This window comes from Caballeronia sp. LZ033, assembly GCF_031451265.1.
Lineage (GTDB): Bacteria > Pseudomonadota > Gammaproteobacteria > Burkholderiales > Burkholderiaceae > Caballeronia.
Window position 1 is genome coordinate 448,632 of record NZ_JARUXQ010000001.1, and the last position, 57,671, is coordinate 506,302.

Below are 57,671 nucleotides of genomic sequence, written 5' to 3' on the forward strand. Positions count from 1 at the left end.
GGCAGCCTCGGCTGCCGTTGTCACATCGGGCGGATTGAAGCGTGCAGCCTCAGGCCGCGCCCAGTTCGTCGCCCATTTCCTTCGCACGCGCCTCGGCGGCCAGCGCGCCGCGCACGATCGCTTCCTTCACGCCCTGCGCGTCGAACGACGCGAGCGCCGCCGCCGTCGTGCCGCCCTTCGAGGTCACGCGTTCGCGCAGCACGCTTGCCGATTCCCCTGATTGCGCCGCCAGTTGCGCCGCGCCCGTGAAGGTGGCGACGGCGAGCGTGCGGCCTTGTTCATCGTCGAGGCCGAGGCGGCGCGCTGCTTCCTGCATCGCTTCGATGAAATAGAACACGTAGGCCGGGCCGCTGCCCGAGATCGCGGTGACGGCGTCGAGCTGCGCTTCGTCGTCGAACCAGACCGCCGTGCCGACCGCTTCGAGCACTTGTGAGGCCAGCGCCTTCGCGGCCTCGCTCACGCCCGGCAGCGCGGCCAGACCCGTGACGCCCATGCCGATCAGCGCGGGCGTGTTCGGCATCGTGCGCACGATCTGCGTGTAGCCGTTGAGCCAGCGCGACAGGTCCGTCGCCCGGATGCCTGCGGCGATGCTGATGACGGTTTGCTTTGACAGATGCGGCGCGAGCGCTTCACCCACGCTCTTGAGGACTTGCGGCTTCACGGCGAGCACGATGGCGTCGAAGCCGGCGAGCTGCCCGTCGATGGCGGCGCCGGTCGCCACGCCAAACTGCTTCGCGGTGCGCGCGCGGGCTTCGTCGTTGATGTCGATGGCAAAGATGTCGGCGGGCGCCGTGCCGCGCTTGATCAGTCCGCCGATGAGCGCCGCGGCCATGTTGCCGCCGCCGATGAATGCGATTTTCATGATGAGAGAAGAGTCAGTGAGGGGTGGTGCGCCTGCCGAAGATCGCGGTGCCGATGCGCACCATGGTCGCGCCTTCGAGCACGGCGGCTTCGAGATCGGCGGACATGCCCATCGAGAGCGTGTCGAGCGCGAGGCCGTCGGCGCGCAAGGCGGCCATCAGTTCGCGCAAACGCGCGAGCGGCCGGCGTTGCGCGTCGAGTGTTGCGGCGGCTTCGGGAATCGCCATCAGGCCACGCAGCCGCAGGCCGGGCAGCGCCGCGACCGCATGCGCGAGCGCGGCGGCCTCGTGCGGCTCGACACCGCTCTTCGAGGCCTCGCCGCTGACGTTCACCTGGATGCAGACATTGAGCGCGGCCGTGCCTTCGGGACGTTGCGTGGCGAGGCGCTCGGCAATCTTCAGACGGTCGACGGAATGCACCCAGTCGAACTGCTCGGCGACCACCCGCGTCTTGTTCGATTGCAGCGGCCCGATGAAATGCCATTCGATGTCGCGGCGCAGATCCGCGAGTTCCGCGATCTTGCCGATGCCTTCCTGCACGTAGTTCTCGCCGAAGGCGCGCTGGCCGGCTTCGAAGGCGGCGCGCACGTCGGAGGCAGGGAAGGTCTTGGTGACGGCGAGCAGCGCGACCGACGACGCATCGCGCGCTGCGTCATGCGCGGCCTGGGCGATGCGCTGCCGGACTTCTTCGAGATGTTGAGCGATGGACATACTTGAAAACGGCCTTGAGAGGGCTTGACGAGCGACGCGTCATTATACGAACGGCTCATCCGTAGATCAGATGCTCCACCAGCTGGATCCAGTGCGTGACGGGCGTGGACGTGCCGCTCTGCAGATGCGCGATGCAGCCGACATTCGCCGACACGATCAGCTGCGGCTCGAGCTTTTCGAGCCGGTCGAGCTTCTGGTTGCGCAGCGTATAGGAGAGCTTCGGCTGCAGCACCGAGTAGGTCCCCGCCGATCCGCAGCACAGATGAGCGTCGGCGGGCAGGCGCACGTCGAGCCCGAGCGAGGTCAGCAATTGCTCGACATGCCCGCGGATCTGCTGGCCATGCTGCAACGTGCAAGGCGGATGAAACGCCACCGTATGCACGCTGCGCCGCCGCGCCAGCGCGACGAGTTCTTCCTCGTAGATCGGCAGGATCTCGGCCAGGTCGCGCGTCATGTCGACGATGCGCCGCGCCTTCTCCGCGTACTTCGGATCGTGGCGCAGCAGGTGCGCATATTCCTTCACCGTCGCGCCGCAACCGGAGGCGTTCATGATGATCGCCTCGACGCCGTCTTCCACGTACGGCCACCACGCGTCGATGTTGTTGCGCACGTCGTCGAGCGCGTCGTCGTTGTAGCCCAGATGCAGGCGAATCGCGCCGCAGCAGCCCGCATTGGGCGCGGTCACGATCTCGATGCCCAGTGCATCGAACACGCGCGCCGTGGCCGTGTTCACGTTCGGCATCATCGCGGGCTGCACGCAGCCGGACAGCATCAGCATCTTGCGTTCGTGCTTGCGCGTGGGCGCGGCGAGCGGCCGCTCGGGCACCGGAATCTTCGCGCGCAGCGAGCGCGGCAGCAGCCCGCGGAACTGCTGGCCCAGCTTCATGGCCGGCGTGAACAGCGTGCTGTTGGGCAGGAAGCTCGCGAGCAGGCGCCGTTGCAAGCGCTGCCGAACGGGCCGCTCGACTTTCTCCTCCACCACCTTGCGGCCAATCTCGACCAGCCGCCCGTACTGCACGCCCGACGGGCACGTGCTTTCGCAGTTGCGGCACGTGAGGCAGCGGTCCAGATGCAGTTGCGTGCTGCGCGTGACCGGCGCGCCTTCGAACATCTGCTTCATCAGATAGATGCGCCCGCGCGGTCCGTCGAGTTCGTCGCCGAGCACTTGATAGGTCGGACAGGTCGCCGTGCAGAAGCCGCAATGCACGCACTTGCGCAGGATGGCGTCGGCTTCGTCGCCGTCAGCGGTGCCGCGGATGAATTCGGCGAGATTGGTTTGCATCGTTCAGTTCCGGTTCGGCCAGCGATGCGTCTAGAAATCGGGATACAGACGCGCGCGATTGAAGATGCGCGCCGGATCGAAAGCCGCCTTCAGCCCGCGATGAATCTTCATCAGCGGCGCGGGCAGCGGCGTGAACACACCCGCGTTGCGGTCATAAGCGGAGCCCGCCCGAAAGATCGTGGCATGGCCGCCGGCCTGCTTGGCGCTGATGCGCACGGTTTGCGGATCGGTGTCGGTGATCCACCAGCGCTGCGCGCCGCCCCATTCCATCAGCTGCGCGCCCGGCAGGTGCAGCGGCTCCGCGATCGACGGCAACGCGAGCCGCCACAGCGCCGAACGCGGCTCGATCACCGCGAAGAACGGATCCGTCTGCTCGCGCATGCCGATCCAGAAGCGGTCCGCTTCGACCGCGTCGACCACTTCGCCGCCGAGCGCGGTGCGGGCGGTCTTCACGGCCGCTTCCGCGCCGGCGAGACGCAGCGCGAGCGTGCCGTCACGCCATGCGCTGCCGCAGATCGGCAGCGCATGGCCGCCCCATTCGTTGAGCTTGCGCACGCCGTCGGTGGCGTGCATGTCGAACTTGAGCGTGGCTTCGGCAACGGGGCGCGGCAATACCTTGATGGAGAGTTCGAGGATCAGGCCGAGCGTGCCGAGCGAACCGGCGAGAAGCCGCGCGACGTCGTAGCCCGCGACGTTCTTGACCACCTGACCGCCGAAGCGCAGTGCCTGGCCGTGGCCGTTCATCACGACGGCGCCCAGCACGAAGTCGCGCGGTGCGCCGGTCCAGGCGCGGCGCGGGCCGGCAAGTCCCGCGGCGATGCAGCCGCCGAGCGTTGCATTGCGGCCGAAGTGGGGGGGTTCGAACGGCAGCATCTGGCCGTGTTCGCGCAGCGCCGTTTCGATCTCGACGAGCGGCGTCCCGGCGCGCGCGGTGATGACGAGTTCAGCCGGATCGTAGGCGATGATGCCGCGATACGCGCGCGAGTCGAGGATCTCTCCCTGGAGCGTCTGGCCGTACCAGTCCTTCGTGCCGCCGCCGCGGATGCGCAGCGGCGTGCCGTTGGCGGTGGCCCGGGCGATCCGTTCCGACCAGCCGGCGACGATGTCGTCCTGTTCCATGAGTGTTCCGTCTGAGCGTCGATGTCGTGATTCGACTTGTCTGATTCAGTGTGCTGACTTCTGACGGCTGTCCGGTCGATTGTACCGGCCGCTTAACGCCGCCGCACTCGGAGAAACATGGATAGCGGAACGCGCGCCGCACACGCGGCGCGCGGGAGAGTGGATGCCGGCGCTTCAGAAGCGCTCGAGTTCGGGATGCGGCAGCAGGCCGCCGCGCACGTGCATCTTGCCGTACTCGGCGCAGCGCGTGCGCGTCGGGATGCCCTTGTCGGGATTGAGCAGGCCGGGCGGGTCGAAGGCGCGCTTCACGGCGAAGAAGGCGTCGCGCTCTTCGGGCGAAAACTGCACGCACATCGAATTGATCTTCTCGATGCCCACGCCATGTTCGCCCGTCACCGTGCCGCCCAGCTCGACGCAGCATTCGAGAATGTCGGAGCCGAAGGCCTCGGCGCGATGCCATTCGTCGAGGTCGTTGCCGTTGAAGAGAATCAGCGGATGCATGTTGCCGTCGCCGGCGTGGAACACGTTGATGCAGCGCAGCGCGTACTTCTTCTCCATCTCCTCGATGCGTCTCAGCAAGGGCCCGATGGAGCGGCGCGGCACGGTGCCGTCCATGCAGTAGTAGTCGGGCGAGATGCGGCCCGCGGCCGGGAACGCGTTCTTGCGGCCCGACCAGAACTTGAGCCGTTCGGCTTCGGAGCGCGAGATCTGGATGCGCGAGGCGCCGTGTTCGCGCAGCACGGCCGTCATGCGCACGATTTCCTCGGCGACTTCGTCGTGCGTGCCGTCGGACTCGCACAGCAGGATGGCGGCGGCGTCGAGGTCGTAGCCCGCATTGACGAACTGCTCGACGGCGCGCGTCGCGGGTTTGTCCATCATTTCAAGGCCGGCCGGGATGATGCCGGCGGCGATGATCGCCGCGACCGCATCGCCGCCTTTCACGACATCATCGAAGCTGGCCATGATGACCTGCGCGGTCTGCGGCTTCGGAATCAGCTTGACCGTGATCTCGGTAACGATCGCGAACATGCCTTCGCTGCCGATCAGCACCGCGAGCAGATCGAGGCCCGGCGCGTCCGGCCCGAGCGAGCCGAACTCGACGACATCGCCGTCCATGGTCACGGCGCGCACGCGCAGCACGTTATGCACGGTCAGGCCGTATTTCAGGCAATGCACGCCGCCGGAATTCTCGGACACGTTGCCGCCGATGGTGCAGGCGATCTGCGACGACGGATCCGGCGCGTAGTAGAGCCCGTAAGGCGCGGCGGCTTCGGAGATGGCGAGATTGCGCACGCCCGGCTGGACCGTGGCGGTGCGCGCATACGGATCCACTTCGACGATCTTGCGAAAGCGCGCCAGCGACAGCACGATGCCGTGGCGGATCGGCATGGCGCCGCCGGAGAGGCCGGTGCCCGCGCCGCGCGGCACGATCGGAATGGCGAGGCGGTTGCAGATCTGCACTACGCGCTGCACCTGCGCTTCGGTTTCCGGCAGCGCGACGGCGAGCGGCAGGCGCCGGTAGGCGGCGAGGCCGTCGCATTCGTACGCGGCGGTGTCCTCGTCGCGGAACAGCAGGCAATGTGTGGGGAGCACGGCCATCAGCGCCTGCACCACTTCACGCTGACGCGCGGCGAGTTGGTCTTCGGTGAGCTCGGGCGCGTCTTCGTGCGGCAGATCCGGCGCCACGTGCCCGGGCTTGAGCTCGTCGGGGGCGTTCATGTCTCCTCCTTGTGATGCCTGCGCTGTGAGTGCGCTTTCGTGAGCGCCGTTTGGCGTGCGCTCAGGTCATCCGTGCATCTTGCGCGACTTCGTCAGCCTTCGAAAGTGAAGATTTTCCCCGGATTCATCAGGTTTTTGGGATCGAGCGCCTGTTTGATCGCACGCATCACGCCGATGGCTTCCGCGCCGTGTTCCTCCAGCATGAAGCCCATCTTGTGCAGCCCGACGCCGTGCTCGCCGGTGCAGGTGCCGCCCATCTTCAGCGCGCGGCCGACGATCCGGTGGTTGATGCGTTCGGCTTCCTCCAGTTCTTCGGGCTTGTCCGGGTCGAGCAGCATCGCGACGTGGAAGTTGCCGTCGCCGACGTGGCCGACGATCGGGCACGGCAAGGTCGAGGCGATCAGGTCCTGTTCGGTTTCGTCGACGCATTCGGCGAGACGGGAGATGGGCACGCAGACGTCGGTGGTGACGGCGCGGCAGCCCGGCTTGAGTTGCAGCATCGCAAAGTAGGCGCTGTGGCGGGCGTTCCAGAGCCGGCTGCGGTCCTCGGGGCGCGTTGCCCATTCGAAGTCTTCGCCGCCATGTTCCGCGACGATGTCCTGCACGGTGCGCGCCTGTTCCTGCACGCCGGATTCGGTGCCGTGGAACTCGAAGAACAGCATCGGGGCTTCGCGCAGGGTCAGGTTCGAGTGACGGTTGATGGCGCGCACGGCGAGCGTGTCGACGAATTCGACGCGGGCAATCGGCACGCCCATCTGGATGGTCTCGATGACGGCGCGCACGGCATTGCCGATCGACGGAAACGCGCACACGGCGGCCGAGATGGCTTCGGGCTGCGGATAGAGCCGCACGGTGATTTCGGTGATCACGCCGAGCGTCCCTTCGGAGCCGACGAAAAGCCGCGTGAGGTCGTATCCCGCAGACGATTTGCGGGCGCGCGTGCCGGTCTTGACGACGCGGCCGTCCGCGGTGACGACCGTGAGGCCGAGGACGTTCTCGCGCATCGTGCCGTAGCGGACGGCGTTGGTGCCGGAGGCGCGCGTCGCGGTCATGCCGCCGATGCTGGCGTCCGCGCCGGGATCGATCGGAAAGAACAGGCCGGTGTCGCGCAATGCTTCGTTCAACTGCTTGCGCGAGATGCCGGGCTGGACCGTGACGGTGAGGTCTTCGGCGTTGATGGAGACGACCTGGTTCATCTCGGACAGGTCGATGCTGACGCCGCCCTGGACCGCGAGCAGATGGCCTTCGAGCGACGAGCCGTTGCCGTAGGGGATGACCGGCACGTCGTGCTGCGCGCAGAGTTTGACGATGGACTGAACTTCCTCGGTGCTGCGCGCGAAGACGACGGCGTCGGGGAGTTGCGGATCGAACGGCGATTCGTCGCGGCCGTGATGTTCGCGCACGGCCTGGGCGATGGAGACGCGTTCGGCGAATTGCTGTTGCAGGGCGTCGAGCAGCGCGGCGGGGAAGGGGCGCTTCTGGAAGACGTGGGGTTCGTTGGGATGGTTCACGGGCGGGGTCTCCGGGCGGCGTGCGTTGTCGTGCGGTAGGTTCGGTGTGTCTCCGGCGCGCTGGGTACGGACGTTGCGTTTTTCGCTTTTTTCGCGCGACGGTCCGATGCGGCCGGCAGGGCTCTGCGCGGATGGCCGTGCCATTCGGTGCGGCCATGCGCCCTGTTTGTTTCATTTTACGCTTTTGGGGCGCGGCTCGACGGGGCGGGCTGGAGGTCCGGGAGCGCGCCCTTGCGTGCCTATAATGGGCCGGCAGGTTTTCGGGGCTTCAGGAGCAGATGATGGGAAATCGTTTGAGCAAGATCGCGACGCGCACCGGTGACGACGGCACCACGGGTCTGGGCGATGGCCGCCGCGTGTCGAAGGACGATGCGCGCATTGCGGCGATCGGCGACATCGACGAACTGAATTCGACGCTCGGCGTTCTGCTGTGCGAGCCGATGCCCACCGACGTGCGCGATGCGCTGACGCGGATCCAGAACGATTTGTTCGATCTTGGAGGCGAGCTGTCCATTCCGGGGCACGCGATGATCGAGGAGGCGCATCTGGCGCAACTCGATGGGTGGCTCGCCGAGTACAACGCCACGCTGCCGCCGTTGAAGGAATTCATTTTGCCGGGCGGGTCGCGGGCGGCGGCGGTGGCGCATGTCGCGCGGACCGTGTGCCGGCGGGCGGAACGGGCGATCGTCGCGTTGGGGCGGGTGGAAAGCGCGGGGGTGAATGACGCGCCGAGACGGTATGTGAACCGGTTGTCGGATTTGTTGTTCGTGCTGGCGAGGGTGATGAATCGGGTGGATGGTGGGACGGATGTGTTGTGGAAGAGGGAGCACAATCCACGCGACTAGCCCGTCGCCGCCTTAATCCAGACCGTCTGGACGCTGAATTTGGCGGTTCCTCCGGCCAAATGCGACCTATATTGAAAGCTTCGTAGGGTTCGGCGGGGGAGGCGACATGGGTTCCAAAAAGGGGAATGCCGTGCAGCCGCCGCGCTCGGCGTCACTTTGGGGTCGCGTCTGGACCTGGCTCGGCCTGCCGGGCAATCAGAAGACCCTGCGCTTTCTCGGCGCCGGAGTGGCCGCAGCGATTGCGCTGCTTGCCGGCGCGGGGTTCATCGGGCGCAACGATCATGCGTCGGGCCGCAACGACGCTCCTGCGGCCGCTGCTCCCGCAGCGCCCGTTCAGCACACTTCATCCGAAAGTCTGGCGGCGCCGAGTCAGAACGCGATGGCGGGAAGCGGCGGCGTTGCGGCCAATGTTCTGGGAACGGGCAATCAGGTCACGATAGGCGGCACACGGCCATGAAGCCGATCGGGTCATGGCTCGCGGTGGGCTGCCTCGGATTGTTCGCAGGACTTGCGGAAGACGCCCGGGCCGCGGAAGAGCAGACTTCGCCTGGGCAGGTCGCCCGTGCGGGGCCCGGGGGCGTGGCCCTGAACATTCTCGGCGACCGCAACATCGTCACCATCAATCCCGCCGATCCGCAAGTGAGAGTGATCGTCGCGCGCCTGGTGACATCCAGTGCGCAGACCAGGAAACGGCAGCGCGGCCAGGACGAAGCCATCGCCGAACTCGGACGGCAGGTCGACGACGTCCGCTCAGTCAGAGAAAAGTAGGATTCGCACACGAAGCGAACGGTAACAGCGCACTCGCACAGGTGTCGTTGACCGCTTCGATGCACGGCTCAGAGGCACTGCTTCGAAGCGATCCGACCAATGCCGAATGGCGCACCGACCTCGCCATCACACTTTTGCGGCTCGGTACGATCACCGGGCAGACGGCGGAGCAGCGGGCGGTCTGGCTGCGCCGGAGCCAGGACATCTTCGAGGGATTGCGCTCGAAGGGCGAACTCGCGGGCGAGGACGAGCAGTATGCCGCTGCGGCTGCGCGCGAGCTCGACCAGGTCCGCGATAAACGCTAAACCCTCCGCCCTTAATTCCCCCCACCCCGAGCCACCCGACGCAGCTTGACCGATTCCGCCAGCCCCTCAAGCACCCCAACACTCTCGTCCCACCCGATGCACGCATCGGTGACGCTCTGCCCGTAAGTCAGCTCGCACCCTTCCTTCAGATCCTGCCGCCCGGCGACCAGATGCGATTCCACCATCACGCCGACGATCCGTTCATCGCCCGCTGCCAGCTGACGCCCGATGTCCGCGCACACCGGAATCTGGTTCTCATGCTTCTTCGAGCTGTTCGCGTGGCTCGCATCGACCATCAGACGCGCCGCCAGACCCGCCTTGCCGATGTCGCTGCAGGCGGCATCGACGCTCGCCGCGTCGTAGTTTGGCGTCTTGCCGCCGCGCAGGATGATGTGGCAGTCCTCGTTGCCGGCGGTGGAGACGATCGCCGAATGACCGCCCTTTGTCACCGACAGGAAATGGTGCGGCTGCGACGCCGCCTTGATTGCATCGACGGCGATCTTCACATTGCCGTCCGTGCCGTTCTTGAAGCCCACCGGGCAGGACAGCCCCGAAGCCAGCTCGCGATGCACTTGCGATTCCGTGGTCCGCGCGCCGATCGCGCCCCAGGAAATCAGGTCCGCGATGTACTGCGGGCTGATCATGTCGAGGTATTCCGTGCCGGCGGGCAGCCCGAGCTCGTTGATGTGCATCAGCAGCTCGCGCGCGGCGCGCAGGCCGTCGTTGATCTTGAAGCTGTTGTCCATGTACGGGTCGTTGATGAGCCCCTTCCAGCCCACCGTCGTGCGCGGTTTCTCGAAATACACGCGCATGACGATTTCCAGTTCGCCCGCGAAGCGCTTGCGCTGCTCGATGAGGCGTCCGGCGTACTCGATCGCCGCCTTCGGATCATGAATGGAGCACGGCCCGATAATGACGATCAACCGGTCATCCATGCCGTGGAGAATGCGGTGCATCGACTGCCGCGCGTTGTAGATGAGTTCGGAAACCGGTTCGGCGCAGGGGAATTCGCGGATCAGATGCGCGGGCGGGGTCAGCTCTTTCAATTCGCGGATGCGGACGTCATCGGTATTGTGCGGGGGCATTTCGTTTCTCCAACAGGACAGTTCCAGCGCTATTCGGCAAGGCGGCAAGGCGAAAAAAAACCGCCAGACTCGCTGGCGGTTTTTCGGGAATTTGGTTTGTTCAACCGGTACTCACCCCTCTCCATCCGCCAGCGGCTTGAGATGCCAAAAGAAATAAAAATAAAACTTGGCGGACATGGCGGAATCAGGACGGGCGAAAGTGTGGTGTCTGCGTTTATAACCTCTGAGACGCGAAGCTGGCAAGCCTGAATGCGGAAGAACGCGGAAAATCCGCATCATTATCAGTCGGAGCGCATGTTTCGAGCTTGACCGAAGCGGAATTCCCGCACGTTCTTCGCAAAATCAGACGGTGCCGCCGACGGTCATCTTCTCGATGCGCAGCGTCGGCTGGCCGACGCCCACCGGCACGCTCTGGCCTTCCTTGCCGCACACGCCGACGCCGCTGTCGAGCGACATGTCGTTGCCGATCATCGTCACGTACTTGAGCGATTCCGGGCCGCTGCCGATCAGCGTCGCGCCCTTCACCGGATACGTGACCTTGCCGTTCTCGATCATGTACGCCTCGGAGGCCGAGAACACGAACTTGCCGTTGGTGATGTCGACCTGGCCGCCGCCGAAATTCACCGCGTACAGCCCGTTCTTCACGGACCCGATGATCTCCTGCGGATCCTTGTCGCCGTTGAGCATGTAGGTGTTGGTCATGCGCGGCATCGGCAGCGCGGCGTAGGATTCGCGGCGCGCGTTGCCGGTCACGGGCATCTTCATCAGGCGCGCGTTGAGCGAGTCCTGAATGTAGCCCTTGAGGATGCCGTCCTCGATCAGCGTCGTGCACTGGGTCGGATTGCCTTCGTCGTCGATGTTGAGCGAGCCGCGCCGGTTCGGCAGCGTGCCGTCGTCGACCACGGTGACGCCCTTTGCCGCAACCTGTTCGCCGATCCGTCCCGCAAACGCCGACGAGCCCTTGCGGTTGAAGTCGCCTTCCAGGCCATGGCCGATCGCCTCGTGCAGCAGCACGCCCGGCCAGCCCGGTCCGAGCACGACGGTCATCGCGCCGGCCGGAGCGGGGCGCGCTTCCAGGTTCACGAGCGCGGCATGCACGGCGTCATCGACGTATTTTTGCAGCACGGCGTCCGTGAAATAGCCGTAGTCGAAGCGTCCGCCGCCGCCGCCCGTGCCGATCTCGCGGCGGCCGTTCTGTTCGGCGATCACCGTCACCGAGACGCGCACCAGCGGGCGCACGTCGGCGGCGAGCGCGCCGTCGCTGCGCGCGACCAGCACGACATCGTATTCCCCGGCCATGCCCGCCATCACCTGCGTGATGCGCGGGTCCTTGCTGCGCGCCATCTGCTCGACGCGCTCCAGCAGCTTGACCTTGGCATGCGCCTCGAGCGAGTGCAGCGGATCGGCGGGCAGGTACAGATCGCGGCCGGAGACGCCCGTCAGCGCGCTGGCCGACTTGATCTTGTGCTTGCCGCCGCCGGCTTTCGCGATCGCGCGGGTCGCGATGGCCGCCTGGCGGATGGAGTCGGCCGAGAGATCGTCGGAGTAGGCGAAGGCGGTGCGTTCACCGGAGACGGCGCGCACGCCGACGCCCTGATCGATGCTGAAACTGCCGGATTTGACGATGCCTTCCTCCAGGCTCCACGCTTCGCTGCGCGTGGACTGGAAATAGAGGTCGGCGTAATCGATGCGATGCTCGAAGATTTCCGCGAGCGTGCGGGTGATCAGCCCTTCGTCGAGGCCGTACGGCGTGAGCAAAACGTCTTTTGCCGTGACCAGGTTGCGAATGCCGGGTTCGATGATGTTCATGCGGTGCCTGTTCGGTGCCTGTTGCGTCGGTCGCGACGCGTGCGGTGATAATTCAGACGAATCCAAGCCTATTCTAAGGTCTGATTCCGTCAATTCATGTGCGGGGAGAAACCCGCATCTTCAAGTCTTCTACGCGAGCACGCGGTGCCGGTACGCCGGCAGACTCTGCCGCACGGCAGCGATGCGCTGCGCGTCGATGCCGCCAAGCACGACGCCCGGTCCTTCATCCTTCACGTCGACGATCTCGCCCCACGGGTCGATCAGCATGCTGTGACCCCAGGTGCGGCGGCCGTTCTCGTGCGTGCCGCCTTGCGCCGCGGCCAGCACGTAGCATTGATTTTCGACGGCGCGCGCCTTCAGCAGCGTTTCCCAGTGTGCCTTGCCGGTGGTCCAGGTGAAGGCCGAGGGCACGACCATCAGCGCGCAGTCGCCGAGTTCCCGGTACAGCTCCGGAAAACGCAGGTCGTAGCACACCGACAAGCCGACGCGTCCGAACGGCGCCTCGAACGTGCGCACCTCGCTGCCGGGACAGATGGTGCGCGCTTCGTCGAACGATTCCTCGCCCTTCTCGAAATTGAACAGATGAATCTTGTCATAGCGCGCGACCTGCTTGCCGTGCGGATCGAAGACGAGTGTCGTGTTGAGCACGCGTTCCGTTTCCGGCGATTGCAGCGGCAACGTCCCGCCGATGATCCACACGCGATGCTCGCGCGCCGAGTCGGCCAGAAACTGCTGGATGGGACCGCTGCCGGGTTGCTCGCGGATGGCGAGCTTGTCCGTGTCCTTGAAGCCCATGAAGCAGAAGTACTCGGGCAGCAGAACCAGTTGCGCGCCACGGCGGGCGGCTTCTGCGATGAGTTGTCCGGCGGCGGCCAGATTGCGCTCGCGGTCCGGCGTGCTGACCATCTGCAGCGCGGCGACCTGGAACGGGGCCGCGCCTTCGCTCGATGTTTCGCTCATGTCCTTGGGTGCGCTGAAGGAGAAAAAGGGACGAGTTGAAAGGACGAATCAAGCGCCGCCGTGAAAGGCGCACGTCCGTATTTTTACTGGACGGCGCCCGGCGCGACGGCGGCCGCGGGTGTTTCGATCTTACCCTGATCGCCCTTGAGTCGCTGGACGACCGGTTTCGTCCAGGAACCGGTGATGGCGTAGTCGACGGCGAAGGCCTTGCGGATCGACGCCGACAGCGCGATGTCCGCCGCCAGCACGCCGAGGCCCAGCAGCGGGTTGATGACCGCGGCGGGAATCGCGGCGACGCCTGCGCCGACGGTGGGAATCACCTTCACGTGCAGGTCTTGCGTCTGCTTCGGCAGATCGACCAGACCTTGCATCTGCACGCGCGCGGGCGACGTGACCATCAGGAAGTCGTCCGTGCGGCCGATGCCGTCGGCGATGCGCGCGTTGCCCGTGATCTTCTCGAACGGCAGCCCCTTGCCGACGACGTCCTCGAAATGCAGCGTCAGCAGGTTCGCGAGGCTGCGCAGGCTGAAGATGCCGAGCAGCTTCGCCGCGCCCGGCGCGCGCAGGATCTGGCCGTGATGCAGATCCACGGCGAGCTTGCCTTCGAGCGTATTCGGATCGGGCGTGGTCGGGCCGCCGTTCCAGGCCGCCTCGCCGGACACCGTGCCGTTGCCCGCGTTCACCACATGCGGCGCGCCGAAGCGGTCGATCAGCTGGCCGCCGTTCCTGACGTCGAGACGGAAGTCGAGCGATGTGCGGCGCGCGAGGCCGTCGTCGGTGTCGTAGGGCAGGGTGTCGGGCGGCACCGCCTGTGCGGTCGGTGTCATGGCGCCCGGCAGCGTGCGCCAGGTCGCGCGTGCGGTGAGGGTGGCGTCCGGGTTGTCGAGCTCGAGCTTGTCGAGCGTCCAGATCGGTTCGTCGGCCACGACTTCGTTGTGCGCATCCACTTCGAGCCGCCCGAGGCTGTGCCCGCGGAACACCAGTTCGTTGACGATGAGATCGATCGTCGGCATGTTGCGCGGCGGCTTGCGGATCACCCGGCCGACGAGATCGTTCTCGGTCTTCTCCGGAATCACGACCTTGGCGAAGCGCGCCTGCAAGGTGCCGGGGCTCGCTTTTGTCGCGCCAGGCGTCCAGGCAAGATAACCCGACACCTGGTTCGACGCGACGTTCGCCTGCCACTTGCGATCCGTCTCGCTCGCGCCGATCACGACGTTTTCCCATTTCCGGTTGAGCAGCCTGAGCGTCGTGAAATGGATGGCGGCACGCGTCGGAATGAACTGCCGCACGTTCTCGCTCAAGGGTGGACGCGGCGCGTCGGGTTCCGCACTGGCGGCGGCAGCGCTTGCCGGCGTCGCCGCGCTGATTTCGGCAAAGGTCTTGCGCCAGGCGTCGGCGTCGAGTTCGTCGAGCTCCACGACGGCGCTCACGCCCTCGGCCGGCAGATCGGCAGGCTTGTTCACGGCGATCGCGCCGCGCGCCACCTTCAGCTGCGCGCGCATGTTCATCGGTTCGGCGGCGTTCTGCGGATCGATCTTCACCTGCGCGCGGCCGATCTGCTGCAGCACGTAGTGCGCGTGCACCGGCCCGAGGGTGAGTTCCGCGTCGTGCAGGTCGGACGGACCGCCGGGCGCAGGCTCGAAACTGAACGAGAACGGCATCGGCGTGCCTTGCGCCTTGCCGAACGGCGCCGGCAGATCGATCGAGAGGCCCGCGAGATCCGAACTCGCCTGCACGTTCGGCAGCGCGTTCTTCGTGCCGCGCACGTGCATTTCGTAGGGCGCGCTGCCGTTGATGCGCTTCATGAACTGCACCACCTGCGGGCTGATGTGGGTGTTCAGCCGTTGCGCCGCGTCCGCGCCGAGACGGCCGTTCACGTCGATCGCATAACTGCCGTCCGGCTGCACGCCGCCTTTCGCGCGCACGTCGCCGCCGAGCAGTTGCGCGGTCAGTCCATTGAGCGTGACGGTCTTCGCGCCGAAGTCGGCACGCCCGCGCAGATGCGTGAGCGACGGCAGTTTGCCGTAGGCCACTTCGTTGTCGGCGAAGGTAAGCGAGCCCTTGTAGTCGGTCTTGAGCGGCGGCTGCGGCGCGGGCGGACGGTAGCGCGGAATGCCGAGCGTCAGGTCGAGCACGGCGTCGCCCTTTGCGGCGATATTGCGCGTGCGGTGCTTCGCCATCAGGCCGAGCGAGCTGTCGTCCACGTACTGGAGCATGTCGGCGAGCGGGCCGCGCGCTTTCCCGTCGATCCACAATTTGGTCTCGCGATTGCCGGTGTCGTCGATACGTCCGACCACCTTCGACACCTTCACCCCACGGTAATGGCCGCGATCGATGTCGAAGCCAAGCTTGTTCTGCGCGAGCGTGAAGGTGCCGTCGATGCCCTCGAACGCCGGCCAGAAGTTCGGCAAGCCGTTGGCCATCGTGCGCGGCGGGAACGGCGTGGGATCGAACTTGCCGCCGGTGAAGGGCGCGTTGATGCGGAACACGCCGTCGTTCGGAAACTTGGCATACGGGAAGCGCGTGAGGTCGCCATGTATTTCGATCGTGCCGTTCTTCGCGGTGCCCGCCTGCAGCGCGTGGCCGAGATACACGCGCACGCGCTCGTTGAGGCTGGTCGGCAGATAGCGCACCAGCCGCGTGACCTTCAGGTGCGCGACCTTCGCCTTCAGATCGAGGTTGCCGCGCCCGTGTCCCTGGTTCCAGTAGTCGGCGGTGGCTTCGGCTTCGGCGTCGGCGTTGCGGATGCGCAGCGTATCGACATGAATCTTGAAGGCGCGGCGCTGCTCGCCGGGCGCGATGGCGTCGGCGACGCTCCAGTTCGCCTTGCCCTGCAGCGTGTCGAAGGTGAGGCGCGGGTCGTCGAAGGCGCCGGGAATGATGATCGCCGCGTTCTTCGTGTCGAGGGTGATGCGGCCTTCCTTCTCGTTGGCGTCGACCGTGCCCCACAGGTTCTCGACACCCGGAATGCCCGCGCGCGGATGGTTGTTCACGGTGAGACCGGGGGGCGGTTCCTGGGCCTGCACGCTGAGTCCCTGGAGCTCGCCCTTGAAGGCGTAGTGCAGCAGCGGGGCGTCGCCCTTCTTGTGCTGCTGGGCCGCTTCCTCTTCGGTTTTGGGCGCGGTCCGTTCCGTGTAGATCGTGTAGTTCGACACCTGGCCGCGCGGATTGAAGCGCACCAGCTCGTTGAGGACCTTCGCCGGCACGGGCAGCGCGCGCACGAATTCCGCGAGGATGCCGATGTCGACGGTATCGCCCGTCAGCCGCAACAGCTGTCCCTTGCCGACGCTCGGCGGCCGGAAGGTGGCCGTGAGCAGACGCGACACCAGCAGGCGCGACACCGGCGTGTTGTCGTCGAGCGGCAACTGGCCGAGTTCGGCGTGCAGGTTGCGCAGTTCGAGCGTGTAGGCGGTGTCGTCCTTGGCGACCGTCCAGCCGAAACGCGCGATCGGCAGGTCGAGGCGCGGCTGTGTCGGGTGCACCCGCAGGCTGATGTTCGAGCCGGTCAGTTCGCCGGTCGCGTTCTGCAACTGACCGCCCGCGAAGTTGAGCCAGATCTCGTTGTTGACCTGGCCGTCGAACATCTGGAAGGGCAGTTTCACGTAGCGCGCGAGCATCGGCAGATCGACCGGCCCGGTGGACGCGTACAGCCGGCCAGTCCAGTTCGCGGGCGCGCCCATCGCGGAGAACGGCTGATGGCGGAAGTCGGCGCGCAGGTCGAGCGGCCCGTGCAGCACGTCGCCGTCGGCGGGCGCCTGGAGCGCGGCGCGATGGCGCGTGCCCTGGTTGAGGATCACGACTTGCAGGCGCTTGAACGCGATCTCGGGCGCCGCGCGCTGCGCATCGCGCCAGCGCAGCGTGCCGTCGCGCAGAAGAATGCGGTCCTGGCCGAGCAGCCAGGTCGTGAACGCGTTCGAGCCGGTACGGTGCGTGGGAAGCGGCACCCCAGCGACGCTCAGCGCGCCGTCCGGGTTGCGCGCGATGATCACGTCCGGTCCGTCGACGATCAGGTCCGCGAGCTTGGGCCGCAGCCGCACCAGCGAACTCCACGCGATGCTCGCGCTGGCGTGCGGCACGGCGAGTCCGGGCGAACCGTCGGCGGCGTCGATGCGCAGGTTGTCGATATCGAGTGTCGGCGAGAGCCCTGACCAGCGCGCGGAAATGCGCCCGATATGCAGCTGCGCGTGGATCTTCGACGAGACCATCTGCTCGATGCGCGGGCGGAACGAATCGACCTGCGGCAGCACGATGTATCGCAAGCCGATATAGAGCGCCGCCACCGCGAAATAGAGGACCGCCGCGATGACCAGAACGATTCTGAAGACGCGCGAAAGCACGCGCTCGGCGTTGCCGCTGGGCTGGGCTTGTCCAACTTCGTTCGGGTCGACGGATCGTCTGCTGTCGGACATGCTGCGGCTAATCGGCGATATGGTAGTTTTGCGTGTTTGACGCTGAAATGTAACACGGGCATGGTGTTGACCGCCGCCGTCCGTGCGCTCGTGAAAGCGCGCAGAGCCGCGCCCGGCAAGACTCGGACGGCAGTGCGCGGGGTCCGTGACATTTCAGGAAGTTAAGAGCAGAAGCAATGAGCGAACCCAACCTTTCATGACCGACGCCACTCTCCTCAGTTCCGACTATTCCAACTATGCAGCGCGCGCCTATGCTGCGCGTCCCGAACTGGCGTCCAGCGTGGCGGAGTGGAAGCAGGCGCCCGTCACGCGGCAATGGATCGAAGCACGGCTCGATGCGCATTGCGCGCCCGGCGCCGCACACGGCACGCTCGATGAAGCCGCGCTCAAGACCGCGCTGCGGCGCGTGCGGACAGAAGTGTTCTGCACGGTGATGGAACGCGATCTCGCGGGCGCGGCGAATGTCGCCGAAGTCACCGGCGCCATGACCGATCTCGCCGAAGTGACGGTGCAGCGCGCGCTCGCCGTGCTCTCGGCGGATCTCGAAGCGCTGTTCGGCGAGCCGCGCGGACCAGAGGGCGAGCGGCTGACGCTCGGCGTGGTCGGCATGGGCAAGCTCGGCGGGCGCGAACTGAATGCGTCGTCGGACATCGATTTGATCTTCGTCTACGAGGAAGACGGCGAGACCGCCGGCGGCACGCGCGCGGCGCTCACTACCCAGGAATTCTTCACACGGCTCGGCCGGCGGCTGATCGGCGCGCTCGCGGAAATCACCGCGGACGGCTATGTGTTCCGCGTGGACATGCGGCTGCGTCCCAACGGCGACTCCGGACCGCTCGTGTGCAGCCTCGGCATGCTCGAGGAATATTTCTACGTGCAGGGCCGCGAATGGGAACGCTATGCGTGGATCAAGGGACGGCTCGTCTCGGAGACGCAGAGCGAATCGGGACAGCGCCTCGTCAGGCAGCTCGAAGCCATCGCGACGCCGTTCATCTATCGCCGCTATCTCGACTACGGCGTGATCGCGGCGATCCGCGCGCTGCATCAGCAGATCCGTCAGGAAGCGCGGCGCCGCGCCTCGATGCGTCCCGACAAGGCCGACGACATCAAGCTCGGGCGCGGCGGCATCCGCGAGATCGAGTTCAGTGCGCAGGTGTTCCAGTTGATTCGCGGCGGGCAGGCAGCGGATTTCCGCATTCGTCCGACGCTGGCCGTGCTCGAACGCGCCGAGGCGCACGGCCTGCTTGCGCCGGCCGTGTGTGAGGCGCTGTCGGATGCGTATCTGTTTCTGCGCACGGTCGAGCATCGGCTGCAGTATCGCAACGATGCGCAGACGCACGCGATGCCCGTCGACGATGACGAACGCGCGCGCCTCGCGGCTTCGCTCGGCTTTGCGGACTACGCGGCGTTGATGGACAAGCTCGATGCGCATCGCGAGTTCGTCGAACAGCAGTTCGACGCGATCTTCGCCGACAAGGTGAGCGGCGAGGGCGGTTGCGGCGTGTCGGACGATTCGGCGGCGTCGTGGATCTGGAGCAGCGCGCTCGCCGACGATTCCGCGCAGGAAGAACTGGGTGCGCGGCTCGTCGAACTTGGCTTCGCGGATCCGGCGCCGGTGCTGTCGCGCCTGACCGCCGTATGGAATTCGACGCGCTACGCCAGCCTGCCGCCGCAGAGCCGCGAGCGTTTCGACATCGTCGCGCAGCGGGCGCTCGAAGCCGTGCAGTCGATCGATGCAACCCGTCGCGCCGATACCATCGCGCGCCTGTTCGACCTGCTCGAAGGCATCGGGCGGCGCGGCGCCTATCTGGCGCTGCTGACCGAGTATCCGGCGGCGCTGGAGCGCGTGCTGTCGGTGCTGTCGGGCTCGCGCTGGGCGGCGGGCTATCTGATCCGCCATCCGCAACTGCTCGATGAACTGCTCGACGACGAGGCCATCGCGAGCCCGTTCGACTGGACGCAGTTCAAGCGCTCGCTGACGGCCCGGCTGCAGGCCGCCGAGGACGCCGAGCATCAGATGGATCTGCTGCGCCACGCGCATCAGGCCGAAGTGTTCCGCATCCTGCTGATTGACCTCGCGGGGCGTCTGACGGTGGAGCACGTGAGCGACCGTCTGTCCGAGCTTGCCGACGCCGTGCTCGACGTCACCGTGCAGACCGTCTGGCAGCAGTTCCCGAAGCGGCATCGCGAGACGCCGCTGTTCTCGGTCATCGCCTACGGCAAGCTCGGCGGCAAGGAACTGGGCTATGCGTCGGACCTGGATCTCATCTTCCTGTATGACGATCCGCATGACGCCGCGTCCGAGATCTACGCGATGTTCACGCGCCGCCTGATCACCTGGCTCACGTCGGCGACCGGCGCGGGCACGCTGTTCGATGTGGATCTGCGGCTGCGTCCGAACGGCGAATCCGGGCTGCTCGTGACCGATCTGGACACCTTCCGCCGCTATCAGATCCGCGAGGGCGACGCCGCCAACACGGCGTGGGTATGGGAGCATCAGGCGCTGTCGCGCGCGCGTTTCAGCGCGGGCGATGAGGGCATCGGCGCGCAGTTCGAGGCGATCCGTGCGGACGTGATGGTGACGGAGCGCGATGCGGCGGCGCTGGCGCGCGAGATTGCGTCGATGCGTCAGCGCGTCGCCGACGGACATCCGAACCGAAGCGCACTGTTCGACCTGAAGCACGATCGCGGCGGCATGGTGGATATCGAGTTCGTCGTGCAGTACTGGGTGTTGCTGCATGCGCGCGAGCATCGCGAGTTCGTGCGCAACGCGGGGAACATCTCGCTGCTCAGGATTGCCGCGCAGAGCGGCCTGATTTCAGCCGATGAAGCGGACACGATCGGCGCCATCTACCGGCACTATCGCAAGCTGCAGCACCGGATGCGGCTCGACGGCATGGAAAAGGCGCGCGTGGCGCCGGACGAAGTGCAGGGCGAGCGCGAGGCGGTGACGGCGTTATGGAAGCGGGTGTTTGCCGTGGCTTCCTGAGTCAAGGTTCTGAAGGCGCGGCTCCGGAGCCGCGCCGTTCGCTCAGGCTGCGAGCATTTCCTTGGCGTGCTTGCGGGTGGTCGCGGTGATCTCCAGGCCGCCGAGCATGCGCGCCACTTCCTCGATGCGCTTCGGCTTGTCCAGCGGCGTGACCGTGCTGACAGTGCCGCCGGCGTCGTCGGAGGCCTTGGCCACCTGGAAATGCTGGTCGCCGCGTGCCGCGACTTGCGGCAAATGCGTGACGCACAGCACCTGACGATGCTGTCCGAGCTGATGCAGCAGACGCCCGACCACTTCCGCCACGCCGCCGCCGATGCCGGTGTCCACTTCGTCGAAGATCAGCGTGGGCGTCGGGCTCGCCGTGCTGGCGATGACGGCCAGCGCGAGGCTGATACGCGCCAGTTCGCCGCCGGACGCGACCTTTGCGAGCGGCCTGAGCGCGACGCCCGCATGACCCGCGACGCGAAACTCGATCTGCTCCAGACCGTTGGCGCCGCCTTCCGCGAGCGGAACAAGCGTGACGTCGAAGCTGCCGCCTGCCATCGACAGTTCCTGCATGCCTTCGGTGACCGCCTTCGACAGGTTCTTCGCCGCCTTTCCGCGCGCCTTCGACAAGCCCTTCGCCTGTTCGAGATAGACGCCGCGTGCCTTTTCGGCAGCGGCGGCGAGCGCGTCGAGATCGCCTGCGGCGTCGAGTTCGGCCAGCTGGCGGCGGCGTGCCTCGTGCTCTTCAGGCAGGTTCTCCGGCTGAAGACGGAACTTGCGTGCGGTGGAGTGCAGCTGATCCATGCGCCGGTCCACTTGCGCCAGCCGCTCGGGATCGAGTTCGAGTCGCTGCGCGTAGTGCGACAGGGAATACGCCGCTTCCTGCAACTGGATCTCGGCCGGTTCGAGCGACGCGAGCACGTCGTTCAATGCCGGATCGATATCCGCGAGGCCGCGCAGCTTCGACGTGATGGCGCCGAGCTGCGAGATCATCGCCTCGTCGGACTCGGACAGCGCGCCGAGTGCGCCCTGCACGCCGTCGATGAGACTCGCCGAATGCGACAGCCGATGCTGCTCCGCGCTCACTTCCTCCCATTCGCCCGGCTGCGGCGCGAGCTTGTCGAATTCACTCAACTGCCATGCGAGGCGTTCGCGTTCCAGTTGCAGCTCGCGATCGCGGCTCTGCGCGCTTTCCAGCGCCTGCTGGGCGTCGCGCCAGGCGCGCCACGCGCGATTCACCGCGCCGGCAGTGTCCAGCAACTGCGCGTGGGTGTCGAAGAGTTCGCGCTGCGCGTCGGGACGCATCAGCAATTGATGCGCGTGCTGGCCATGGATATCGACCAGCATCTCGCCCACTTCGCGCAGCTGCGCGAGCGTCGCCGGCGTGCCGTTGATGAACGCGCGCGAGCGGCCGTTCGAGTCGATCACCCGTCGCAACATCACGGTGTCGGCGCCTGCTTCGCCAAGCGCGTGCTCCTCCAGCCAGGCCAAGACCAGCGCATGCGTGGAGAATTCGGCGGTGATGTCGGCGCGCGGCTGGCCGGTGCGCACGACGCCCGCGTCGCCGCGCGCGCCGAGCGTGAGCGCGAGGGCGTCGATCAGGATGGATTTGCCGGCGCCGGTTTCGCCCGAAAAGACCGTGAAGCCGGAGTCGAACTCGATGTCGAGCGCGGCGACGATGACGAAGTCTCGAATGGAGAGGTGTCGGAGCATGGATGCTTCGCGGAAGAGGGTCTGGCGAATCGGATCAGAGAGTGGAGGTGTCCTGCGACGGATGCTCGTTCCAGTGCAGCTTCTTGCGCAGCGTCGCGTAGGTGCTGTAGCCGACCGGATGCAGCACCGGCACCGTATGCTTCGAGCGGCGGACCTCGATGGCGTCGTTGAGCTCGACGGCGGTGAAGGACTGCATGTCGAAATTCACGTTCACGTCCCGGCCGCCGATGATCTGGATGGTGACCTTGGAGTCGTCGGGCAGCACGATCGGACGGTTCGACAGCGAGTGCGGCGCGATCGGCACGAGCACGAAGCCTTGCAGCTGCGGATGCAGGATCGGCCCCGCCGACGACAGCGCGTAGGCCGTCGAGCCGGTGGGCGTGGCGACGATCAGGCCGTCCGAACGCTGGTTGTACATGAAGTGCCCGTCCACCGAGACGCGCAATTCGGCCATGCCGGAGAAGCCGCTGCGATTCACCACGACGTCATTGAAGGCGAGCGCGTGATAGATGGGTTTCTCGTTGCGTACGATGCGCGCTTCGAGCAGGGTGCGTTCCTCGCGCTCGAACTGCCCGGCCAGCATTTGCGGGATGATCTCGCTCATTTCCTTGAGCGGAATGTCCGTGATGAAGCCGAGGCGTCCGTGATTCACGCCGATGAGCGGCGTCCTGTACGGCGCGAGCTGCCGGCCGATGCCAAGCATGGTGCCGTCGCCGCCGAGCACGATGGCGACGTCCGCGCGGGCGCCCATCTCGGCGATGGAGAGCGCCGGGAATTCCGTCACGCCGACCTCCTTCGCGGTGCCCGCCTCGAACACGACCTCGAAGCCTTGCTGCGCGAGGACATCGGCGAGCGCTCGCAGCGGCGGCTCGATGCCTGGCGTATTGGGGCGCCCGACGAGGGCGACCGTCTTGAATTGACCGATTTCCATGCCGGCATTACACCATAGTCAGTGAGCGAAAAGAACCGTGGGTCCCGCGCCGCAAGCGCTCGCGCACGTCTGGGCGAAACGCGCGCCGGCATGCCCATTGTTTCTCGCTAGAATGGAGCGGACGTTGAACGCGATGCGGCGCGCTGCAACGCGAGGCAACGTGACGCAGCGTGAGAATCGTGGAACGCCAGACCCACCCCAACTCTACCCATGAGCCGCGGCGCGCCGCCACCTGCCCCATTGAGCTAAAATCCGGCCATGCTAGACCCACGTGCACAAACCCTCCTCAAGACGCTGATCGAGCGCTACATCGCCGAAGGTCAGCCGGTCGGTTCGCGCACGTTATCACGGCACTCCGGCCTGGAGCTGAGCCCCGCAACAATCCGCAATGTGATGTCCGACCTCGAGGACCTGGGCCTCGTGGCGAGTCCGCATACCTCGGCGGGACGCATTCCGACACCGCGCGGCTACCGCCTGTTCGTCGACACGATGCTGACTGTGGAAGCGCCGCAAGACGAAGCGATGACAACCGCGGTGAAGACCCGCTTGCAGGGCGAGGAACCGCAGAAGATCGTCGCGGCCGCGGCGAGCGTGCTGTCCAGCCTGTCTTCGTTCGCGGGTGTCGTACTGACGCCGCGCCGCAGCCACATGTTCAAGCAGATCGAGTTCATGCGGCTGTCGGACAAACGCATTCTGCTCATCATCGTCACGCCTGAGGGCGACGTGCAGAATCGCATGATGGCGACCCAGCGCGATTACTCGCCGTCCCAGCTCACGGAAGCCTCCAACTACATCAACGCGCATTTCGCGGGCCTGTCCTTCGACGAGGTGCGCCGCCGCCTGCGCGAGGAAATCGACCAGCTGCGCGGCGACATGACCACGCTGATGCAGGCCGCCGTGGTGGCGACCACCACCGAGACGGACCCGATGGACACCGTGCTCATTTCCGGCGAGCGCAACCTGCTGGAAGTGGCCGACCTCTCCTCCGACATGGCGCGGCTGCGCAAGCTCTTCGACCTGTTCGACCAGAAGACCTCGCTGCTGCAACTGCTCGATGTGTCCAGCCACGCGCAGGGCGTGCAGATCTTCATTGGCGGCGAGTCGAACCTGGTGCCCATCGAGGAAATGAGCGTGGTTACCGCGCCGTACGAAGTGAACGGGAAGATCGTGGGCACGCTCGGCGTGATTGGCCCGACGCGCATGGCCTACAACCGTGTGATTCCGATCGTGGATATCACCGCGCGGCTGCTCTCGATGTCGCTCAGTCATCAGTGACGTCCTCGTTGCGCTCATCTTGACGGGTGTCGACGGGCGGCGCTATTCGGCCATTCGGCCGATGATGCGGCCGAAAGCGCGCCGCTATAATGGTCCTCACCTTTCAGCCACCGCCTCCGGCCCGCCTGCCCTATGCGTTTCGACCTCGAGTTGCCCTCGCAGCCCAGCGCTTCTCATCGCGTCGCGGTGCTGCTGATCAATCTCGGCACGCCGGACGCGCCCACGCCGCGGGCCGTGCGCAAGTATCTGGCGCAGTTCCTGTCGGACCCGCGCGTGGTGGAGATTCCGTCGCTGGTCTGGCAATTCATCCTGCGGCTATTGATCCTGCCGCTGCGCGGGCGCGCCTCGGCCCGCAAATATGCGCAGGTGTGGATGCCGGAAGGTTCGCCACTGCGGGTGCATACCGAGAAGCAGGTGGAAGGATTGCGGCGGCTGTTCGCGGCGAACGACTATCGCGTGATCGTGGACTATGCCATGCGCTACGGCACACCCGGCATCGGCGCCATGCTGAATCAGCTCAAGCTCGAAGGCGCGGAGCGCATCCTGCTGCTGCCCATGTATCCGCAGTATTCGTCCTCCACCACGGCCACCGCCTTCGACGACGCCTTTACCGCCCTGAAGCGCGTGCGCAATCAGCCCGAGATCCGCACGGTGCGCCATTACGCGGATCATCCCGCGTATATCGCCGCGCTCGCCGAGCAGGTGCGCGACTACTGGCGGCATCACGGCGCGCCGGATTTCGCGGCCGGCGACAAACTGGTGCTGAGCTTCCACGGCGTGCCCAAGCGCACCATGGATCTCGGCGATCCGTATCACGACCAGTGCCAGCAGACCGGCTCGCTGCTCACCGCCGCGCTTGGGCTCACGCCGGTCGAGTGCCGCGTGACCTTCCAGTCGCGCTTCGGCCGCGCGGAGTGGCTGCAGCCCTACACCGCGCCCACGCTCGCGGAACTGGGCGCGGGCGGCGTGACGCGCGTCGACGTGTTTTGCCCCGGTTTCACGGCGGATTGTCTGGAGACCATCGAGGAAATCGGCATCGAGGTGCGCGACGAGTTCCTGAAGGCCGGCGGCAAGCACTTTCACCGGATTCCCTGCCTGAACGCGTCGCCTGCGTGGATCAAGGGCATCGGCGAAATCGCGGCGCAGCATCTGCAAGGGTGGCCCGTGCAGGCGCCGCAGCCGCTCAGCGCGGTCGCGTGAATCCGGCTTCAACCAGCATGCAGCGATGAACTACAAGATTTCGACGGATCGCGGCGCGCGCCTGCGCATCGACAAATGGCTGTGGGCGGCGCGCTTCTTCAAGACGCGTTCGCTCGCGAGCGACGCGGTGGAGAAGGGCCGCGTGAAGATCGGCGGCGCGGGCGTGAAGCCTTCGAAGGAAGTGCGCGTGGGCGATCTCGTCGAGATCGATATCGAGCGCATTGTCTGGCGGGTCGAGGTGCTGGGCGTGTGCGACGTGCGCGGGCCGGCCAGCGTGGCACAGACGCTCTATGCCGAGACGGAGGACGGACGCGCGCAACGCATGGCCGAAGCCGAACGGCGCCGGACCTTCCGCGAGCCGGCCGCGCAGCTGCAGGGCAGGCCGACGAAGCGCGACCGGCGCGTCATCGACAAACTTTCTGGTTCGGATTGAAGTAGCGTTCCATGGTGGCGTGAACGCCGCCGTATTCGGTGGTGCGGTCGGTGACCGCGCCTGACATGCAGATGGTGGTGGTGCCCGCGACGAGTACCAGGGCGACCACCGCGATAGCAAAGGTCAGTTTCATGGTACCCCCGGTAATGGGTTTCCCCGGCCACGAGGCGCATGCAGGTGCATGCGGGCGCTACGGGGCAGGGTCAGGAAACGGGCAAAGGCTGAAGCGGGTTTGAAGCATTCGGAGGATTAGGGTTAACGTGCGTCCTGCGGGTGCTTCTCTGGAGTGTAGGAGACCGGGGGCTTTCCCTCAATCTCATTCTGCGCGGTGCGGCAAAACGCGCGTTACCGCTCGTTTCAGGCGTCAGCGCTTCGTCTGCACGCTGAAATTCGTCCGAAAAGTTCGCCGTCACAGCTTGAAAATGTCCGTGACGCCCCAACTTCCGCAGCTAGTGCGGAAGACAGCGCCAATGCCCTGTTTTCTCATCCGATTCAACTCACAGCAATACACATTCAGCGACATGGAAAACACGCAAGAGAATTCAGCGAGCCAGAACCCCACGCCCGCCGACGAAACCGCGCGCCAGGCCGCCGATGCCACTCCTGGCCAGGCCGCAGCCGAAACGGCGCAGTCCGCGCAGCCCAACGCAGCGTCTGCCGCGCAGCCCGCGCCGGACGCGGCCGATGCCGCGCTCGCCGAGGCGCAGGCCACCATCGTCGCGCTGAAAGAAGACTTTCTGCGCGCGAAGGCGGAGACGGAAAACGTCCGCCGCCGCAGCCAGGAAGATGTGTCGAAGGCGCATAAATTCGCGATCGAAAGCTTCGCGGAGAACCTGCTGCCGGTGCTGGACAGCCTGGAAGCCGCGCTGGCCGACCAGTCGAGCGACCTCGCCAAGGTGCGCGAGGGCGTCGAACTGACGCTCAAGCAGCTCACGGGCGCCCTCGAAAAGGGCCGTGTCGTGGCGTTGAACCCAGTGGGCGAGAAGTTCGATCCGCATCGTCATCAGGCCATTTCGATGGTGCCCGCCGAGCAGGATGCCAACACGGTCGTTTCGGTGCTGCAGAAAGGCTACGTCATTGCCGACCGCGTGTTGCGTCCGGCGCTCGTGACTGTCGCAGCTCCGAAGTAAGGCGCTCGAGCGAACCAGCCGGTGCGTAGCCGGCCGCTTCGCAAAAAAACTATAGACCGCATCGGTTTCAGGGTCTTGAAATCGAAACTGGCGCACTTATCTTGCGTACAGGTATGAATTTTGGGTGTTCGGCCCGGTAAATCGGCGAATGAGTCGGCGGATCCGCCGGCATCGGGCGATCCAACTCGCCGCCGCAACGCCACTGCGATCAAAGCTAGGAGAGGATAAAAAATGGGCAAAATCATCGGTATCGACCTCGGCACCACGAATTCGTGCGTGGCGCTGATGGAAGGCAATCAGGTCAAGGTCATCGAGAACTCGGAAGGCGCGCGCACCACGCCGTCGATCATCGCGTATCTCGACGACAACGAAATTCTCGTCGGCGCGCCGGCGAAGCGTCAGTCGGTCACCAACCCGCGCAACACGCTGTACGCGGTCAAGCGCCTGATCGGACGCCGTTTCGAAGAGAAGGAAGTGCAGAAGGACATCAACCTGATGCCCTACAAGATTGTCAAGCACGACAACGGCGACGCATGGGTCGAGGCGCACGGCAAGAACCTCGCGCCGTCGCAGGTGTCCGCGGAAGTGCTGCGCAAGATGAAGAAGACCGCTGAAGACTACCTCGGCGAGCCGGTGACGGAAGCCGTCATCACGGTTCCGGCGTACTTCAACGACAGCCAGCGTCAGGCTACCAAGGACGCGGGCCGCATCGCCGGCCTGGAAGTCAAGCGCATCATCAACGAACCGACGGCAGCCGCGCTCGCCTTCGGTCTCGACAAGGCCGAAAAGGGCGACCGCAAGATCGCCGTGTTCGACCTGGGCGGCGGCACGTTCGACATCTCGATCATCGAAATCGCGGACGTGGATGGCGAGAAGCAGTTCGAAGTGCTCTCCACCAACGGCGACACGTTCCTCGGCGGTGAAGACTTCGACCAGCGCATCATCGACTACATCATCGGCGAGTTCAAGAAAGAGCAGGGCGTCGACCTCTCGAAGGACGTGCTCGCGCTGCAGCGCCTGAAGGAAGCGGCTGAAAAGGCCAAGATCGAACTGTCGTCCACGGCGCAGACCGACATCAATCTGCCGTACATCACGGCAGACGCGTCGGGTCCGAAGCACTTGAACCTCAAGTTCACCCGCGCGAAGCTCGAAGCGCTCGTCGAAGAGCTGATCGAGCGCACGATTGAACCGTGCCGCATCGCCATCAAGGATGCGGGCGTGAAGGTCGGCGAAATCGACGACGTGATCCTGGTCGGCGGCATGACGCGCATGCCGAAGGTGCAGGAAAAGGTGAAGGAGTTCTTCGGCAAGGATCCGCGCCGTGACGTGAACCCGGATGAAGCCGTGGCGGTTGGCGCTGCGATTCAAGGCCAGGTGCTGTCGGGCGACCGCAAGGACGTGCTGCTGCTCGACGTCACGCCGCTTTCGCTGGGCATCGAAACGCTCGGCGGCGTCATGACGAAGATGATCAACAAGAACACCACGATCCCGACGAAGCACGCGCAAGTGTATTCGACGGCGGATGACAACCAGGGCGCCGTGACCATCAAGGTGTTCCAGGGCGAGCGTGAAATGGCCGCGGGCAACAAGCTGCTCGGCGAATTCAATCTTGAAGGCATCCCGCCGGCGCCGCGCGGCACGCCGCAGATCGAAGTGACCTTCGACATCGACGCGAACGGCATCCTGCACGTCGGTGCGAAGGACAAGGCAACCGGCAAGGAAAACAAGATCACCATCAAGGCGAACTCGGGCTTGACGGACGCCGAAATCGACAAGATGGTGAAGGACGCCGAAGCCAACGCCGACGAAGACCGCAAGCTGCGTGAACTTGCCGACGTTCGCAACCAGGGCGACGCGCTGGTCCACAGCACGAAGAAGGCCGTTGCCGAATACGGCGACAAGGTGGACGCGTCGGAGAAGGAAAAGATCGAAGCCGCGTTGAAGGACCTTGAAGATGCGCTGAAGGACAGCGCAAGCGACAAGGCCGCGCTCGAGGCGAAGATCGAGGCGCTGGCTACGGCATCGCAGAAGCTCGGCGAAAAGATGTACGCCGACATGCAGGCGCAGCAAGGCGCCGCAGGTGCGGCAGCGGGAGCGGCGGGTGCAGCGGGCGCGTCGGCGGAGGCGGGCGCGAGCCAGCAGCACGATGACGTCGTCGACGCCGACTTCAAGGAAGTCAAGAAGGACTAAGCCGCAAGGGCGCGTGGATGGCAACGTCCCGCGCCCGCGTCGGTTTGACCGGGACGCGGGACGCGTCTGACGTGTAACGCGCCTGGCGGGCCTTGCGGCTCCCCGGGCACGTTGTTTTTTCAGCGTGTCATGCTCGAGGCCTCCTTCGGCGCGTTCGGGCACGGCGCGAAAGTTTCAAAGCGCGGGCCTGGCGGTCCGGGCATCTGACAGGAACTGCCGCTTCAGCGCGGCGGCATTGAACCGATATGGCGAAACGGGATTACTACGAGGTTCTGGGCGTCGCGAAAAACGCAAGCGACGACGAGATCAAGAAGGCATATCGCAAGCTCGCGATGAAGTATCACCCTGACCGCAATCCGGACAACAAGAAGTCGGAAGAGAGTTTCAAGGAGGTCAAAGAGGCCTACGAAATGCTCTCCGACCAGCAGAAGCGCGCCGCCTATGACCAGTACGGCCATGCGGGCGTGGACCCGAACATGGCGGGCGCGGGTGCGCAAGGTTTCGGCGGTTTCGCGGACGCCTTCGGCGACATCTTCGGCGACATCTTCGGTCAGGCCGCGGGCGGCGGCGCAGGCGGCGCCCGTGGGCGCGGCGGACCACAGGTGTATCGCGGCGCGGACTTGCGCTACAGCATGGAAATCACGCTGGAACAGGCGGCGCACGGCTACGACACGCAGATCCGCGTGCCGAGCTGGGCGAACTGCAACGTCTGCCACGGCTCGGGCGCGAAGCCGGGCACCAAGCCCGAAACCTGCCCGACCTGTCATGGCCAGGGCCAGGTGCGCATGTCGCAAGGCTTTTTCAGCATCCAGCAGACGTGCCCGAAGTGCCACGGCACCGGCACGTACGTTCCCGAGCCGTGCACGAACTGTCACGGCCAGGGCAAGGTGAAGGAAACCAAGACGCTGGAAGTGAAGATTCCGGCGGGCATCGACGACGGCATGCGCATCCGTTCGGCGGGCAACGGCGAGCCGGGCATCAACGGCGGGCCGAGCGGCGACCTGTATGTGGAAATCCATATCAAGCAGCACTCGGTGTTCGAGCGCGACGGCGACGACCTCCATTGCCAGATGCCCATTCCGTTCACCACGGCGGCATTGGGCGGCGAGATCGAAGTGCCGACGCTTGCTGGACGCGCCAGCTTCACGGTGCCGGAAGGCACGCAGTCGGGCAAGACGTTCCGTCTGCGCGGCAAGGGCATCAAGGGTTTGCGTTCGAGCATCGCGGGCGATCTCTACGTGCACGTGCAGGTGGAAACGCCGGTCAAGCTCACCGACCAGCAGCGCGATCTGCTGCGGCAGTTCGAGAAGTCGCTGGTGGAAGGCGGCGCGCGGCATAGTCCGCAAAGCAAGAGCTGGTTCGACCGCGTGAAGAGCTTCTTTGACTGATGCGATCGACGGACGCGCGAGCACTGTCATGAAGACTGAGGAGCGCAGCGCGGTATTCGCGCTGCTCGATGATCACGACTCGACCGCCCAACGGCGGTCGAGCCGTTTATACACGAATCTGGCGCACGAACGCACGTGTGTGGACCCGCGTGCGCTTGACACGGTGTGCGGCGAAATCGAACGGGATCTGCAAGCGGGACTGCATGCGGTGGTCGTTGCGGATTACGAGTTCGGTCGCGATCTGCAATTGAAATGCAGCGAGCGCCGCGAAGGTGGTGGAGATCACGCCTTGCGGGTGTTGATGTTCCGCGCCTGCCAGCCTCTTTCGCGCGATGAAGCGAGCGCGTGGCTCGCGTCGCAGGACACCGGGAGCGCGCAGCCTTCGGTGGCGGGTGTCGCGGACATCGAGCCGAGCGTCACGCGCGCCGAGTTCGATACCGCCGTCGCCGCCGTGCAGCAGGCGTTGCGCGAAGGCGAGTCCTACCAGATCAACTACACGTTTCGCCTGAATTTCGACGTGTTCGGCTCGCCGCTCGCGCTATACCGGCGTCTGCGGGAGCGCCAGGCCGTGCACTACGGCGCGTTGATCGCGCTGCCGGACGGCAGATCGGTGCTGTCGTGTTCGCCGGAATTGTTCTTCGAGAAACAGGGTGACCAGCTGCGCACGCGGCCGATGAAAGGCACCGCGCCGCGCGACACCCCTCCGGAAGCGCTCAGCAGCGACCCGAAGAACCGTGCCGAAAACGTGATGATCGTCGACTTGCTGCGCAACGACATGTCGCGCGTCGCGGTCACGGGTTCGGTGCACGTGCCGGCGCTGTTTTCCGTCGAGCCCTACGGGGCCCTGTGGCAGATGACCTCGACCATCGAGGCCCGCGCGATCCCCGGCACGACCTTCGCCGACCTGATACGTGCGCTGTTCCCGTGCGGCTCGATCACCGGCGCGCCGAAGTATCGGACGATGCAGTTGATCGACGAGATCGAGACGTCGCCGCGCGGCCTCTACACCGGCGCGATCGGCTGGCTCGATGCGAACGGCGACTGCCGTCTGTCGGTCGCGATCCGTACGCTCGTCGTCGATGCCGCGCAGCGGCGCGGCCAACTGGGCATCGGCGCGGGCATCGTGCTCGACAGCGTCGCCGCCGACGAACACCGGGAGTGTTTGTTGAAAGCCCACTTCCTGACCGGCGCCGATCCGGGTTTCGAACTCTTCGAAACCACGTATGCGACGCGCGCCGAAGGCATACGCCACTACGCCCGGCACATCGCGCGCTTGAAACGCAGTGCGGCCAGCCTGGGCTTCCCGTTCGATCAGGCCGCGCTGACCGCGCACGTCGCGCAGTACTGCGCCGGCTTCGATGAGGACACGCCGTATCGCTTGCGGATCGCACTCGACAAGAGCGGGCAGTTCGCGCTTACGAGCGCGCCGCTCGGCAGTCTTCCTGAACCCGGCGTCGCCGTGCTGCTCGCGTCGGAGCGTGGCTTTGCGCCGCGCGCATCGGCTGATCCGCTGTTGCGCCACAAGACCACGCACCGGGCCGACTACGACCGCGCGTGGAAGGCCGCCGAAGCGGAAGGCGCGTTCGACATGCTGTTCTGCAACGAACGCGGCGAGCTGACCGAAGGCGGCCGGACCAGCGTATTCGCGCGCTTCGATGGCGAGTGGTGGACGCCGCCCATCCATGCGGGCGTACTGCCGGGCGTGATGCGCACGGTGTTGATGGAAGAACTTGGCGCGGCGGAACGCACGCTGAAGCCGGCGGACCTGGACCGCGCCGAAGCCTTGCTCGTAAGTAACGCGCTGCGCGGCGCGTTAGAGGCGACGCTGAAACACTGACGCCGCCCCGTCACACCAGGGAGATCACCACTCGGCCACGCTGCCATCCGCATGACGCCACACCGGGTTGCGCCAGCGATGGCCAACCTTCGCCATCTCGCGCACCTTCTCCTCGTTCACTTCGATCCCGAGGCCCGGTCCCTGCGGAATCGACACCATGCCGTCTTCATACTTGAAGACTTCAGGATTCTTGATGTAGTCGAGCAGGTCGTTGCCCTTGTTGTAGTGAATGCCGAGGCTCTGTTCCTGGATGAACGCGTTGTAGCTGACGGCGTCGATCTGCAGACAGGTCGCAAGCGCGATCGGCCCGAGCGGACAATGAAGCGCGAGCGCGACATCGTAGGCTTCGGCCATGGTCGCGATCTTGCGGCATTCGCTGAGACCGCCCGCGTGCGACGCGTCCGGCTGGATGATGTCCACGTAACCGCCGGCCAGGATGTGCTTGAAGTCCCAGCGCGAATAGAGCCGCTCGCCGAGCGCGATCGGCGTGCTGGTCTGGCTGACGATGTCGCGCAGCGCCTCAACGTTCTCCGACAGCACCGGCTCCTCGATGAACATCAGCTTGTACGGGTCGAGTTCCTTCGCGAGCACCTTGGCCATCGGCTTGTGCACGCGGCCGTGGAAGTCCACGCCGATGCCCACGTTCGGACCCACCGCCTCACGCACCGCGCGCACGTTGTCGATCACGCCCTGCACCTTGTCGAAGGTGTCGATGATCTGCAACTCTTCCGAGCCGTTCATCTTCACGGCCTTGAAGCCGCGTTCGACCACGGCGCGCGCGTTGTTCGCGACATCGCTCGGACGGTCGCCGCCGATCCACGAATACACCTTGATCCGGTCACGCACCTGGCCGCCAAGCAGCGCATGCACCGGCACGCCGTGAAACTTGCCCAGGATGTCCCACAGCGCCTGATCGACGCCCGCGATCGCGCTCATGCCGATCGGCCCGCCGCGATAGAAGCCCGAGCGGTACATCACCTGCCACAGGTCTTCGATATGACGCGGATCCTTGCCGACCAGGTAGTCCGACAGTTCGTCGACGGCGGCGGCCACCGTATGCGCGCGGCCTTCGACGACGGGTTCACCCCAGCCGGTGATGCCTTCGTCGGTTTCGATCTTGAGGAAGCACCAGCGCGGCGGAACGATGAAGGTCTCGAGTTTCGTGATTTTCATAGAGCGTCTCCAGAGGGATTCCGCATGGTAGCAAAAAGCGCGTCAGTGAGCATATTAATAGTATTATTCAGAGGCAGCGCAAATCTGTTGGCACATCAGACAAATACCGGATAATCCTGCCAGAACTCAATCGGAGGCCATCATTCACCGAGATCTGCATGGCCGCGTCGCCCATGAACTGGGGTTGGCGATTCTGCGCGGCGATATCGCGCCCGGGGCAGCCTTGCCGCGCGAGGCGGAATTGATGGAGCGCTTCGACGTCAGCCGTACCGTGCTGCGCGAGGCCTTGCGCACGCTGACATCGAAAGGGCTGGTCGAGTCGCGGCCCAAGGTCGGCACGCGCGTGCGCGCAAGACATGCTTGGAACCTGCTCGATACGGACATGCTCGACTGGTATTCGCGCGTGGCGCCGCCGCTCCAGTTCGCCCTCAAGCTGCAGGAAATGCGCGAGATGATCGAGCCGTACGCGGCCGCGCTCGCCGCCGACAATCACGACAGCGACACCCTCGCGTGTCTCGCGCGGGCGCACCAGGCCATGGCCGACGCGCAGAACATGGACGAATGGGTCCGTGCCGACCTCGAGTTTCACCTGTGCGTGCTGGCGGCATGCAGCAACGAGTTGCTGATTCCGCTGGGTGCGCTGATCGAGCGGACTCTCGAAGGTCAGCTGCGGCTCAATGCGAAACGGGCGGACGTGTACAACGCGTCGCTCGCGGAACATACCGCTGTGTTCGATGCCATCGTCGCCCGCGATGCCGCCGCCGCCCGCCGCGCGATGGCGGATCTGCTCGGCGTGACGCGCGGGCGGATCGAGGCCTGAGGCGCGCTCAGAAGGTGTTGAGCGGAAGCTTGAGATAGGTCGTGCCGTTGCCCGAAGGATCGGGGAATCGGCCGGCGCGAATGTTGACCTGAATCGCGGGAATGAAGAGCGTCGGCATGCCGAGCGTCGCGTCGCGGGCCTCGCGCATGGCGATGAACTCCGCCTCGCTCTTGCCGCCGCCCACATGAATGTTGCGTTCGCGCTGCTCGCGCACGGTCGCCTGCCAATGGGCGGCGCGTGATTCGGGCGGATAGTCGTGGCAGACGAATAGCGGCGTGTCGGGCGGCAGCGCCAGCAGGCGTCCGATCGAGCCATACAGCGTGCGCGCGTCGCCGCCCGGAAAGTCGCAGCGCGCGGTGCCTGCGTCCGGCATGAAGAGCGTATCGCCGACGAACACCGCATCGCCGATCCGGTACGCCATGTCGGCGGGCGTGTGGCCAGGCACGAAGAGCGCATCGGCGGCCAGCTCGCCGATGGCAAAGCGCTCGCCGTCGCTGAAGAGATGGTCGAACTGGGAGCCGTCGAGCCGGAAGGCCGGCTCGAGATCGAAGATCTTCCTGAACACGTGCTGCACGGTCCGGATCGACTCGCCGATGCCGATCTTTCCGCCGAGCCGCCGCTTCAGATACGGCGCCGCCGACAGATGATCCGCGTGCGCATGGGTTTCGAGAATCCACTCGACGGCAAGCCGCTGCGCGCGCACGAATGCGATGACGGCATCGGCCGAGCGCGTCGAGGTGCGGGCGGCCTTCGGATCGTAGTCGAGCACGGAATCGATGATCGCCGCCGCGGAACCGGGCCGCTCGAACACCACATAGGTCATGGTGCCTGTGGCGTCGTCGTGGAAGGGGTGAATGATCGGTTGCACGATGATGCTCCCTGTTCCCTTGCCTGCCGTCTCATTGCCCGCATGTATAAGGTTCTGCCGATGCTGGACAGACCCACTGGGCGGGTTTGCCGGGATCGGGATAAAGTGTAACCCTTTGCGCCGGCGCCGCTCATCGCGTCACGTGTCGCGTCACTCCTAGCGCAAGCAGAAGCTTCTTCGAGAAACCAAATGCCGCACGTCCCGACCTCGCTTGCAACGTCGTGGGGCGCGTGGGCCGTCTTCGTCAGCGTCCTCGCGACGCAACTCGGCGTGCCGGTCCCCGCCGCGCCGATGCTCATCCTGGCTGGCACGCTCGTCGCCTCCGGCGCGGCGTCGTTCTGGCAAATGCTGCTGGCCGCGGTGCTCGCGGTGCTGATCGCCGATTCCCTGTGGTTCGCCGCCGGCCGTCTGTATGGCCGGCGCTTCCTCAACTCGCTCGTGCGCTTCTCCCTGTCGATCGACTCGACGCTGCGCACCGCGCGCCGCTGGTTCGAGCGCTTCGGCGTGCCGCTGCTCGCGCTGTCGAAGTTCGTGCCGGGGCTCGGGCTCGTGTCCGCGCCGCTGCTCGGCACCACGCAGATCGAGATCCGGGTGTTCGTGCTGTGGGATCTGATCGGCGCGACTGCCTGGGCGAGTTTCTGGATGCTCGGCGGCGCGGCGCTGCAGGAGCAGATTGGCCGGCTCATTGTGCTGGTGCGCGCCAACGGCACGACGGTCATCGACATCCTGGCGATGCTCGCGCTCGGCTTTCTGCTGTATCGCTGGATCCGGCGCGTGCAGTTCCGTCAGTGGCTCGAGAAGTATCACATCACGCCCGGCCAGCTCGACGAGATGATGCGCTCCGCGATGCCGCCCGTGATCTACGACGCGCGTCCGCCGGAAGTGCGCCGCAAGGAACCGTACCGGATCGCCGGGGCCGTCGCGCTGGACCTGGATTCACCGGATCGCATCGGTCAGCTCTATGCCGAGCACGAGGTGGTGGTGTACTGCGTGTGTCCGAACGAGGCGACGGCGAAGATCATCGCCCGGCAGTTGCGCGACAAGGGCTTCCGGCATGTGCGGCCCTTGAAGGGCGGGCTGGACGCGTGGGAGAAACACGGCTATCCGGTCGAGCCGATCCCGGCCGAGCATCTGCACCTGCCCGCCGATCGCGACGATATCGATCACGACATGGTGACGATCCGCGCGACCGCGCCGGAGTGAACCTGCGCTTTGTCAGGTACGCCGCCGCGGCGGCCGGTTCACCAGCGCGATGCCGGCGAGCACCATCGCGGCGGCGGTCATGAACCGCACGCTGACATGCTCGCCCAGCAGCAGCACGGCGAAGCCGACGCCGAAGATCGGCGTCAGAAAAGAGAACACGGACAAGCGCGACGCCAGATAGCGTGTCAGCAGCCAGAACCATGTCAGATAGCTGATGAACGAGACGATCACCGCCTGGTACGCGAGACTCGCGAGGGCGAGCGGCGACACCTCATTCACCTGCGTCTGTCCCGCGCTCACCGCCAGCGCAAGCAACAGCACCGCCGACACCGCCAGCTGATAGAACAGCGTCTTGCTCGCGCTCGCATGCGACAGCGAGGACGCGCGAATCAGCACGGTCGTCGCGGCCCACAGGATGCCGCCGAGCACGCCGAGCGCATCGCCCGCGACGCCTTGCATGACGGACGCGCCCTGCGGATGACCGTGCAGGAAGCCGTCCGCGAACGCGAGCGCGATGCCGCAAAACGCCAGGACGATGCCGCTCCACTGCGCGCGCGCAAGCTTTTCGCCCGCAACGAACCAGTGCAGGCCGAGCGCGGTGAAGCACGGCGCGGTGTACAGGAACACGGCCATGCGCGTGGCATTGGTGAGGCTCAGGCCGAAGAAGATGCAGACGAACTCGCCGCCGAACAACAGCCCGGCGAGCAGGCCGGCGGTCAGGGTGTCATCTCGCGTGAACAGCGGCACCCCGCGCGTGCGGGTCCAGATCCACAACAGCAGGGTGCCGATCAGCGAACGGATGCCGGCCTGCAACAGCGGTGGAATCGACGCGTTCGCTTCCTTGATCGCGACTTGCTGGAAACCCCACGCGCCGCACAGCGCGATCATCGTGATGACGGCGGTGGCGTCCAGCGGGCGACGCGCGGTGAAGGAAGGGGTGCTCATCGGCGGGTTCGTTGACGGTGGTGCATACGGCCGGCGCGAAACGCGCATCGGTCATGCACTGATTTGGAGCGTCGATTGTGCCAGCGAACGGGCCAGACAACGGAAAGGCCGGGACGTGCCCGTGGAGATTGGGCGCGGAAGGGGCGCCGCAGCGAACGTGCGGCGCGTGGGGTCATGCCTGCATCAGGAATGCTTTTCGATCAGTTCGACCTTGTAGCCGTCCGGATCTTCGACGAACGCAATCACGGTCGTGCCGCCCTTCACGGGACCGGCTTCGCGCGTGACCTTGCCGCCTGCCTGACGGATGCGTTCGCAGGCATCGGCGGCGCTGTCGACTTCGAGCGCGATATGGCCATACGCCGTGCCCATGTCGTACTTCTCGGTGCCCCAGTTGTAGGTCAGTTCGAGCACGCTGTGTTCGCTTTCGGGACCGTAGCCGACGAAGGCGAGCGTGTACTTGTACTCGGTGTTTTCGCTTTGACGCAGCACGTGCATGCCGAGAATGCGCGTGTAGAAATCGATCGAACGCTGCAGGTCGCCGACGCGCAGCATCGTGTGAAGGAGTCGCATGATGGGGTTCCTGTTGTGGGGGAGATGCCCGCGCGGCGCGATGGTAGCGATTGTGTCCGGGCGGGGCCCGGTGCGCCTGCGGCGGGGATGCGGATGAAATTGTACCGTCGGCGCCGCGGCCGTGCCGGAGCTCTCACAGCGCCGGCAGCAGGTCCGGCGGATGATGCTTGAGCGTATGCCGCGCCTCGCGGAACTCCGGGAAGATCGATTCGACCGTCTGCCAGAAACGCGGGCTATGGTTCATCTCGCGCAGATGCGCGAGTTCGTGCGCGACCACGTAGTCGATGATCGACAGCGGAAAATGGATCAGCCGCCAGTTGAGGCGGATCTTGCCGTCGCTCGAACAACTGCCCCAGCGCGTCGCCGCCGAGGACAGCGCATACGCGCGATACTCGACGCCGAGCTTCGCCGCATACACCACGAGCCGTTCCCCGAAGATGCGCTTCGCTTCCGATTGCAGCCAGCCCTGCACGCGGTCCTTGATCTGCTGCGCATCCGCGTTCGCGGGCAGCGGCAGCGAGAGCAGGCTCGTCGCGTCATCGAAGGACAGGGACGCGGCCGCGCCGAGCGCCACGCGAATGGTCTTGCCGAGATAGGGAAACTGCGCGCCGTCCTTCCATTCGATACGCGGCAACGCGCGCTGCTCGACCCGCGTCTGCCATTCGGTGAGCTTGTTGACGATCCAGGTCTGCTTGTCGAGGATCGCAGTTTCGATATCGGCGATCGTCACCCAGCGCGGCGCCGTGATGGCGAGACCGGTGCCGTCGATGCAGAAGCCGATCGTGCGGCGCGACGAGCGCTTCAGCCGGTAATCGAGCGTGCCTGCCTTCAGCGTGATGCGGCGCAGCCGCACGCCTTCGGGCAGCGGTGCGGGCGGTGCGGTGGGCGTGAGGACGGGCGCGGGTTCGGCATGCGGAATGTCGCCGCGCAGCGGCGCGGGACCGCCTGCGGGCGGCGCGCCGGAATAGGCAGGCGCATGCTCGAACGGCAGATCGAGTTGCAGGGTATCGAGCGCGACGGCGGGACGCTGCCGCGATGGGGGCTTCTGCATCGGTTCGGCTTTGCGCTCGCGGCGCAGGAATGACGAGAAGAACGAATATGGCACGCCGCGGCTCGACTTGATGCCCGGCCGCTCAGCGGCCCGCGCCCGCGGCGCCGGCTCGACCCGGCGGTGCGTACGGCGCGGTGTAGGCGTGCGGATCGATGCGGCGCATTTCAGTTTCGATCCAGCTTTCGACACGCACGTTGACTTCTTCGGGCGTGAGACCGGCGGTGTCGATCGGCTTGCCAATCGACACCGTGACTATACCCGGATATTTGATGAACGAATGGCGCGGCCAGACCCGCCCGGCGTTATGCGCGATCGGCACGACCGGTGCGCCCGTCGCGACCGCGAAGCGCGCGCCGCCGGTCTTGTACTTGCCCTGGCTGCCCGTGCGTATGCGCGTGCCTTCGGGAAACATGATGACCCACGCGCCTTCGTCCATGCGCGCGCGGCCCTGGCGCGTCACGGACGTGAACGCATCGCGGCCCTGCTTGCGGTCGATATGCACCATCTTCAACAGGCCCAGCGCCCAGCCGAAGAACGGCACGTAGAGCAGTTCGCGCTTGAAGACGTAGCAGAGCGGACGCGGCATCAGCGCGGGGAACGCGAGCGTCTCCCACGCGGACTGATGCTTCGAGAGCAGCACGGCCGGACCGGCCGGCAGATTCTCCATGCCTTCGATCGTATAGCGGATTCCGATCAGATGACGCAGCACGACGATGGTCGACTTGCACCATCCGGCGGCCATCCAGTAGCGGCGGTCGGCGCGCATGAACGGAAACGCGATGAAGCAGGCGGTCGCGTACGGCACCGTGTACACGATGAAATAGATCAACAGCAACAACGAACGGATGAAGCGCATGGAGTCTCTGCAATACGAACGGCGGGTCAGTCGTGATGCCGTGCAATCAGGTCGAGCGCGAACGCGCGCAGGTCCTTGTGAACGACGGTGCCTTCCGGCAGGTTGCCTTCCTTGAGGGTTTTTTCGCCCTTGCCGGTCAGCACGAGATGCACGGGAAAGCCGAGTGTCTCGCCGGCCTGGAGATCGCGCAGCGAGTCGCCGACGAGCGGCGTGTCTTCCGGATCGATCTCGAACCGGTCGATGATCTGCTGCAGCATGCCGGGCTTCGGCTTGCGGCAGTCGCATTGATCTTCGGCGGTATGCGGGCAGAAGAACACGGCATCGATCCGGCCACCCACGGCGGCGGCCGCGCGGTTCATCTTCTGATGCATCGCGTTGAGCGCGGCCATGTCGAACAGGCCGCGTCCGATGCCCGACTGATTGGACGCGATGGCCACGCGATACCCCGCCTGGTTCAGCCGCGCGATGGCTTCAAGACTGCCGGGAATGGCGACCCATTCGTCCGGCGACTTGATGTACGCGTCGGAATCGACGTTGATGACGCCGTCGCGATCCAGCACCACCAGTTTCTTGTTCACGCCCATGGTGCGTCCTTTTTACTCTCTTCAGGCCGCGAGCTTGGAGATGTCCGCGACGCAGTTCATCTGCTGATGCAGCGCATGGAGCAACGCCAGACGGTTTTTGCGCAAGGCCGGATCTTCCGCGTTCACCATGACGTCGTTGAAGAAGGTATCCACTGCTTCGCGCAGCGCGGCGAGCGCCGTCAGCGCTTCGGTGTAGTTGCGCGCGGCGAGCGTGCTCTGAACGCGCGGCGTCACCTGCTCGATTTGCGCGTCCAGATTCTTTTCCGCCGCTTCGACCAGCAGCGCCGGGTTCACCGCGCCGGGCGCGCCCTGTTCCGACTTCTTCAGGATGTTCGAGATGCGTTTGTTGGCCGCGGCAAGCGCTGCGGCTTCCGGCAGCGCGGCGAACTCGCGTACGGCGTCGAGGCGCGCGACGATGTCGTCGAGACGCGTCGGGTTCAGGCTCAGCACCGCTTCGATGTCGTTGGCTTCGAAACCGCGTTCGCGCAGCAGGCCGCGCAGCCGGTCGAGGAAGAACGCGTACACCGCTTCCTGCGAATCCGCGACGTGCGGCACGTTCGCGAACTGGCGCTGCGCGGCGGCGACGAGCTCGCGCAGGTCGACGGGCAGCTTCTTCTCGAGCAGGATGCGCAGCACGCCCAGCGCGTGGCGGCGCAACGCGAACGGATCCTTCTCGCCGGTCGGCGCGAGGCCGATGCCCCAGATGCCGACGATCGTCTCCAGCTTGTCCGCGAGCGCGACCGCGGCGCCGACGCCGGTGGACGGCGTATCGTCGCCGGAGAAGCGCGGCTGATAGTGCTCGGAGCACGCGAGCGCGACTTCTTCCGGCTCGCCGTCGTGGCGCGCGTAGTACGTGCCCATCGTGCCCTGCAGTTCGGGGAACTCGCCGACCATGTCGGTCAGCAGGTCGGCCTTCGCAAGTCGCGCGGCACGGCGCGTCAGTGCGGCATCGACGCCGACCATCGGCGCGATCTCGCCGGCCAGCGACTCGAGGCGCTCGACGCGTTGCAAGGTGGAACCGAGCTTGTTGTGATAGACGACGTTCGCCAGCAGCGGCACGCGGTCTTCGAGACGCTTCTTCTTGTCCTGCATGAAGAAGAACTTCGCGTCGGCGAGACGCGGACGCACGACGCGCTCGTTCCCTTCGACGATCTCACCCGGCGTCTTCGTATCGATGTTCGACACGATCAGGAAGCGCGAGCGCAGGCGGCCGTTCTGGTCGGTGAGCGCGAAGTATTTCTGGTTCGTCTGCATCGTGAGGATCAGGCATTCCTGCGGCACCTGCAGGAACTCCTCATCGAAGCGGCATTCGTAGACCACCGGCCATTCGACCAGCGCGTTCACTTCGTCGAGCAGCGCTTCGGGCATCACGACGCGGTCTTCACCCGCGAACGCCTGCAACTGCGTGCGGATGGATTCGCGGCGGTCGTCGAAGTTCGCGACCACGCGGCCCTTCGTGCGCAGTGTCTCGGCGTAGTCGTCGGCGTGCGTGATGGCAACCAGGCCTTCCGACATGAAGCGATGCCCGAGGGTCGTGTCGCCGGCATCGATGCCGAGCGCGCTGACCGCCACCACCTCGCGGCCGTGCAGCGCGATCAGGCGCTGCACCGGACGCACGAACTGCACGCTGGTGCCGTCCGGGCGCTGGTAGGTCATGAGTTTCGGAATCGGCAGCTTGCCGAGGGTTTCGTCGAGCGCGGCCTGCAGGCCTTCGCTCAGGGTCGCGCCCGGCGCGGCATAACGCAGGAAAAAGGCTTCGGCCTTGCCGTCCTGCGCGCGTTCGAGATCGGCGAGCGGGAAGTCGGGAAAGCCGAGCGCCGCGAGCTTCTTCGCGAGCGGCGGCGTGGGATTGCCTTCCTTGTCGAGCGCCACCGTCACCGGCAGCACTTTCTCGCGCACCTGCTTTTCCGGCGCGACATCGCGCACGTTGCGGATCAGCACCGCGAGACGGCGCGGCGTCGCGTATTTCTCGAACTCAGGCGTGCCGTCGATCAGATCGCGCGCAGCGAGACGCTCCACGATGCCATCGGCGAAAGCAGTACCGAGACGCGCGAGCGCTTTCGGCGGAAGTTCCTCGGTCAGCAGTTCGACGAGCAGGGAAGCGTGATTGGATTGCGTCATTGTTCTGTCGAGCCTCGTCAAACCTGTTCGTTGTTGCTGCGTTCGCCCGGCGGCGTGCTTTCGGGCTTGAGCGGCGGCGTCCAGGCGGGACGCTGCGCTTCCTGTTCGTCGGTGACGAGGTCGCGGTCGCCCTTCACCGGATTGCCGAGCATCGGGAAGCCGAGCGCCTCGCGCGACTCGTAATAAGCCTGCGCAACCAGACGCGAAAGCGCGCGAATCCGGCCGATGTACGCCGCGCGTTCAGTCACGGAGATCGCGCCGCGCGCGTCGAGCAGATTGAAGGTGTGGCCGGCCTTCAGCACGAGTTCATACGCCGGCAGCGCAAGCTTCGCCTCGATCATCTTCTTCGCTTCTTCCTCGTAGCTCTTGAAGAAGGTGAAGAGCAGATCGACGTTCGCGTGCTCAAAGTTATAGGTGGACTGTTCGACTTCGTTCTGGTGATACACGTCGCCGTAAGTCAGGCGGCGCAGCACCTTGCCGCTCGGGCCGTCTTCTTCCCACTCGGTCCAGACCAGGTCGTACACGTTCTCGACCTTCTGCAGATACATCGCGAGACGTTCGAGACCATAGGTGATCTCGCCCAGCACCGGCTTGCAGTCGATGCCGCCCGCCTGCTGGAAATAGGTGAACTGCGTCACTTCCATGCCGTTCAGCCACACTTCCCAGCCGAGGCCCCACGCGCCGAGCGTCGGGTTCTCCCAGTCATCCTCGACGAAGCGCACGTCGTTCTGCTTCAGGTCGAAGCCGAGCGCTTCGAGCGAGCCGAGGTACAGGTCGAGGATGTCTTCCGGCGCCGGCTTGAGCACGACCTGATACTGGTAGTAGTGCTGCAGGCGGTTGGGGTTCTCGCCGTAGCGGCCGTCCTTCGGGCGGCGCGAGGGCTGGACATAGGCCGCGCGCCATGGTTCGGGACCGATCGCGCGCAGGAACGTGTGGACGTGCGAGGTGCCCGCGCCGACTTCCATGTCGATCGGCTGGAGCAGCGCGCAACCCTTCTCGTTCCAGTAGGACTGCAGCGTCAGAATGATTTGCTGGAAAGTGAGCATGATTGCCTTGTGCGGGGCGCGGCCATCGTCGTGAAGACGCGATTCAGTGAACCGGCCGAAGCGCTAAAACATTGAATTTTATCCGAACGGGGAACGGGTGCGGCTTTTTGGCCGGCCCGTGTCCCGGGGAAGCAAGTGTGCCGGCCGCGCGATGCGGCCTTCGGGCGGGCGCGTTCGGGGGGGCGCGTTCGGGGATGCGCTAAGGACGCCTGCGGCTCGGCGCGAACGCGAAGCCGAATGCGAGCAGGATCAGCGAGACGGCGATCACCGTCATGTTGCCGCTCGTCACGTAGGGCGTGCTGCCGGAGGTGCCCTGCACGGTCGCTTCGAGCACGCCGGTGGTGAAGACCGGCAGCTTCGACACGACATCGCCATTGGCCGCGATCGCCGCCGTCATGCCGGTGTTGGTGGCGCGCAGCATCGGCCGGCCGGTTTCGATCGAGCGCATGCGGGCAATCTGCAAATGCTGGTCGAGCGCGATGGTGTTGCCGAACCACGCGAGGTTCGTCGAGTTGACGAGAATGCCCGCGGGCGTTTCCTGCTCGCGGATCGTGCGCGCGATTTCCTCGCCGAAGATGTCCTCGTAGCAGATATCGACGGCGACCGGCTGGTTGTGCACGATGAACGCCTTCTGCGCGATCGGGCCGCGCGCGAGATCGCCGAGCGGGATGCCCATCAGGCGCACGAACCAGTGGAAGCCGTAGGGCACGAATTCGCCGAAGGGCACGAGGTGATGCTTGTCGTAGCGATAGACGCCGTTCACGCGCGGCGTGACGCCGAACAGGCTGTTGGTGTAGTCGGTCGCGCGGCCGTCGGGCAGGATCGTGACGCCGATCGCGCCGAACAGGATCGACGAGTTGGTGGTGTCGGCGAAGTTGCGGATGGCCACGGCGAAGTCCTGCGGGATCTGCACCGAGAGCACCGGCAGCGCGGTTTCCGGCGTGACGATCAGATCGGCGGGCTTCTCGGTGATGAGACGCTTGTAGAGCGCGAGCGATTCATCGACGCCGGCCTGCTCGAACTTCATTTCCTGCTTCACGTTGCCTTGCAGCAGGCGCACGGTGAGCGGCGCGTTGGCGGGCGTGGTCCATTGCACGAGCGACAGCAGCATGCCCGCCGCCAGCAGCGCGACGGCCACGGCCGCCGGGATCAGCGCACGCGCGCCCAGACCCATGCGGCGCCAGTGATGAATGGCCTGCACGGCCAGCGCGGCAAACAGCGCGAGCACCCATCCGACGCCATACACGCCGACGACCGAGCCGAAGCCCTTCAACGGACCATCGACCTGCGCATAGCCGCTCGCGAGCCACGGGAAGCCGGTGAACACGAGGCCGCGCAGCCATTCGCCCAGCGCCCAGGCGCTCGCAAAGGCGAACGCGCCGTGCCAGGTCGGCGCATGGCGGGGCGAGGCGTCGATGTCGCGCGCGGTGGCGGCGTCTTCATCGCCGAAGCGGGCGCGGCCCGCGACCAGCGACCAGACCACGCTCGACAGCGCCGGATACACGGCGAGATACAGCGAGAACAATGCGACCGCCGCCGCGGCGAGCGGCGCGGCCATGCCGCCATAGACGTGCATGCTGACATAGAGCCACCACACGCCCGTGACGAAGTTGCCGAAGCCGAACGCCCAGCCGGTCATGGCGGCGCTGCGCCAGCCGCGGGTGCGCGTGAGCCACGCGAAGAACAGCGCGAAGATGACGAGTTCGAGCCAGCCGCCGTGCGGCGTCGGCGCGAACGAGAGCGTGTTCGCCGCGCCGAGCACGGCGGCGGCGAGGTAATGCCAGAAGGGCAGGGCGCGCGGCGCTTCGGCGGCTGCCGGGGTCACGGATGCGGTGCGCTTGCGGAACAGGAGGCGGGACGATGAATCGGCCATTGATGACGGTCGAGATGAAACGGAGGCGGGGTCACGGATGAGGACAGGCGCGGCGTGGCGTACTGCGATGCCCCGCCGCCCGCGCGGCGATCGCGGCGATCAGTCGCGCAGTTCGTCTTCGTCGTCGCCCGCGTGATGATGCTGCTGCGTGAGATTCGGCACGCGCCGCACGAGCAGGACGTGAATCTGCCGCGCGTCGCCGCGCAGGATCTCGAAGGCGAAATCGTCGATGCGCACCTTTTCGCCACGATGCGGCACGCGTCCGAAACGATGCGTGACGAGACCGCCGATGGTGTCGACTTCGTCGTCGGAGAAATCGGAGCCGAAGGCCTCGTTGAACTGCTCGATGCCGGTGAGCGCGCGCACGCGATGGCGGCCGTCGGGCGTGGCGATGATGTTGCCGGCTTCCTCGTCGAAGTCGTATTCGTCCTCGATGTCGCCGACGATCTGCTCCAGCACGTCCTCGATGGTGATGAGGCCCGCGACGCCGCCGTACTCGTCGACGACGAGCGCGATGTGATTGCGGTTCACGCGGAAGTCATGCAGCAGCACGTTGAGGCGTTTCGATTCCGGGATGAAGACGGCGGGGCGCAGCATGCCGCGCACGTCGAATTCCTCTTCGGCGTAATAGCGCAGCAGGTCTTTCGCGAGCAGCACGCCGATGACGTTGTCGCGATTGCCTTCGTAGACCGGATAGCGCGAGTGCGCTTTTTCGAGCACGAAGGGAATGAATTCGGCGGGCGTGTCCGCGATGTTGATGGCGTCCATCTGCGCACGCGGAATCATGATGTCGCGCGCGCAGAGATCGGAGACCTGGAAGACGCCCTCGATCATCGAGAGCGAATCGGCGTCGAGCAGGTTGCGCTCGTGCGCGTCCTGCAGCACTTCGAGAAGTTCGTCGCGCGACTCGGGTTCGTGCGAGATGAAATCGGTCAGGCGTTCGAGCAGCGAGCGCTTTTCCGGCGGTTTGTCGGAATGGCGTCGACTGGGATAGGGTTCGTTCATAGTGAAGCGCCCAGGCGTTCCCGGGCGCAATTTAGCGGAAAGTTAAGCATACACCAAGGTAAAACGCCGGCCGGGCGGCGCGGCGTGTGCAATGGAAACCATGCTAGCGGAAAAATATGCGACGAGTGTGTCCGGTGTCCGGCGCTGGCCGAATGGCACGCGAAAAGTGACCTTCATACGTAAAACCGTAAGCAACGCGGATGTCATCCCGCGCCCTGTTGCGACCGGCAGCGTTTCAGCAAGGCTTCGAGCGCGCGGTCCGGCATGCCGCTTTCCCGCAGCGCCTCGACGGTCCGGCTCACGTAGTCGAGCGTCGTGCCGTAGCGCCCGCTGGCGCAGCCGAGCACGGTGCGCACCACGGGATCGGGAAGCTTGCCGGTGTAGGAGCTGGCCTCGCGCCGCATCACGAAGGCGAGGGCCTCGACGCGCCGTCCGTCGGCAAAGGTGCAGGGCAGCCACGCCGGCCGGTACGAGCCCATCGCCATTTCGCGGCGCCACAGGACTTCGAGGTGCTCGGCGGCGTCGGCGCCCGCGAGCCGGAACGCCATGCCGGAGCACGATCCACCGCGGTCGAGCGCGAGCACGAGGCCCGGCTGCTCCGGCGTGCCGCGGTTCACGCGCGACCACAGATACAGCCCGCGATGGTAGCCGTGCACGCGGGCGCGCACCGCTTCGAGCGTCGGCAGGCCGGGGTTCCAGATCAGCGAGCCATAGCCGAACAGCCACAGGTCGGAACGTCCGTCCCAGCCCGCGAGCGCCGCTTCGCGCGACGCGGCGAGTTGCGCATCGGTCCAGAGCGCGGAGTCTCCGAGCATGGGCGGATAGTTAGCGTCAGCGTCAGCGTCAGCGTCAGCGGCGACGACGGGCGTGGCAGGCGGGAACTGCGCGGGATCGGGTGTCTTGTCGTTCACGTTGCGTGAGAGGGCATCGGACCGGCTTCAGGTCAGCGGCACGTAAGGATCGGGAAAACCCAGAGACTGCATGATATCTGTCTCGATCGATTCCATCTCCTGCGCCTCGCTTTCGTCCTCGTGGTCGTAGCCCTGCGCATGCAGCGTGCCGTGGACGATCAGATGCGCGTAGTGCGAGGCGAGCGGCTTGCCCTGTTCGGCGGCTTCGCGCTCGACGACCGGACAGCACAGGATCAAATCGCCCGTCACTGGATCGTCTTCCGATTCCGCGTAGGCGAAGGTCAGCACGTTGGTGGCGTAGTCCTTTTGCCGGTACGTGCGATTGAGCTCGCGTCCTTCTTCTTCACCGACGAAGCGCACGGTGAGTTCGGCGTCCGCGAACAACGCGGCCTTGATCCAGCGCGCGACCGTCGCACGCGGCAGCACGGCCTTGTGCGACGGATACGCCTTGGCGGCGGGAAACTGCATCGACAGGGTGAGGCGCGGATTCATTCAGGCCGGTTCGCGTGTTGTGCCTGACGGGCCGCTTCGGCGAGCGCGGCGTCCTTCTGCGACTGCGCGTCGTACGCCTCGACGATGCGCGCGACCAGCGGATGCCGCACCACGTCCGCCGACGTGAAATGCGTGATGGCGATGCCGCGCACTTCCGAGAGCACATGCTGCGCCTCGATCAGCCCGCTCTTGTGGCCGCGCGGCAGATCGACCTGCGTGGTGTCGCCGGTGACGACCGCCTTCGAGCCGAAGCCGATCCGCGTCAGGAACATCTTCATCTGTTCGGGCGTGGTGTTCTGCGCCTCGTCGAGAATGATGAACGCGTGATTCAGCGTGCGGCCGCGCATGTACGCGAGCGGCGCGATCTCGATCATCTGGCGCTCGAACATCTTCGCGGTCTTGTCGAAGCCGAGCAGGTCGTAGAGCGCGTCATACAGCGGGCGCAGATACGGATCCACCTTCTGCGCGAGATCGCCCGGCAGGAAGCCCAGCCGCTCGCCCGCCTCGACCGCCGGCCGCGTCAGCACGATGCGCTTGACCTGATCGCGTTCGAGCGCGTCGACCGCGCAGGCCACCGCGAGATAGGTCTTGCCGGTGCCCGCCGGACCGATGCCGAAGGTCACGTCGTGCGACAGGATCTGCTTCAGATAGTCGCGCTGCGCGGGCGTGCGGCCGCGCAGGTCGGCGCGGCGCGTGTAGAGCTTCGGGCCGTGGTCTTCGTCGTCGCCGAGATCGAGCGTCGCGCTGGGTTCGTCGAACGGATGATCCAGGTCGCCGCGAAAACGCGGATCCGCTTCGCCTTCCTCGCCGCCGGCCGTGCGCGCGTCCTTCGCGCGCCGCGTGGCGTGACGCGCCTCGACCAGCGCGAGCTGGATGTCATCGACGGAAATCGGATCGCGCGCGCGGTTGTAGAAGTTTTCGAGTGCCGCGAGCGCGACCTTGGCGCCGCGTCCGCGAATCGAAATCTTGTGGCCGCGGCGGGACAGCGTGACGTCGAGCGCCTGCTCGATCTGCCGCAGGTTCTCGTCGAGCGGGCCGCAGAGGTTGGCGAGCCGCGCGTTGTCCTCGCGCGGGGCAGTGAATTCCAGATGCTGCGTGGGAGCGTTCTTCAAAGTGAACCAGGTGTCCTTTATTAAGCCATCCCGTGAGCCAGCGCGGGCGCGTCCGCCACCATCACCAGTTCGCCGCGCAACGAGTGCGGGTACGCGTGCACGATCTTCACGTCGATCATCTGGCCGATCAGCCGTGCATGCGTCTCCATCGGCGCCGGGAAGTTGACGACGCGATTGTTCTCGGTGCGGCCCGCGAGTTCGTTCGGATCCTTGCGCGCCGGGCGTTCGACGAGAATCCGCTCGATCTTGCCGACCATCGACGCGCTGATGCGCTGCACGTTTTCCTCGATGGTCGCCTGCAGATGTTGCAGGCGTTTGAGCTTGACCTCGCGCGGCGTGTCGTCGTGCAGGTTCGCGGCGGGCGTGCCGGGACGCGGGCTATAGATGAACGAGAAGCTCGTGTCGTAGCGCATCTCGTCGACGAGCGCCATCATCCTGTCGAAGTCGTCCTCGGTCTCGCCGGGGAAGCCGACGATGAAGTCGGTGGACAGCGACAGGTCCGGACGGATCGCGCGCAGCTTGCGGATGACCGACTTGTATTCGAGCACGGTGTAGCCGCGTTTCATCGCCATCAGGATGCGGTCCGAGCCGTGCTGCACGGGCAGATGCAGGTGCGAGACGAGCTTCGGCACCTTCGCGTAGGTGTCGATGAGGCGCTGCGTGAATTCCTTCGGATGCGACGTGGTGTAGCGAATGCGTTCGATGCCGGGCACGTCGGCCACGTACTCGATCAGCGTCGCGAAGTCGGCGATCTCCTCCGAGCCGAGCGTCAGCGCGCCGCGGTAGGCGTTCACGTTCTGGCCGAGCAGCGTGACTTCACGCACGCCCTGATCGGCCAGGCCGGCGACTTCGGTGAGGACGTCGTCGAGCGGGCGGGAGACTTCCTCGCCGCGCGTGTACGGCACGACGCAGTAGCTGCAGTATTTCGAGCAGCCTTCCATGATCGACACGAACGCGCTCGGTCCGTCGACGCGCGCGGGCGGCAGATGGTCGAACTTCTCGATTTCCGGGAACGTGATGTCGACCTGGGCGCGGCCCGTGGCGCGGCGTTGGTCGATCATGGCGGGCAGGCGGTGCAGCGTCTGCGGGCCGAACACGAGATCGACGTACGGTGCGCGCGCGACGATCGACGCGCCTTCCTGGCTCGCGACACAGCCGCCGACGCCGATCAGCAGGTTGGGATTGGCTTCCTTGAGCTCGCGGACGCGGCCGAGATCCGAGAAGACTTTCTCCTGGGCCTTTTCGCGCACCGAGCAGGTGTTGAACAGAATGACGTCCGCATCTTCGGGCGTGTCCGTCTTGACGAGTCCTTCCGCTGCGCCGAGCACGTCGACCATCTTGTCGGAGTCGTACTCGTTCATCTGGCAGCCAAAGGTCTTTACATAAACTTTCTTGGTCATGAATCGTCGCCGGTCACAGTGGTTGATCTGGGGGCGCTGGTTAGGAGTTGAAAGGGGACTTCGCGGATGGTGTTTGTTCGCGTGGCTTTTCTGTTCCGATCTGCCCGCTTTTTACCGCATTTGAGGGCGATATTATAGCGCCGCGGGCCCATCCCGGCCTTCCACGGGCCGACGTGGCGGAAAGGCGAGATCGCCGAGCAGCGCGGCGGTGGTTTCGTCGAAGCGCGCCACAAGAAAATCCAGCACCGCCCGCACGCGCGGCGCCATGTAGCGGTTCGCGTGAAACAGCGCGTGCACCGGCGCCTCGTGCGTGCACCAGTCGGGCAGCACCATGCGCAGCCGGCCGGCGCGGACGTCGGCGGCGATATCCCAGATAGACTTGTGCGCGATGCCATGTCCCGTCAGCGCCCAAGCGTGGACCAGTGCGCCGTCGTTGGCTTCCCAGGAATCGGCGACCGGCATTGAGAACGTGTAGCGTTCCTCGCCGCGCGTGAACTCGAGTTCGCTGAGCGGCCCGTTCGACGTGACGACTACCACGAACTCGTGACCGACCAGTCCGGCCGGCGTGAGCGGCGTGCCGCGCCGCGCCAGATACTCCGGCGCGGCGCACAGCACGCGGCGGTTCGGCGCCAGCACGCGGGCCGCGAGACCGCTGTCGGGCGGGGCGCCGAAGCGGATCGCGAGGTCGATGTCCTCGTGCAGCAGGTTCGACACCGAATCCGACAGCGTCAACGCGAAGCTGACCTCGGGGTGCAGCGCGCGGAATGCGTCGAGCCAGCCGCGCAGCATGTTGCGCCCGAAATCCGATGTCGCCGAGATGCGCACCTTGCCGCGCACGACGTTCTGACCGGCCTGCAACGCGGCTTCGCCGTCGTCGATGGCCTGCAACGCGATCCGGCAATGTTGCAGATAGACGCGCCCTTCGTCGGTGAGGCGCAGCTGACGCGTGGTGCGCTCGAACAGCCGCGCCTGCAAGGCCTTCTCCAGCTTGATCAACCGCGCGCTCGCCGCCGCCGGCGAAAGCCCGAGCTTGCGGCCTGCCGCGGACAGGCTTCCGGCCGTCGCCGTTTCCATGAACAGGCGCATGTCGCCCAGCCGATCCATCGCCATTTTCAAATTCCGTTTGAGAATGATTCAAAGACTAGCCCAATTCTCAAACGCATGCGCGAACCGGAGAATGCGCCTTTCGGTGGTCACGGAGGTTCGGATCATGCAACTGGATCACGTCACGATCGTCGCGCCGCATTGCGACGCGTTGATGCGCTTCTTTGTCGATATCGCCGGAATGGAGGTCGGAGCGCGGCCGCCGTTCGGCGTCGGCGGTTACTGGCTGTATCTCGGCGGGCGGCCGGTGGTGCATCTGGTCGCGGCGGGCATCGATGCGCCGGCGCAGCGGCCGGGCACGGCGCGCATCGACCACGTTGCTTTGCGGATCGATGACGCCGACGAGTGGCGCTCGCTTCTCCAGCGCCTGGACTGTCACGGCTATGCCTATCAGCTTGCCGACGTTCCGCTGTCCGGCGAGCGCCAGCTGTTTGTGCAACTTGCGCCGGCCGTCGTCGTGGAATTCGTGACCACCCAATCCTGAACCGGAGCCATCATGCCCCTGCCTCTTCTTGCGCTGGCCATCAGCGCTTTCGCCATCGGCACGACGGAATTCGTCATCATGGGCCTGCTGCCCAACGTCGCGCACGATCTCTCTGTATCGATTCCATCGGCCGGCCTGCTCGTCACCGGCTACGCGCTGGGCGTCGCGGTCGGTGCGCCGCTGCTGGCCGTGCTGACGGCGCGCATGCCGCGCAAGCTCGCCTTGCAACTGCTGATGGCCGTGTTCATCGTCGGCAACGTGTTGTGCGCGGTCGCGCCAGGTTACGGCCTGCTGATGGTCGCGCGCGTCGTCACCTCGTTCGCGCACGGCTCGTTCTTCGGAATCGGAGCGGTGGTGGCGGCATCGCTGGTGCCGGCCGAGAAGCGCGCGAGCGCGATTGCGCTGATGTTCACCGGCCTCACGCTCGCCAACGTGCTGGGCGTGCCGTTCGGCACCTTCGTCGGCCAGGAACTGGGCTGGCGCGCGACGTTCTGGATTGTCGCGGGGCTGGGCGTGCTGGCCGCGCTGGGCGTGACGCTGCTGGTGCCGAACCGTCACGACGCCGCGCCGAGCGGCCTGGGCCGTGAAGTGCGCGTGCTGCGCGACCCGCAAGTGTGGCTCGCGCTGACGATGACGGTACTCGGCTTCGGCGGCGTGTTCATCGTGTTCACCTATATCGCGCCGATTCTCGAACAGGTGGGCGGCTTCTCGCCGCGCGCGGTCACGCTGATCCTGGTGCTGTTCGGCGTGGGTTTGACGATCGGCAATACGATCGGCGGCCGGCTTGCCGACCGCGCGCTGATGCGCTCGCTGATGGGCATTCTGTTCGCGCTGGCCATCGTGATGGCGGTGTTCGCGAAGACGAGTCATAGCCAGGCGGGCGCGATCCTGACGATCTTCGTGTGGGGCATCGCGGCGTTCGCGACGGTGCCGCCATTGCAGACGCGCGTCGTGGAGAAGGCGAAGGACGCACCGAACCTGGCCTCGACGCTGAACATCGGCGCGTTCAATGTGGGCAATGCCGGCGGCGCGTGGCTGGGCGGCGCGGTGCTGACGCATGGCCACGGTCTCGATGCGCTGCCGTGGGCCGCCGCCGTGGTCGCGCTCGCCGCGCTCGGGGTCACGTGGTTCGCGGCGCGTCTGGATGCGCCGCGGCGTGCTGCCGAACGTTCCGATCGTTCTGACATAAACGCTGCCGACGCCTGCTGAACGCTTATCATGTTGGCTCAACGTAATTCGAGCCAACATGATCGATCATCTCATCTGCGATTGCGACGGCGTGCTCGTCGACAGCGAAATCATCGCGGATCGCGTGATGCTGGACGTGCTCACCGAGACGTTTCCCGGCATCGACTTCAAACCGGTCGTCAAGACGGCCTTCGGCCAGCAGACTTCCCGATTCCTGGCGCAGCTCGAAAGTCGGTTCGGCATCCTGATGCCGGCCGGTTTCGTCGATACGATCGAGGCGCGCGTGGCCGTGGAACTCGCACGATCGGTCGGTCCTATCGCCGGCGTGCGCGCGGCGCTCGAAGGCTGCGGGCTGCCGGTCGCGGTGGTGTCGAACAGCCGTCTTGAGCGCGTGCGCGCTTCCGTGCGGCGCGCGGGGCTGGAGGAGATCGTCGGGGCTCGGGTGTTCAGCGCCCAGCAGGTCGAGCGGCCGAAGCCCTATCCGGATGTCTATCTGCTGGCGGCACGGACGCTCGATGTCGATCCGGCGCGCTGTCTCGTCGTGGAGGACAGCGTGGCCGGTCTGACGGCGGCACGCGCGGCGGGCATGAAGACCATTGCGTTCGTGGGCGCGAGTCATATTCCTTCCGGGTATGCGCAAGTGCTGCGCGAGACAGGCATCACGCGGATCATGGAGCATATGGACGAATTGCCCGCGCTGGTTGCCGCCGGGGTGCGTGGGGATTTTGGGGACGTGCTTTCGTAATTGGTTAGTTTTCGCGTTGGCCGGGCGGGGCGGCGCGGCGGCGAGCGCGGTGCCGCTAGCGGCACCACAAGCCATCGCACGTCGCGACGCTTCACCACGCATGGCGCGTGAAACTCCAGCATCTCCTCCGCGGGTTGAACTCACCCGTCCGCCCAGGCCTTGGCCGCCCCGACCGCCCGTTGCCAGCCCGCGAGACGCGAGGTGACTTCCTCCGCCGGCATGGAGGGCGTGAAGCGCCGTTCGAGCTGCCATTGCGCCTTGAGTTCGTTGACATCCTTCCAGTACCCGACAGCCAGTCCAGCGAGATACCCCGCGCCAAGGGCCGTGGTTTCGACGATGCGCGGCCGCGCGACCTCCACGCCGAGCAGATCAGCCTGGAACTGCATCAGCAGATCATTGGCGCACGCGCCGCCATCGACACGCAGCTCCGCGATGCGCAGGCCCGAGTCCGCTTCCATGGCTTTCAGAACGTCGACGGATTGATAGGCGATGGAGTCGAGCGCCGCGCGTGCAATGTGGCTCGCGGACGTGCCTCGCGTCACGCCGAAGAGCGTGCCGCGTGCGCGCGGGGTCCAGTGCGGCGCACCGAGCCCGGCGAACGCCGGCACGAGATACACGCCGTCGCTGTGCGGCACCTGACGGGCGAGCGGCTCGATCTCGCGTGCATGCCGGATCAGGCCCAGGCCGTCGCGCAGCCATTGCACGACCGCGCCGGCAATGAAGATGCTGCCTTCGAGCGCGTAGTTGACCTGGTCGCCGATCTGCCACGCAATGGTGGTGACGAGGTTGTTGCGCGATTCGATTGGCTGTTCGCCGGTGTTCATGACGAGAAAGCAGCCTGTGCCGTAAGTGTTCTTGACCATGCCCGACTCTGTACACATCTGGCCGAACAGTGCGGCATGCTGGTCGCCGGCCATCGACGCAAGTGGCAGATCCTGCGCGAACACGGTGCCGCGCGTGGTGCCGTACACCTCCGATGAACCGCGAACCTCGGGCAACATGCTGCGCGGGATCTCGAGCACGTCGAGCAGTTCGTCGTCCCAGCGCCGTTCGTGAATGTTGAAGAGCATCGTGCGCGAGGCATTCGTGATGTCGGTGACATGCAAGCCGCCGCGCGTGAAGTTCCAGATCAGCCAACTGTCCACGGTGCCGAAGGCGAGCCGCCCCTGGCGCGCCTTGTCTTGCGCGCCCTCAACGTTGTCCAGGATCCAGCGGATCTTGGTGGCCGAGAAGTACGAATCGATGGGCAGGCCGGTCTTGGCGCGCACCATGGCCTCGAGACCACGGCTCTTGAGTTCGTCGCAGAACGCCGCCGTGCGCCGGTCCTGCCAGACGATTGCGTTATAAAGCGGCGTACCGGTCTCGCGATCCCAGACGATGGTGGTCTCGCGCTGGTTCGTGATGCCCACGGCGGCAATCGATGACGCGCTCACCCCCGCGCGCGTGACGGCTTCAGCGGCCACGCCGGCCTGCGTGGACCAGATTTCGCGCGGGTCATGCTCCACCCAGCCCGACTGCGGATAAATCTGCTGAAATTCCTTCTGCGCGACCGCGACGATGTTGCCGCGGCGGTCGAACAGCATGGCGCGCGAACTGGTGGTCCCCTGGTCGAGCGCGAGAATGGTCTGATCCTGCATGGTGATCTCCGGGTTCGGGCGTACATCGTGCCTTGAATGTCGTCCGGGCCAATCTAACGGAGCCGGCCCGCGCGGACAACTCGGCCGAACGGCATAGGACGCGCGGACATTGCGGAGAGAAAGTCGGAAACGGCGCGATGCCTAGGCCATTTGGCCGAGTGGCGCGCCGGTGCGCTTGGACCGATACTGGCGTCACTCAATCGGAAAGGGGTGAGGGCAATGCGAGTGCGGTTTGCTTCAGGTGTGCTGGGTGTGGTGCTGCTGGCGGGGTGCGTGAGCACGCCCAGTCTCGACGGATCGCTGGGTGCGCCGTCCTTCAGCGCGCTGCAGGACATGTGCGGCGCTGCGCCGGGTGACTATGGCGCGGACGCTCCTTCAGTGTATTCGGCGTTCTTCGACGCCTATGTGGCCGAGCGTCGTGGCGGGCTGTCCAGAGAGCGCTTCTGCGCGTTCCAGGCGGAGATTGGAGAACGGTATCGCGCGTGGAAGGCCGATCCCGGGCCGGAATCGCAAAGTGCGTGGGCAACGTTCTTCCTGGATCAGCGCGCTCGCGCCTTGAGCTGGCGCGCCGCGGTCGATCCAACCTTGCGCGCCGGATGACGCGCCGGAGGTATCGGAGATTCCTTAAAGGGAAACTTGTAACGGACGCGGCTGAAGGCCACGTCCGGAGTCCTGCCGCGCGTGCTACGCGTCCTACGAATAGCGCTTGAATGCCTTGACGGTGGAGTCGCCGGTTGCCGTAAGACGCCATTGTTGACGTCCTGAGGCGAGGCTTTCGAGTTGAACGAGTTGGCGTTCAAGCAGGGCGTCGAGTTCCTGACGCTCCATGTCCACCTGATTGGGTGCTTCCTGAACCAGTAGCAGCGTGGCAAATTCGTGCGGACTCAGCATTGTGTTCTCCATGACGACCGAACGGCATAAGCAGCCGGCCTTGTAAGCCGGATCTTTTTGCTTCGAAACGTTGTACGGGGAAACTGAACAAGCGCCGGGACGCGCTGTGGTTGTGCCGCGGGCTCCGGGAATTGGGATTGTAGGCAAGTGTCAGACGAGTGCCAAACTCACAGTGAAAAATTTTGGCTTTGACTTTTCTTCTCGTCGGAAGCGGTCCTTTGCCGAAGGGAATTTGAAGAATCTACTTGAAGTGCTTGTCGCACTGCACCATTGGGTAAGGGTAGAGGCTAATCTGAACAGGCAATAAAGCTTCGTTTGTTTCATGAATCGAAATCATGAATCAAAACGGCAAACGAATTTGCTAGGGATTAAGTGCGCAATGCAAACTTCCCCCATATGACTCTCCACGCGTCTTTCGGTCATCACCATAAGCGCAAGTATTTCGGACTCGACTCAATGACTCGCTTCAACTGGCAAAACCCTTATCCCACACCGCGTCTGCCGGTGTTCGCCCGCAATATCGTGTCCACCTCGCATCCGCTTGCCGCGCAGGCCGGCCTGCGCATGTTGTGGAAGGGCGGTAACGCAGTCGATGCCGCCATCGCTGCGGCGGCGGCCATCACGGTGGTGGAGCCCGTGTCGTGTGGCCTGGGCGGAGACGCGTTCGCACTGGTCTGGGACGGCGGAAAGCTGCACGGCCTCAATGCGTCGGGCGTTTCACCGGCGGCCTGGAATCTCGACTATTTCCGCCGCAAGTACGGCGAGGACAACGGCCTGGCGCGGCAACCGAAGCGCGGCTGGGACGCGGTCACGGTGCCGGGCGTCATCGCCGGATGGGAGGCGCTGCATGCGAAGTTCGGCACGTTGCCGTTTGCAGACTTGATGGAGCCTGCCATCGAGATCGCTGAACGCGGCCACGCCGTGGCGAGCGTCGTGGCCTACAAGTGGGCGGCGGCCGTGCCTGAACTCAGGAATCAACCCGGCTTCGCGGATGTCTTCATGCCACATGGCCGCGCCCCGGAAGTGAGCGAACTCGTGCGCTTCCCCGGTCACGCGAAGACGCTGCGCATGCTCGCCGAACAAGGCCCGCGTGCGTACTACGAAGGCGAGATTGCCGAGCGCATCGCCGCGTTCGCCC

The 57,671-nt window shown here is 65.7% G+C and carries 50 protein-coding genes (1 of these 50 only partly in view); 19 read left to right on the plus strand and 31 right to left on the minus strand.

The genetic code is table 11. The features are described 5' to 3' along the window. Positions 1-49 precede the first annotated feature (49 nt). From proC to QCE62_RS02210, 6 genes are all read right to left on the minus strand, one after another. Entirely contained in the window at positions 50-862 is an 813-nt protein-coding gene (gene proC / locus QCE62_RS02185) for a pyrroline-5-carboxylate reductase (RefSeq protein WP_309913794.1), read from the minus strand. A 13-nt stretch (positions 863-875) separates the two neighbouring features. Beyond that, positions 876-1,571 (minus strand): YggS family pyridoxal phosphate-dependent enzyme, encoded by a 696-nt coding sequence (locus QCE62_RS02190; protein WP_309913797.1) that lies wholly within the window; start codon positions 1,569-1,571, stop codon positions 876-878. A 55-nt stretch (positions 1,572-1,626) separates the two neighbouring features. Continuing rightward, positions 1,627-2,853, minus strand: coding sequence for a glycolate oxidase subunit GlcF (glcF, locus tag QCE62_RS02195; RefSeq protein ID WP_309913800.1), 1,227 nt, complete (start codon positions 2,851-2,853; stop codon positions 1,627-1,629). Between the two features lie 30 nt (positions 2,854-2,883). Beyond that, complete coding sequence (gene glcE, locus QCE62_RS02200) at positions 2,884-3,972, minus strand: glycolate oxidase subunit GlcE (RefSeq protein WP_309913803.1); 1,089 nt, start codon at positions 3,970-3,972, stop codon at positions 2,884-2,886. A gap of 174 nt (positions 3,973-4,146) precedes the next feature. Next, on the minus strand, positions 4,147-5,691 hold the full coding sequence (locus QCE62_RS02205) for an FAD-linked oxidase C-terminal domain-containing protein (protein ID WP_309913806.1): 1,545 nt from the start codon (positions 5,689-5,691) through the stop codon (positions 4,147-4,149). Positions 5,692-5,783: 92 nt separating this feature from the next. Continuing rightward, the gene (locus QCE62_RS02210; protein ID WP_309913809.1) at positions 5,784-7,202 is read right to left on the minus strand and encodes an FAD-linked oxidase C-terminal domain-containing protein; all 1,419 of its coding nucleotides are present in this window, start codon (positions 7,200-7,202) and stop codon (positions 5,784-5,786) included. 281 nt (positions 7,203-7,483) lie between these two features. Between QCE62_RS02210 and QCE62_RS02215 the strand changes: the two genes are divergently transcribed. The 4 genes from QCE62_RS02215 to QCE62_RS02230 all read left to right on the plus strand — a co-directional run bounded on the left by QCE62_RS02215 (position 7,484) and on the right by QCE62_RS02230 (position 9,120). After that, positions 7,484-8,047, plus strand: a complete 564-nt coding sequence (locus tag QCE62_RS02215) for a cob(I)yrinic acid a,c-diamide adenosyltransferase (protein WP_309913812.1) — start codon at positions 7,484-7,486, stop codon at positions 8,045-8,047. Between the two features lie 106 nt (positions 8,048-8,153). Next, the gene (locus tag QCE62_RS02220; RefSeq protein WP_309913814.1) at positions 8,154-8,504 is read left to right on the plus strand and encodes a hypothetical protein; all 351 of its coding nucleotides are present in this window, start codon (positions 8,154-8,156) and stop codon (positions 8,502-8,504) included. After that, on the plus strand, positions 8,501-8,815 hold the full coding sequence (locus QCE62_RS02225; RefSeq protein ID WP_309913816.1) for a hypothetical protein: 315 nt from the start codon (positions 8,501-8,503) through the stop codon (positions 8,813-8,815). The genes QCE62_RS02220 and QCE62_RS02225 overlap by 4 nt, the downstream gene beginning before the upstream one ends. A gap of 47 nt (positions 8,816-8,862) precedes the next feature. After that, a complete protein-coding gene (locus tag QCE62_RS02230; protein ID WP_309913819.1) occupies positions 8,863-9,120 on the plus strand; it encodes a hypothetical protein in 258 nt (85 codons plus the stop codon). Between the two features lie 11 nt (positions 9,121-9,131). On the opposite strand, the gene aroG is transcribed toward QCE62_RS02230, so the two are convergent. From aroG to QCE62_RS02250, 4 genes are all read right to left on the minus strand, one after another. Continuing rightward, positions 9,132-10,205 (minus strand): 3-deoxy-7-phosphoheptulonate synthase AroG, encoded by a 1,074-nt coding sequence (gene aroG / locus QCE62_RS02235; RefSeq protein ID WP_309913821.1) that lies wholly within the window; start codon positions 10,203-10,205, stop codon positions 9,132-9,134. Between the two features lie 342 nt (positions 10,206-10,547). Further along, positions 10,548-12,014 carry a metalloprotease TldD gene (gene tldD, locus QCE62_RS02240; protein WP_309807256.1) on the minus strand — a complete coding sequence of 489 codons (1,467 nt, stop codon included), beginning with the start codon at positions 12,012-12,014 and terminating at the stop codon, positions 10,548-10,550. A 129-nt stretch (positions 12,015-12,143) separates the two neighbouring features. Then, complete coding sequence (locus QCE62_RS02245; protein WP_309913825.1) at positions 12,144-12,974, minus strand: carbon-nitrogen hydrolase family protein; 831 nt, start codon at positions 12,972-12,974, stop codon at positions 12,144-12,146. Between the two features lie 83 nt (positions 12,975-13,057). Continuing rightward, a complete protein-coding gene (locus QCE62_RS02250) occupies positions 13,058-17,383 on the minus strand; it encodes an AsmA-like C-terminal region-containing protein (RefSeq protein WP_309913828.1) in 4,326 nt (1,441 codons plus the stop codon). Positions 17,384-17,528: 145 nt separating this feature from the next. On the opposite strand from QCE62_RS02250, the gene glnE reads away from it, so the two are divergent. Then, the gene (gene glnE, locus QCE62_RS02255) at positions 17,529-20,372 is read left to right on the plus strand and encodes a bifunctional [glutamate--ammonia ligase]-adenylyl-L-tyrosine phosphorylase/[glutamate--ammonia-ligase] adenylyltransferase (protein WP_309913831.1); all 2,844 of its coding nucleotides are present in this window, start codon (positions 17,529-17,531) and stop codon (positions 20,370-20,372) included. Positions 20,373-20,414: 42 nt separating this feature from the next. On the opposite strand, the gene recN is transcribed toward glnE, so the two are convergent. Together recN and QCE62_RS02265 are read right to left on the minus strand one after the other, a co-directional pair. Next, the gene (gene recN, locus QCE62_RS02260) at positions 20,415-22,070 is read right to left on the minus strand and encodes a DNA repair protein RecN (protein ID WP_309913834.1); all 1,656 of its coding nucleotides are present in this window, start codon (positions 22,068-22,070) and stop codon (positions 20,415-20,417) included. A 34-nt stretch (positions 22,071-22,104) separates the two neighbouring features. Next, positions 22,105-23,001, minus strand: a complete 897-nt coding sequence (locus tag QCE62_RS02265) for an NAD kinase (RefSeq protein WP_309913836.1) — start codon at positions 22,999-23,001, stop codon at positions 22,105-22,107. Positions 23,002-23,259: 258 nt separating this feature from the next. Between QCE62_RS02265 and hrcA the strand changes: the two genes are divergently transcribed. The 3 genes from hrcA (at position 23,260) to QCE62_RS02280 (ending at position 25,909) form a co-directional block, all read left to right on the plus strand. Then, a complete protein-coding gene (gene hrcA / locus QCE62_RS02270) occupies positions 23,260-24,276 on the plus strand; it encodes a heat-inducible transcriptional repressor HrcA (protein ID WP_309807262.1) in 1,017 nt (338 codons plus the stop codon). A gap of 132 nt (positions 24,277-24,408) precedes the next feature. Continuing rightward, positions 24,409-25,476 (plus strand): ferrochelatase, encoded by a 1,068-nt coding sequence (hemH, locus tag QCE62_RS02275; protein WP_309913839.1) that lies wholly within the window; start codon positions 24,409-24,411, stop codon positions 25,474-25,476. 25 nt (positions 25,477-25,501) lie between these two features. Beyond that, positions 25,502-25,909 carry an RNA-binding S4 domain-containing protein gene (locus tag QCE62_RS02280; RefSeq protein ID WP_309913841.1) on the plus strand — a complete coding sequence of 136 codons (408 nt, stop codon included), beginning with the start codon at positions 25,502-25,504 and terminating at the stop codon, positions 25,907-25,909. Here the strand turns inward: QCE62_RS02280 and QCE62_RS02285 are convergent. Beyond that, positions 25,881-26,042 carry a hypothetical protein gene (locus QCE62_RS02285; protein WP_309807266.1) on the minus strand — a complete coding sequence of 54 codons (162 nt, stop codon included), beginning with the start codon at positions 26,040-26,042 and terminating at the stop codon, positions 25,881-25,883. The two genes, QCE62_RS02280 and QCE62_RS02285, sit on opposite strands and share 29 nt — an antisense overlap. A 388-nt stretch (positions 26,043-26,430) precedes the next feature. Between QCE62_RS02285 and grpE the strand changes: the two genes are divergently transcribed. The 4 genes from grpE to pabB all read left to right on the plus strand — a co-directional run bounded on the left by grpE (position 26,431) and on the right by pabB (position 32,454). Next, positions 26,431-27,039, plus strand: coding sequence for a nucleotide exchange factor GrpE (gene grpE, locus QCE62_RS02290; protein ID WP_309913843.1), 609 nt, complete (start codon positions 26,431-26,433; stop codon positions 27,037-27,039). A gap of 231 nt (positions 27,040-27,270) precedes the next feature. After that, entirely contained in the window at positions 27,271-29,229 is a 1,959-nt protein-coding gene (dnaK, locus tag QCE62_RS02295; protein ID WP_309913846.1) for a molecular chaperone DnaK, read from the plus strand. Between the two features lie 245 nt (positions 29,230-29,474). Next, on the plus strand, positions 29,475-30,617 hold the full coding sequence (dnaJ, locus tag QCE62_RS02300) for a molecular chaperone DnaJ (RefSeq protein ID WP_309807269.1): 1,143 nt from the start codon (positions 29,475-29,477) through the stop codon (positions 30,615-30,617). A 28-nt stretch (positions 30,618-30,645) separates the two neighbouring features. Continuing rightward, a complete protein-coding gene (gene pabB, locus QCE62_RS02305) occupies positions 30,646-32,454 on the plus strand; it encodes an aminodeoxychorismate synthase component I (RefSeq protein ID WP_309913849.1) in 1,809 nt (602 codons plus the stop codon). A gap of 24 nt (positions 32,455-32,478) precedes the next feature. Here the strand turns inward: pabB and dgoD are convergent, their stop codons facing one another. Further along, a complete protein-coding gene (dgoD, locus tag QCE62_RS02310) occupies positions 32,479-33,627 on the minus strand; it encodes a galactonate dehydratase (protein ID WP_309807271.1) in 1,149 nt (382 codons plus the stop codon). Between the two features lie 103 nt (positions 33,628-33,730). Between dgoD and QCE62_RS02315 the strand changes: the two genes are divergently transcribed. After that, the gene (locus QCE62_RS02315; RefSeq protein WP_409017845.1) at positions 33,731-34,447 is read left to right on the plus strand and encodes a FadR/GntR family transcriptional regulator; all 717 of its coding nucleotides are present in this window, start codon (positions 33,731-33,733) and stop codon (positions 34,445-34,447) included. Between the two features lie 7 nt (positions 34,448-34,454). On the opposite strand, the gene QCE62_RS02320 is transcribed toward QCE62_RS02315, so the two are convergent. Continuing rightward, complete coding sequence (locus QCE62_RS02320; protein WP_309913850.1) at positions 34,455-35,315, minus strand: MBL fold metallo-hydrolase; 861 nt, start codon at positions 35,313-35,315, stop codon at positions 34,455-34,457. A gap of 189 nt (positions 35,316-35,504) precedes the next feature. Here QCE62_RS02320 and QCE62_RS02325 point away from each other — a divergent pair, with 189 nt between their 5' ends. Continuing rightward, the gene (locus QCE62_RS02325; protein WP_309913854.1) at positions 35,505-36,518 is read left to right on the plus strand and encodes a DedA family protein/thiosulfate sulfurtransferase GlpE; all 1,014 of its coding nucleotides are present in this window, start codon (positions 35,505-35,507) and stop codon (positions 36,516-36,518) included. A gap of 12 nt (positions 36,519-36,530) precedes the next feature. Here QCE62_RS02325 and QCE62_RS02330 read toward each other — a convergent pair whose 3' ends face one another. The 14 genes from QCE62_RS02330 to QCE62_RS02395 all read right to left on the minus strand — a co-directional run bounded on the left by QCE62_RS02330 (position 36,531) and on the right by QCE62_RS02395 (position 51,588). Then, on the minus strand, positions 36,531-37,463 hold the full coding sequence (locus QCE62_RS02330; protein ID WP_309913857.1) for a DMT family transporter: 933 nt from the start codon (positions 37,461-37,463) through the stop codon (positions 36,531-36,533). Positions 37,464-37,646: 183 nt separating this feature from the next. Continuing rightward, positions 37,647-38,033 (minus strand): lactoylglutathione lyase, encoded by a 387-nt coding sequence (gene gloA / locus QCE62_RS02335; RefSeq protein ID WP_309830565.1) that lies wholly within the window; start codon positions 38,031-38,033, stop codon positions 37,647-37,649. Positions 38,034-38,166: 133 nt separating this feature from the next. Beyond that, on the minus strand, positions 38,167-39,084 hold the full coding sequence (locus QCE62_RS02340) for a SprT family zinc-dependent metalloprotease (protein ID WP_309913860.1): 918 nt from the start codon (positions 39,082-39,084) through the stop codon (positions 38,167-38,169). Positions 39,085-39,166: 82 nt separating this feature from the next. Beyond that, positions 39,167-39,940 (minus strand): lysophospholipid acyltransferase family protein, encoded by a 774-nt coding sequence (locus QCE62_RS02345; RefSeq protein ID WP_309807276.1) that lies wholly within the window; start codon positions 39,938-39,940, stop codon positions 39,167-39,169. Positions 39,941-39,966: 26 nt separating this feature from the next. Continuing rightward, positions 39,967-40,524, minus strand: a complete 558-nt coding sequence (gene gmhB, locus QCE62_RS02350) for a D-glycero-beta-D-manno-heptose 1,7-bisphosphate 7-phosphatase (RefSeq protein ID WP_309807277.1) — start codon at positions 40,522-40,524, stop codon at positions 39,967-39,969. Between the two features lie 21 nt (positions 40,525-40,545). Then, positions 40,546-42,645, minus strand: coding sequence for a glycine--tRNA ligase subunit beta (glyS, locus tag QCE62_RS02355; protein WP_309913863.1), 2,100 nt, complete (start codon positions 42,643-42,645; stop codon positions 40,546-40,548). A gap of 17 nt (positions 42,646-42,662) precedes the next feature. Beyond that, positions 42,663-43,691, minus strand: coding sequence for a glycine--tRNA ligase subunit alpha (glyQ, locus tag QCE62_RS02360; RefSeq protein WP_309807279.1), 1,029 nt, complete (start codon positions 43,689-43,691; stop codon positions 42,663-42,665). Between the two features lie 199 nt (positions 43,692-43,890). Continuing rightward, positions 43,891-45,564 (minus strand): apolipoprotein N-acyltransferase, encoded by a 1,674-nt coding sequence (lnt, locus tag QCE62_RS02365; RefSeq protein WP_309913865.1) that lies wholly within the window; start codon positions 45,562-45,564, stop codon positions 43,891-43,893. Between the two features lie 99 nt (positions 45,565-45,663). Further along, complete coding sequence (locus QCE62_RS02370; protein WP_309913867.1) at positions 45,664-46,569, minus strand: transporter associated domain-containing protein; 906 nt, start codon at positions 46,567-46,569, stop codon at positions 45,664-45,666. A gap of 203 nt (positions 46,570-46,772) precedes the next feature. After that, on the minus strand, positions 46,773-47,480 hold the full coding sequence (locus tag QCE62_RS02375) for a gamma-glutamylcyclotransferase (RefSeq protein ID WP_409017771.1): 708 nt from the start codon (positions 47,478-47,480) through the stop codon (positions 46,773-46,775). A 27-nt stretch (positions 47,481-47,507) separates the two neighbouring features. Continuing rightward, positions 47,508-47,972: an rRNA maturation RNase YbeY gene (gene ybeY / locus QCE62_RS02380; RefSeq protein ID WP_309913871.1), complete on the minus strand. Its 465-nt coding sequence runs from the start codon at positions 47,970-47,972 to the stop codon at positions 47,508-47,510. Continuing rightward, positions 47,969-49,084, minus strand: a complete 1,116-nt coding sequence (locus QCE62_RS02385; RefSeq protein ID WP_309807284.1) for a PhoH family protein — start codon at positions 49,082-49,084, stop codon at positions 47,969-47,971. Before QCE62_RS02385 ends, ybeY begins: the two co-directional genes overlap by 4 nt. Positions 49,085-49,104: 20 nt before the next feature. Further along, positions 49,105-50,484, minus strand: coding sequence for a tRNA (N6-isopentenyl adenosine(37)-C2)-methylthiotransferase MiaB (gene miaB / locus QCE62_RS02390; protein WP_309913874.1), 1,380 nt, complete (start codon positions 50,482-50,484; stop codon positions 49,105-49,107). A 132-nt stretch (positions 50,485-50,616) separates the two neighbouring features. After that, positions 50,617-51,588 carry a LysR family transcriptional regulator gene (locus QCE62_RS02395; RefSeq protein ID WP_309919557.1) on the minus strand — a complete coding sequence of 324 codons (972 nt, stop codon included), beginning with the start codon at positions 51,586-51,588 and terminating at the stop codon, positions 50,617-50,619. A gap of 106 nt (positions 51,589-51,694) precedes the next feature. On the opposite strand from QCE62_RS02395, the gene QCE62_RS02400 reads away from it, so the two are divergent. The 3 genes from QCE62_RS02400 to QCE62_RS02410 are packed head-to-tail and all read left to right on the plus strand — an operon-like array spanning position 51,695 to position 54,005. Further along, entirely contained in the window at positions 51,695-52,072 is a 378-nt protein-coding gene (locus QCE62_RS02400) for a VOC family protein (RefSeq protein WP_309913876.1), read from the plus strand. Between the two features lie 12 nt (positions 52,073-52,084). Then, entirely contained in the window at positions 52,085-53,281 is a 1,197-nt protein-coding gene (locus QCE62_RS02405; protein WP_309913879.1) for an MFS transporter, read from the plus strand. 37 nt (positions 53,282-53,318) lie between these two features. Further along, entirely contained in the window at positions 53,319-54,005 is a 687-nt protein-coding gene (locus tag QCE62_RS02410) for an HAD family hydrolase (RefSeq protein ID WP_309913882.1), read from the plus strand. Between the two features lie 140 nt (positions 54,006-54,145). Here the strand turns inward: QCE62_RS02410 and glpK are convergent, their stop codons facing one another. Beyond that, positions 54,146-55,642: a glycerol kinase GlpK gene (gene glpK / locus QCE62_RS02415; protein ID WP_309913885.1), complete on the minus strand. Its 1,497-nt coding sequence runs from the start codon at positions 55,640-55,642 to the stop codon at positions 54,146-54,148. A 219-nt stretch (positions 55,643-55,861) separates the two neighbouring features. Here glpK and QCE62_RS02420 point away from each other — a divergent pair, with 219 nt between their 5' ends. After that, entirely contained in the window at positions 55,862-56,242 is a 381-nt protein-coding gene (locus QCE62_RS02420; protein WP_309913888.1) for a hypothetical protein, read from the plus strand. Positions 56,243-56,335: 93 nt separating this feature from the next. Here QCE62_RS02420 and QCE62_RS02425 read toward each other — a convergent pair whose 3' ends face one another. Then, a complete protein-coding gene (locus QCE62_RS02425; protein ID WP_309807295.1) occupies positions 56,336-56,533 on the minus strand; it encodes a hypothetical protein in 198 nt (65 codons plus the stop codon). Between the two features lie 456 nt (positions 56,534-56,989). Between QCE62_RS02425 and QCE62_RS02430 the strand changes: the two genes are divergently transcribed. Further along, positions 56,990-57,671, plus strand: partial view of a gamma-glutamyltransferase family protein gene (locus tag QCE62_RS02430; protein WP_309913891.1) — the beginning only. Its footprint extends 956 nt past the window's final position; the window shows 682 of its 1,638 coding nt (coding positions 1-682); the start codon lies at positions 56,990-56,992; its stop codon lies off the right edge, out of view.

Coding starts and splice junctions, on each gene's coding strand:
- glcF (WP_309913800.1), bottom strand. CDS start 2,853: ATGCAAACCAATCTCGCCGAATTCATCCGCGGCACCGCTGACGGCGAC.
- QCE62_RS02405 (WP_309913879.1), top strand. CDS start 52,085: ATGCCCCTGCCTCTTCTTGCGCTGGCCATCAGCGCTTTCGCCATCGGC.
- QCE62_RS02225 (WP_309913816.1), top strand. CDS start 8,501: ATGAAGCCGATCGGGTCATGGCTCGCGGTGGGCTGCCTCGGATTGTTC.
- QCE62_RS02425 (WP_309807295.1), bottom strand. CDS start 56,533: ATGCTGAGTCCGCACGAATTTGCCACGCTGCTACTGGTTCAGGAAGCA.
- hrcA (WP_309807262.1), top strand. CDS start 23,260: ATGCTAGACCCACGTGCACAAACCCTCCTCAAGACGCTGATCGAGCGC.
- ybeY (WP_309913871.1), bottom strand. CDS start 47,972: ATGAATCCGCGCCTCACCCTGTCGATGCAGTTTCCCGCCGCCAAGGCG.
- QCE62_RS02410 (WP_309913882.1), top strand. CDS start 53,319: ATGATCGATCATCTCATCTGCGATTGCGACGGCGTGCTCGTCGACAGC.
- QCE62_RS02215 (WP_309913812.1), top strand. CDS start 7,484: ATGGGAAATCGTTTGAGCAAGATCGCGACGCGCACCGGTGACGACGGC.
- dgoD (WP_309807271.1), bottom strand. CDS start 33,627: ATGAAAATCACGAAACTCGAGACCTTCATCGTTCCGCCGCGCTGGTGC.
- QCE62_RS02340 (WP_309913860.1), bottom strand. CDS start 39,084: ATGCAGAAGCCCCCATCGCGGCAGCGTCCCGCCGTCGCGCTCGATACC.
- QCE62_RS02285 (WP_309807266.1), bottom strand. CDS start 26,042: ATGAAACTGACCTTTGCTATCGCGGTGGTCGCCCTGGTACTCGTCGCG.
- grpE (WP_309913843.1), top strand. CDS start 26,431: ATGGAAAACACGCAAGAGAATTCAGCGAGCCAGAACCCCACGCCCGCC.
- QCE62_RS02190 (WP_309913797.1), bottom strand. CDS start 1,571: ATGTCCATCGCTCAACATCTCGAAGAAGTCCGGCAGCGCATCGCCCAG.
- proC (WP_309913794.1), bottom strand. CDS start 862: ATGAAAATCGCATTCATCGGCGGCGGCAACATGGCCGCGGCGCTCATC.
- QCE62_RS02280 (WP_309913841.1), top strand. CDS start 25,502: ATGAACTACAAGATTTCGACGGATCGCGGCGCGCGCCTGCGCATCGAC.
- gmhB (WP_309807277.1), bottom strand. CDS start 40,524: ATGGGCGTGAACAAGAAACTGGTGGTGCTGGATCGCGACGGCGTCATC.
- tldD (WP_309807256.1), bottom strand. CDS start 12,014: ATGAACATCATCGAACCCGGCATTCGCAACCTGGTCACGGCAAAAGAC.
- QCE62_RS02220 (WP_309913814.1), top strand. CDS start 8,154: ATGGGTTCCAAAAAGGGGAATGCCGTGCAGCCGCCGCGCTCGGCGTCA.
- miaB (WP_309913874.1), bottom strand. CDS start 50,484: ATGACCAAGAAAGTTTATGTAAAGACCTTTGGCTGCCAGATGAACGAG.
- QCE62_RS02400 (WP_309913876.1), top strand. CDS start 51,695: ATGCAACTGGATCACGTCACGATCGTCGCGCCGCATTGCGACGCGTTG.
- dnaK (WP_309913846.1), top strand. CDS start 27,271: ATGGGCAAAATCATCGGTATCGACCTCGGCACCACGAATTCGTGCGTG.
- hemH (WP_309913839.1), top strand. CDS start 24,409: ATGCGTTTCGACCTCGAGTTGCCCTCGCAGCCCAGCGCTTCTCATCGC.
- QCE62_RS02370 (WP_309913867.1), bottom strand. CDS start 46,569: ATGAACGAACCCTATCCCAGTCGACGCCATTCCGACAAACCGCCGGAA.
- QCE62_RS02420 (WP_309913888.1), top strand. CDS start 55,862: ATGCGAGTGCGGTTTGCTTCAGGTGTGCTGGGTGTGGTGCTGCTGGCG.
- QCE62_RS02265 (WP_309913836.1), bottom strand. CDS start 23,001: ATGGAAATCGGTCAATTCAAGACGGTCGCCCTCGTCGGGCGCCCCAAT.
- QCE62_RS02245 (WP_309913825.1), bottom strand. CDS start 12,974: ATGAGCGAAACATCGAGCGAAGGCGCGGCCCCGTTCCAGGTCGCCGCG.
- aroG (WP_309913821.1), bottom strand. CDS start 10,205: ATGCCCCCGCACAATACCGATGACGTCCGCATCCGCGAATTGAAAGAG.
- pabB (WP_309913849.1), top strand. CDS start 30,646: ATGAAGACTGAGGAGCGCAGCGCGGTATTCGCGCTGCTCGATGATCAC.
- QCE62_RS02330 (WP_309913857.1), bottom strand. CDS start 37,463: ATGAGCACCCCTTCCTTCACCGCGCGTCGCCCGCTGGACGCCACCGCC.
- QCE62_RS02205 (WP_309913806.1), bottom strand. CDS start 5,691: ATGAACGCCCCCGACGAGCTCAAGCCCGGGCACGTGGCGCCGGATCTG.
- QCE62_RS02395 (WP_309919557.1), bottom strand. CDS start 51,588: ATGGATCGGCTGGGCGACATGCGCCTGTTCATGGAAACGGCGACGGCC.
- dnaJ (WP_309807269.1), top strand. CDS start 29,475: ATGGCGAAACGGGATTACTACGAGGTTCTGGGCGTCGCGAAAAACGCA.
- glcE (WP_309913803.1), bottom strand. CDS start 3,972: ATGGAACAGGACGACATCGTCGCCGGCTGGTCGGAACGGATCGCCCGG.
- recN (WP_309913834.1), bottom strand. CDS start 22,070: ATGCTCCGACACCTCTCCATTCGAGACTTCGTCATCGTCGCCGCGCTC.
- QCE62_RS02250 (WP_309913828.1), bottom strand. CDS start 17,383: ATGTCCGACAGCAGACGATCCGTCGACCCGAACGAAGTTGGACAAGCC.
- QCE62_RS02325 (WP_309913854.1), top strand. CDS start 35,505: ATGCCGCACGTCCCGACCTCGCTTGCAACGTCGTGGGGCGCGTGGGCC.
- glyS (WP_309913863.1), bottom strand. CDS start 42,645: ATGACGCAATCCAATCACGCTTCCCTGCTCGTCGAACTGCTGACCGAG.
- gloA (WP_309830565.1), bottom strand. CDS start 38,033: ATGCGACTCCTTCACACGATGCTGCGCGTCGGCGACCTGCAGCGTTCG.
- lnt (WP_309913865.1), bottom strand. CDS start 45,564: ATGGCCGATTCATCGTCCCGCCTCCTGTTCCGCAAGCGCACCGCATCC.
- QCE62_RS02345 (WP_309807276.1), bottom strand. CDS start 39,940: ATGCGCTTCATCCGTTCGTTGTTGCTGTTGATCTATTTCATCGTGTAC.
- glyQ (WP_309807279.1), bottom strand. CDS start 43,691: ATGCTCACTTTCCAGCAAATCATTCTGACGCTGCAGTCCTACTGGAAC.
- glpK (WP_309913885.1), bottom strand. CDS start 55,642: ATGCAGGATCAGACCATTCTCGCGCTCGACCAGGGGACCACCAGTTCG.